The sequence below is a fragment of the Maridesulfovibrio pacificus (SeqCode) genome (assembly GCF_048612815.1).
GTDB classification, from domain to species: Bacteria; Desulfobacterota; Desulfovibrionia; order Desulfovibrionales; family Desulfovibrionaceae; genus Maridesulfovibrio; species Maridesulfovibrio pacificus.
Genome location: NZ_JBLZNE010000002.1, coordinates 344083 through 401753, shown reverse-complemented (window position 1 = coordinate 401753; position 57671 = coordinate 344083). Strand labels below are relative to the sequence as shown.

The following is a 57671-nucleotide window of genomic DNA, read 5'->3' as shown; positions in this document are numbered from 1 at the left end:
CCGTCAGACGATGGGCGGCCATGATATAGGAGTCTGAAATATGACCAATCATAAAAAAGCACTAATCCAAAAAGCAGCCATAGGCCGCCGCCAGATCCCCATTGATGATGAAGCCTATTACACGCTGCTCAGAACCCGCTACGGCGTGGAAAGTTCCAAAGACCTCAGCGTCAAGCAGCTTGGTGACCTTCTCGGCTTGTACTCCAGACAGTTTGGCTGGGAACCCAAGCCGAAGACGAAGAAAGGCAAGGCTCCCAAGGCCAAGGCCGCACAGGCACAGGTTCGCTTAATCTTCGTTCTCTGGAGACAGTTGGCCGAGCTGGGCGAGATCAGGGACGGATCGCGCGAGGCCACGGTGAGCTGGGTGCAGAAACAGACAGTATGCGACGAGCAGCCGGAAGGCTGCGCTGATCCTAACTGGCTGACTCCCAAACAGGCATCAGGGCTGGTTGAAAGGTTGAAGAAGTGGCAGGAACGGGTTGAAAGAAGACTAAAAACAGGAAGCTAAAATGACAACGCGCAACCTCAAGGACTTTGCAGATTTATACGGCAAGGGTTTCCGTGTGTACCATGGGATCATTGATCCTTCTGTTTATGTGCGCCTTGAGTGCAAGAACCCGGAAAAGGCTTTCTGGGTTTGCTACTGGCCGCTCCTGCACTGCTTCGGTTGCAGCAAGCGTTGTGTACCCAAAAAGACAGAAGGCTTTCAGGTAATGCTGAACCTTCCCGATAATCATGCAGAGAAATCCATCCACCAGTTCGACATCACTCCTGAAGAGCTGCTTGCGAATAAAGCGTTCCTGCGAGTTGATGAGGTGATGTACTGCCTGCGGGTCAGCCGCAGCACGGCATACAGACTGGCTGAAGAAGGCAAGCTGATCCGCCACAATGACCCGCCATGGCGCGTGACAACTACCAGCGTACAGGCTGAAATGAACAACGTGGACGAATAGTCCCAAAACCATAACTACCTCCTTTCTACCTCCCCCGGTTTCGTGCCGGGGGAGGTTTTTATTTAGTTTCCCAGCATTCCTACCTTTCTTGGTCCTCTCTAACTACACTTGCTAGATTTAAGCCTGAAAATGCGCTGTCTCGTCTTTTCTTGCTCATATGGGATCGTTGCACGTTTTTACGATTAAAACCCGACAAATCCCTTTTGCAAAAGCCGAGAGAGCCACACGAACAACAATATGGAGGCTGAAAGAATGAAGAAGGTTGAATTGAGGCGTGTCGAACAATCCGAAACTGAAACTATAGGGGTCCTTGTCGTTGACGGCAAAGCGGTCTGCTGGTGCCTGGAAGAACCATGGCGGGACAACGAACCTGATATTTCCTGCATCCCTGCGGGAGTCTATGTTTTTGCACTGGAATATTCCCCCAGCAAAGGGCGTGAATTGTGGACCATCAAGGAAGTTCCGAAGCGTGACTATGTCCGTGTTCACATAGGCAACACAGTTGATGACACCGAGGGTTGCCCGCTGACCGGAAAGGAACCCGGTGAAATGAACGGAAAAAGGGCTGTGCTCCGAAGTGCCAAGGCTTTCGGTGAATTCATGACCGCCATGGGTGACGGAGAAGCTGTCGCACAGATCACCGTCATCGATGTTGATGGCAGCAAGGGCAAAAAGGCCGAGGACGAACCCAAGCCCAAGATGCCCACCAAGGCCGAGGCCAAGAAAGCAAAAGAAGCAGCCCAGGAACAGGAAGGAGGCGAATAGCATGTCTCTCTGGATCAACTGGATAATCGTAATTCTGGCAACAGTACTGGTCGTATGGCCCTGCGTTGATCCCCGATTTGCGGGAAAAGATAAGTCTCTCATCCCTCTGGGGCTGGGCTGTGCTTTTTACATTTTGGCCCTCTATCTCTGGATTGCCAGCGATATGTGGTTGTGGATCAACTGGGTGCTTCTGGGCGTAGCACTGGGGCTTGCCGCTTGGGCACGTTTCTCTCCCCGATTCAAAGGGACTCACAAGTATGGCGGAGTTGTACCGCTGATCATCGCAATTCTTGTCTTCGTGTTGGATGCCGGTTCTTGGATTGCCTACGGAATTTGGGGTGTGTCGTGATCGGTTCAATTCTGGATCTCGGCAGCACCATCATTGACAAGATCTGGCCTGATGCCGGTGAGCGTGAAAAGGCCAAGCTTAAGCTGATGGAATTACAACAGTCCGGTCAGCTTGCCGAACTGGAAGGTCGCTTGAAAATCATGCTGGCTGAGATGTCCGGCAACTGGTTGCAGCGTTCTTGGCGGCCCATCCTGATGCTGGTCATTGTTGCCATCGTTGCCAATAACTACCTGCTTTACCCGTATCTGGCCCTGTTCTGGGACAACGCTCCGAAGCTTGAGCTGCCCACGCAGCTCTGGAGTCTGATGGAGCTGGGGTTGGGCGGTTACGTGGTCGGACGCAGTGCGGAGAAAGTGGCTAAGACCTGGAGGGAGAAAAATGGCTGATCCAATCAGAGAAGCACAAAAAAGCCTGAATGATGCATCAGCGCGGTGTCAGAAAATACAGGCGATTCTTGAAAACCGTAGTTTCAAGAATCGTTTTCTGAACCGTGTAAAGCGGAGTGGATGGCTGTTTGTCTGCTTTTTGTCCGGGGTAATTGCCAGAGTCATCTGGGAGGCGTTTTAGATGAATTTTGACTTTTTCAACCTGTCCGGCGTGGTGGCTTTGACCCAAATCCTTCTCACTTGGTTTTGCTGGAGCATGCGGAAATCGTTTGCCAGCAAAGACAGTGTGCAGAAACTGGAGCAACGAGTTGCCATAAACGAAGTTGCTTTGGGCAACCTGCCGGACGAAAAAACCGTGAATGATTTGGCTCTTGCTATTGCAGATCTTCGAGGAGACATCAAAGGGCTAAACGCTGAAATGAAAGGAGTGACGGATTCTGTGGAACGTGTGGCGCGAGTTCTCACCCGTCATGAAGATCATCTGCTGAATGGAGGAAAATAGTGGAATATTCGGAAACTCTACTAGCACACCTGCGCATTACCATCCTGCAATATTTGCAGGAAGAAGCGAACTACGCGCTCAATGAAGACATCCTGCTGGATTTGACCGTTGAATATGCCTTTGACCGTGACAGCTCAAGGCTGCGCAAGGAACTGCGCTGGCTTGAAGATCAGGGCTTGGTGGAACTCAAGGACGTAAACGGTCTTTACATTGCCACCCTGACCAAGCGCGGTTCGGACGTTGCCAACGGCAAGAAGCATGACGGCGTTAAGAAGCCGGAGCCGAGGCTGTAGTGGCTGACAATAAAGTTGGCCGTGGTCGGCTCTCATCCATCCACACTCTGCCTGAAGAGGTTCGGGTCTTTGTTGTGGACGCGCTGCGGGACAATCGTTTGTCCCAGAAAGACATTCTGAAGGAAGCCAACGCGCTGCTTGAAGAGCTGGAAATGGAAGAGAGGATCAGCAGGTCAGCTCTTAACCGTTTTGCCATGGCCACGGAACGAGCTGCGCGTGAAGTGCGTGTTGCCCGTGAAGTTGCGGAACAGATTGTGGGCGATCTCGGTGATGTTCGCCACTCAGATCTGGGCCGCGCAACTGTTGAGATGGTTCGCACTCTGACTTTTAAAACAGCGAACAAAATGCTGGCCGGTGAAGAGCTGGATGCGGAATCCCTTAAGGATTTGTCGCTGTCTGTTCAGCGTGTCCAGAAGGCCGCCATGGACTGCGCCAAGTTTGAGCTGCTGGCCCGTGATGCCAAGAAGGCAGACGAGGACGATGAACCTAGAGACATTGTTGTCTCCTGGGCTGATGAGGAAGAAGACGATGAGTAAGATGCCTCAGAAAGTCGTCATCCCTTATTCCCCGCGCATTCTTCAGCGTCAGGTTTACAGGGATCAACGCCCTTACCGCTTTTCTGTCGAGATCTGCCATAGGCGTTTCGGCAAGACGGTCATGTCCGTCAACAAGTTGATCCGGCGCAGTATTCAGTCCGAACTGCCGGACTGTTTCAGCTCATACATTGCACCGCTCTACCGTCAGGCTAAAGCGGTGGCATGGCCGTACCTGAAATATTACCTGTGGAACTATCCGGGGATCAGCTTCAATGAAGCAGAGCTGAAAGCATGTTTTCCCAGAGATTCCAAGGGACGACAAAAGGTCATTCAGCTTCTTGGAGCCAACAACCCAGACAGCCTGCGCGGTTTGTATTTTGACGGCGTGATCTTTGACGAGATCGAACAGATGCCATGGAACACATGGACTGAAATCGTCCGTCCTGCATTAGCTGACCGTAAGGGCTGGGCTGATTTCATCGGTACACCCAAGGGCAAGAACGTCCTTTGGAAATTGTACCAGCGGGCGAAGAACGATCCGAACTGGTTTGCTGCTCTTTATCGTGCCTCCGAGACTGGGATTCTTGATCCTGAAGAACTGGAAGCCATGAAGGCGGACATGTCTCCTGAAGAATACGAACAGGAGATGGAATGCAGCTTCATGGCGGCAATCAAGGGCGCGTTCTTCGGCAGGCTGATGGCAGATGCCGAGCGGGACAAACGTATCGCCAATGTCTCTTACGATTCCAGCTTACCTGTGCATACTTCATGGGATCTTGGCATGAGCGATTCCACATCCATCTGGTTCGTACAGGCGTACCCCGGCGGCAAGTACGCTGTGATCGACTACTACGAGGCCAGCGGCGAAGGCTTGGACCACTACGCCAACGTGCTCAGTGAGAAACCGTACAGCTACGGACGGCACATTGCGCCTCACGATATCCGGGTGCGCGAACTGGGTACGGGAAAAAGCCGGCTTGAGGTTGCCCGGTCTTTAGGAATCCGGTTTGACGTGGCTCCTAACATTCCGGTGCAGGACGGCATCAACGCTGTGCGAACCATGATTCCCAACTGCCACTTTGATCAGGGCCGTTGTGATCTGGGCATTGAAGCCCTGCTTCATTACCGCCGCCAGTTCAAGGAGAAGGCTGGAGACTTTGCAGCCAAGCCGCTGCACGACTGGTCATCTCATGCGGTGGATGCGTTCAGATACTTTGCCGTTGGTTTTCGCGAGGATCGCAGGCGCGGCCCCCGGCAGACTCACACTATCAACTCTCACAGCTCTATCGGCCTCGCAGGGGGTGGACACCGCCAGCAGGCAAGAGCTGAAAGCAACCTATGGAGCATGTAATGGGCGGAGTAGTTAAAGTAATCTCCAAAATCGCCAACCCGGTCTACGGGCTGACAGGAAAATATGACCCCGTATTAGCCGAGCTAAACGGCGATAACAAAGTTGAAACTCAGGCCGGACCTACCACAGCGGAGCTTCAGGCGCAGCGTGAAGCTGATGAAGCCGCAGCCGCAGCGGAAGAAAAGAAGCTGGCGGACGATGCAGCGGCCAAGGCCAACAACACCCTGCGTAAGCGGCAGAGTTCGTCCACTCTGGCAACCGGCGCACTGGGGCTGGAGTCTGTGGCCAGTGTCGCTTCCAAGGGCCTTAAAACCACTCTGGGGTAATTCATGGATCTAGCTGAAAACATACTCAGCCAGTACACGGACGCCAAAAAGGACCGTGATAAGTGGACCGGGCTTTGGGATGAGCTGCACAGCTATTACCAGCCCATGAAGCGCAGCACCATCCAGCAGGGCCAGATCGGTGATGAAAAGATTTTTGAGTCCACACCTGAATACGCGCTGAACCTGCTGGCTTCCGGCCTTGGCGGTTTGCTCACTGACGGTTCCGACTCTTGGTACAAGGCCCGTCACCGTGACCAGAGCAAGGCTGATGACACGCAGGTAAAGGAATTTTTGGAAAGGGTTGAAGAAAAGCTGAAGCACGTTTTCACCGGTGATGATACCGGCTTTGCCCAGCATGACCACGAGCTGCTTTTTGAAGTCTGCCTCGTCGGTACCGGGGCTATGTACGTGGAAGCTGACCCGGAAACCCTTGTGAGGTTTTCCACACTGCCGCTGCCTCAGTGCGTGGTCAGCGAGTCTTCCAAGGGCCGGGTGGATACCCTGTTCCGGGAATACGAGATGAGTGCGCGGGCCATTATGCAGGAATGGGAAGACGAGGCTTCGGACAAGGTCAAGGAACTGGCCCAAAAAAAGCCGGAAACAAAAGTGGCCATCCTGCATGCCGTATTCCCACGGGAAGGAATCAATAAGGGAATAGGCGTTGAAAACATGCCCTTTGCCTCGGTCTACATGGAAAAGGATTCCAAAACCGTGCTGGAGCAATCCGGCTATCAGGAATTTCCATTCATGGTTCCGCGCTGGTCAAAGGCGGCGGGTGAAGTTTTCGGACGCAGCCCCGGCATGACCGCGCTTTCGGACACACGGGTGCTTAACGCCATCAGCAAAACCGGACTCATGGGTGCGGAAAAGATGGCCGACCCGCCCATGCTGGTGCCTGATGATAGTTTTCTGGGGCCGATTCGTTCCGGGCCGGGTGGGCTTTCCTACTACCGCACCGGAACCGGCGATGATGTGAAGCAGCTTCCAATACGCGTGGATCTCGCCGCAACCGAGCGCATGCTGGAACGCAGAGAAAAAAGCATTCTGCGCATCTTCATGTACGAAATCATGTCATCGCCTGAAACATCAGGGACGGCTTATGAATGGTGGGTTCGTCAGGGTGAGAAGCTTCGGCTGGTTAAGCCGGTGCTGACCCGTTTAACTTCTGAATATTTGGTCATGCTGCTGAAGCGTGTGCTGGGAATCCTGCACCGATCCGGGGAGCTGGGGCCGTTTCCATCAGGAATGACCATTGATGACATTGTGCTGAGTGTTGAAAACGCAATCACCAGACTGCGCAGAGCACAGGAAAGCAGCGGATTGCCGCAGGTAATCAACTCATTGGCACCATTTGCCCAGACTCCGCAGGAGCGGGCTGAAATGATGGATAACTTTGATGTGGACAAGATTGTCCGCCACCAGTGCGACAGTAACGCGCTGCCGCCTTCCTACCTGCGTGATCCTGACGAAGTGGAAGCACGACGCAAGAAAAGAGAGGAAGACATGCAGGCCCAGCAGGCCGTGGCTGGAGCGGGTCAATTAATGAATTTTGCCCAACAGGCACAACAACTGGAGGACCCTAATGGCGGAAACGCAAAGTGATGCAAAAAAAGAATTAATGGAACAGCACCGGCGTTACCTGCGGGTGTTTGAAACTGATGACGGACAGAAAGTGCTGGATGATCTTAAGACCAGAGGCTTCCATTACAGAAGCTCTTTTTCGCCGGAGCCAGGACGCACAAATTTTAACGAGGGCCGCAGGTCATTGGTAAACCATATCCTGCATATGACGAACATTAACAATTTTACCCCTACCAAAACGGAGGAATCCCATGAGTAAATCCCTGCTGGAACAGGGCTTGGGAGACGCGGACGATTCCGAGGACACCAAGTCCCAGGACGGAGCTGATGATTCCGGTTCTGATACTTCCGAAGAGTTGGATCTGAACGGTGATGGCGAAGAAGATGGTAATGAAGACGGCAATGAATCCGGTGAAGACGGCGGAGATCCTGAAGCAGCACCTGAAGGTGATGCACCCAAGTTCATGATCCCCGGCGAAGATGCCACCCCGGAAGAAATGGCTGAGTTCTTCAAGGCCATGGGCGTGCCGGAAGACGGTGCTGAATACGAATACCCGGAAAGCATGGCTGAGATGCAGGACGAAATCAGCGATGAATTCAGGGGTGTAGCCAAGGAACTGAACCTGAACAAAGAACAGTTCAATGGCGTTTGCGACTGGGTAGCCAAGAAGGCCGAAGAATTGGGTGATCTTGCGGAAGACAGCGAAGTCGAAATTGACCGCAAGGAACAGGTGGAACTGTTCAAGAAACAGCACGGCAAGAATGCCGCTAAAATGGCAGATGCCGCCTTGAGCGCGGCTAAGGCTATCGGCGGTGATGAACTTCTTAAGGCCCTTGGTTCTGCCGGAAACAAGGTGGAAGTATTGAACGCTTTCGCCGAGATTGCTCCGCTGGTGACTGAAAGTAAGTTCAAAGGGCCGAAGAAAGGTAAGCCAGGGGTTTATACCCGTGAGGAACTGAGGACTATGCAACAGGACCCGCGCTTTGGCTCCAATGATCCCACTAAACGGGATGAAGCCTTCGTAAAAAAAGTGCGGGAAGGATACAAAAATTTAACCAGCCAGGAAGGATAATATGGGCAAGAACGATGTCAGTGCAGCCTTTACTTCTGAATTTGAAGACGGTGTACACATTGTCTATTCGGGTCAGGGCGGCTCAAAACTGCGTAATACAGTGCGTATCAAGACTAACGTAACCGGCAAGGACGTTACTTTTCAGAAAAAAGGGAAAGGCTCGGCGGGCAAAAAGACCCGCAACGGCGATGTTCCGCTGATGAACCCGGATCACACTCCGGCAACAGCCACTTTGGGGGACTGGTATGCTGCAGAACTGGTGGACAAACTGGATGAATTTAAAATTCAGCACGATGAACGCAAGACCTCTCAGGTCATTGCCGCTTCAGCTCTCGGTGGGGTTATTGACGGGCGTATCATCGGTCAGGCAGCCCTAACAACCAACGTCATCGGTGACGGTGCCACTGGTTTCAGTAAGCTCAAGCTTCAGCAGGGAAACAAAATTCTTAACGGAAACAGCGTTCCGCAGGACGGCAACAGATATGCCATTGTCGGACCGAACCAGTGGGAAGAACTGATGAACATTAATGAGTTCGCATCCAGCGATTACTCCAAAGAGCTTTTCCCCTGGCTTCAGTATGCAGAAGGTAAAAGTTGGAACGGCTATACTTGGGTGATGCTGCCGGATCTCCCTCTGGTTGACGGTGTGCGTAGCTGCTTCCTGTACCACAAGACCGCTATCGGATTGGCTGAAGCCTGTGATGTCCAGTGCGATATTGACTGGGTTCCTCTTAAGGCGGCCCATCTGGTGAACAGTTACATTTCCGCCGGTGCGGTTCTGATCGACGGTGAAGGCGTGGTTGAAATCAAATGCGATGACGATGCACCGCTCGCATAAAGGGAGGACTTAATATGGCTTACGAATGGAAAATGATGAGACGCATTGACGGCGTACCGGGCCAGCAGCAGTTTCATTACAAAACCACTGACACGGCGACTACCGTCAAGGCCAGCGGTTACTTCAACGATGCGGTCAATGACTTCAACCTTGATACCGGCGATGTCATCATCGCCACATCCGGCGCAGAAGGAGCTGCGGCAGTCGATTTGCTTGTGGCCAAGAACACAAACGGCACTGTGACCGTGGTGGCCAGCGCGTAACAGGCGGGCCTTAATCATATACAACTTACAAACGGGGAGGCCGCATGGCTTCCCCGTTTTTTTTTTAGGAGAATCGAATGTCCAGCTTACTTGATATTTGCAATTCGGCTTTGACCCTGCTGGCTGCCAGCCGCATCAATTCAATTAACGAAGAAAGCCAGGGGGCGCGTCTTTGCCTTCAACACTGGGACAATGTCCGTGACGAGGTGCTGCGTTCCCATGACTGGGTCTGTTGTCAGGATATGAGAACAATAGGCGCATTGGCTGAAAAGCCTGCATGGGGCTGGGATTATGCTTACCTGATTCCGGGGGATGTGCTCAGGATTTCACAGGTGGCCGACAGGTCCGGGAACATCATTGATAATTGGCAGCGCGTGGGGCCGAATATCCTCTGCAATGAACCGTCTCCCTTGTGTCTGCTCTACGTACGCCGGGACGAGAACACGTTAAATTATGATTCATTGCTCAGGGCTGCGTTGGCCGAGTGTCTGGCCAGCAAACTTGCTTATCCGCTTACCGGCTCAACAACCATGGCTGAATCGATGCTGGCCAAATATGAGCGGACCCTGACCCAGGCGCGGGGAGTCAACGCACGGGAAACTGGAAACAACCATAAGATAGTCCAGCACTCAAGCTGGCTGACAGCAAAATACGGAGGATAGTTTGTCCATATCAACCCCAGTCATCGCCAGCTTTACTTCCGGGGAGATCTCTCCCCGGTTGGCTGGACGTGTGGATGTAGCCAAGTATTACAGCGGCTGCAAAACCCTTGAGAACTTCCATGTTCACCCTCATGGCGGGATCACCCGGCGCAGCGGCTTCCGATTCGTGGTTGAAGCTGTCAGCAACTCTGAAAAATCACGTCTGATCCCCTTTGAATTCTCGGAAACCCAGACCTATGTCTTGGAATTTTCGCCGTTGAAAATGCGGGTTTTCACTGGTCAGGGTGTGGTCAAGACCAGTGAAGGTGAGATTTATGAACGGGCAACCCCGTTTACTGCTGAAGACATTGCGCAACTTAACTTCTGCCAGTCTTTGGATACTCTGATCCTGACCTGCCCCGGTCATCAGCCCCAGAAATTAACCCGCACCGCGCACGACAATTGGACGCTGTCCGGTTTCTCCGCTCCACAGGGAGCCGGACTACATCCCACCTGTTGCTGTTTTTACCAGGACCGTTTGTTTCTGGCCACTGCGGATGGGATGATCCACTTCTCTAAAATCAGTGACTATTGGAATTTCACCATGCCAGCAGCGGATGCGGAAGTGCTGGCTGATGCTCCGGGACAGAGAAAAATCAGCTCCGGCAAGGGCAACCGCATTGAATTCCTTTTACCCAAAGACGTGATCTACGTTGGCACTCAGGGCGGAACCTGGACTGTGTTCGGCAAGAACGGAACATTCAGCACTCCTGACGTTGGAACCAAGCAGGCATCAACAGTGGGAGCAGCTTCAGTTGTTCCTGTGCTGGCTGCCAATTCGGCCCTTTATATTCAAAGAGCTGGACGGAGGCTTATGGAGATGGCCTATAATTTTCAGGTCGACTCATACCCGTCCAACGATATGACCATCTTTGCGGAACACATTACCCGTAATGGAATCAAGGAGCTGGCTTATCTGGAGGCACCAGATTCCATTATTTACGGGCTGCGTAATGACGGGACCTTGCTGGCTTGCACTTACTACCGTGAGCAGAACGTGGTTGCCTGGAGCCGCATCATAACCAAGGGCAAGGTTGAATCCATTGCTTCCATTCACAATGACGCTGCCGGACGTGACGAGCTTTGGGCAGTTGTTTTGCGGAACATCAACGGAACTGAAAAGCGGTTTGTGGAATTCATTGAGGCCGAGTTTGACAGCGTCAATGACGACACTGCTGTGGAAGCTTTTTTCCTTGATGCCGGGGTTACTTTTGATCTGGAAGAAAAGACCAAATCACTTTCCGGCCTAGAGCATTTGGCTGGGGCCGAGGTTGAGATCCTTGTGGACGGCGCAGTGATTCCTAACGAAACAGTTGCCGAAGACGGCAAGCTGGAACTCACTTCCGCAGGACAGAAAATCCATGTGGGACTTGGCTATAGCTCCGTTGTTGAACCTATGCCTCTTGAATTCGGCAGCCACCGGGGAACGTCCCAGACTAAGCCTAAATTACTCTTCAAAATTGCGGCCCGATTTTACAACACTCTGGGCGGAAAAATGGGCATGAATCCAGGCGAGCTGGACGTTATCTATTCCCGCGCTCCCAATATGCCTATGGGGCAGGCCGTTCCTCTTTTTACCGGAGACAAAGAACTCGTTTCCCCCACCGGTTGGACCCGAGGCAGTGTAATTCATATTCGTCAGGATCAGCCGTTGCCCATGACCGTACTTATGGTTGTCCCGACACAAGTAATTAATACTTAGGAAAACTATGAAGACTTATAAACGTGAATTTAAGGCAACAGATGCCGTTGATATCCAGCTTCGGGCCATGGACCGCAAAGACCTTGAAGGGGTAAATCTATATGAGTTGGGACTAGGTCTTGAGAAGTCCGCTTATGCCATGACTGTTGTCCGGGAAGACGGTGTCATCATTGGCTGTGGCGGGATTATGTATCAGGGATACCGGTGCGCTGAGGCATGGGCACTGACCAGCGACCTTGTACCGGAATATCCCATGCAATGTTTGCATTTGACCCGTGTGATAATGCGCAAGGCCCTGAAGGAACTGAAACTGGTACGGCTGGAGGCGCGGGTGCTGACTGAAAACAAAGTCAGCGTCAAGATGCTGGAGACCATGGGCTTTCTTTGCGAAGGGTTCAGCCGCAAGACCCCGCCCAATTTTAAGGACCGCTATACATTCGCAAAGGTGGTGTAATATGGCAGCAATTATCGGAGTTGTAGGTGCAGCTGTATCTGCCGTGGGTCAAATTTCCGCACAACAATCCAAAAATTCCGGCTTGGAATACAACGCGCAGCTTCAGGAGCAAAATGCAATCCTCACTCAGGATGCTGCCCTGCGCAATATTGACGCTGAAGAGCGGGAACATAAGAAAGAATTGGAATTGCTGGACGAAAAACAGAAACGGGAACGGTCGCAGTATATAGCGGAGAACGCCGCTTCAGGTTTTGAAATGGTCGGCACTCCGCTTTCCATTCTGGCTTCAACTGATTGGATGGATGAACGGGACAAGAATTCCCTGATCATCAGCCATAACCAGCGCAAGAAAAACATCATCTACGAAGCCGACAACAAAATGGCCGGTTATTATAATTCCGCCGCAGCCTCCAGAATGCAGAAAAGCAATGCCGGATTCCTCGGCGCTGGTGGCTCGCTGCTGTCCATGGGGAGCCAGATGTATGGATAGAACTCTTATCGGATATAACCTTGGCCGGGTTCAACCGGGTAATGCCGGTTACGGTGTTAACCCCAATGCGTTGGCTGCAGATGGTGAAGCTCTGGCACGGCTGGGCAATACTATCTTCAATATCGGTGAAGATCGCAAAGCAGATCAGGCCCGAACCCAGTTGCGGGATTATTTCACAGGCATGGAAGCTGAAGAAATGGAGTTCCAGAATTCCTGGCAGGAACGCACCGACTCCAGCCGCTTCAAAGTTGGCGATGAATCTAAGGCTTATTACCAGCGGAAACGTAAAGACATAGAAAAGCAATTTGGCTGGAACTCTGACGCTAAAGAAGTTGCTCTGAGCAAGCTGGCCAACATGGAAGCGCGTGGCAATGGTCTGGCCATGAACTTTGTTTCCAAGAGAAGAAACGAAGAAAAGGCCCTTTCATTCCAGAACTCCGGGGCTGCGCTGCTCAACTTTGCGGCCGCTAATCATGAAGATCCTACTCTGGTTTTCGACAAGCTGGGCCAGTTTAATGAAGATATTCAGGCTTCCTATCCTGAAGAAAAAGCGATCCAGCTCATGCGTACTACTCAGGATCAGACTTTGATTTCCATGCTCTCGGCTCAATCCTCGAAGGACCCACGCAAAGCCAGGCAGACTTTGGAATCTCTAGTAGATGAGGAAGGTAATTCCCTGCTTTCCGCTGCTCAACAGCTGAAGATTGCGGATAAGATTGAATCTGATATCCGCATGGTTGAGAGGCAGGAACGGGCCGAGCTGCTTGTCCAGGAAAGAGAGGCAGCCAAGGCTCTGGAAGAACGGGCCATACTCCTTCAGGAGAAACTGGCTGATGCGAATGCTTATGCTGTAGCAACCGGCTCAGAACCGGAGGGCTATGCCGATCTTCTGGCAACCTACGTGAACCTTGGCGGTAAGTATGCCCGACAGGGCCAGAAGCTCGTTGCAGAGATGGAGAGTCGCAGGGAAATGGCATTCTTCCTTAAGGAAGGACAGGTGGACGAATCCGGTAATCTGGTGCCTATCAGCCAGCAGTGGGCGCGGGTTGAAAGCCTGCGTCCTGATGAAATTGAAGGCGCATCTGAACAGCTTCAGAAGTACAACATTGCCCGTGATGCCCTGACCAAGCGGTTAAAGACATTTGAAAAAGACCCCGCCGGGAACGTTTGGGATCGCGCTGGACGGAACGTTGAAGCTGCGACAACCGGCTTGGACATTACCGAAGAAGAGCGGCTGCGTATGACTATTGAAAAGTCCTTGCAGATGCAAGAGCAACTTACAGGCCGCCCAGGCGTAGTTCTGCCGGAACAGGTCAAGCGTAACCTGAAGTCTGAATTCAGCAGCGCGGACACTGAAGGTAAGCTTGATTTCCTGCGTCAGCTTCAGGGGAGCTGGGGCAACTATTCCGGCAGAGTCATCAACGAAATGGAACTGCCCGAAGGTGTTGACCTTATTCAGGAGCTGTTACCCACAGCCATGGATGAGGACCTGCGCACACTGGTTGCAGCTTCTACAACTCGCACAGCTGATATTCCCGGCAGTCTAAAGGGTAAAGATCTCACAAATGCAGTCAGTTCATCTGATTTTCTGGGGTTGATGCAACGGGTTGGAACGCTGATTCCAGCCAATGAAGCCATGCAGCGCAGGGTTTCCGGTCTGGAAGATGTAACCAAGAACGGGGCTAAACTGACCGGATCATCAACCGGCGCAACCATTCTGGATAAGTACTACCAAACACTGAACGAAGATCAAATAGCCGTGTACTTTCCCAAGAATATGGTCAGTGATGCTGTGGAAGATCAGCTTCAGGATCGGCTGAACAACCTTGACCAGGAGCTGGCTTTCAAATCTGCCACTCTCGGCAAGGCAGGAGCTGCGGAATACATTGAGCACATAGAGAATAACGGGGTCTGGATTACCATGGATGGCCGTTTTGTTCTGCTTGATCCGGCCAGTCAGAAGTTGGTTACAGATGCTGAAGGAAATGCTTTAAGCATTGAGTTCTCACAGGTTAAGCCCTCATCCCTGCTGGAGGATATTGACTTATGGTAGAAATTCCTCTTTCCACTCCGCAGGATGAACGCAACCGGGTAATGGAAAACCGCCCGGAGCTGGGCCGTTATCTCGGTGCTTCCATGACTGAAGCATTTGAAGACACCACCCTTGCTGTGGCCATGGACGAAACCCGCATAGCCAACGCCGAACGTGACGCATACGGGGCCAGCTCCAGTTCCTTCTGGGGTCCAAACCCTTATGATCCGGTAACCCAGCACAGTGAATGGATGCAGCACCGCAGTACCCAGAAGCAGCTCCCGTATATGTCGGAAGCAGACTGGCAGAAATCCGAGCATTACCGGGAAGGCATCAAATGGGAAGAAACTATGACTCCGGTCCGGGCCGGAATCTATGCCGAGGAATACGACAAGCGCAAGGAGCGTACTTCCATCATGGAACGAGGGGGCGGCGGTGCGCGGTCCGTCCTCGGCTTCGGTGCCGGGATTGTTGGTTCATTGCCTGACCCGGTGAACTTTATTCCCTTTGGCGGAGCTGTGCGCGGAGGCTCTACCATGGCCCGTGTGGGTGCGGCAGTGTTTGAAGGCGCGGCCAGTACCGCGCTGGCCGATGCCGTGGTCATGCCCAACCGGGCCAAGATGGGCAAGGACGTAGGGCTGGCCGACTATATGTCTGATGTGTTCTTCGGTGCTGCCGTTGGTGGGCTGTTCGGCTTCGGCGGTGCCAAGCTGCACGACATGCGAGTGGCCAAGCTGCGCCGTCAGTCCGATGCGCTGACCCGGCAGAAGGTTGCCGAGGCTGCTGATAAAGCCATTGATGACCTAATTAATGACCGCCCTGTGGATGTCTCAAACATCCTGAAGGAAGTGGAAGAGCTGGGCCGCGGCTATGACCGTGTACTCGCAGATCCCGTTGGTGATCCGGGTGAGGTGCTGGCCACTTTAGAGCCTGAAGACTTGGAAAAAATTCTGGTTGAGCGTGGGCCGTCAATGTTCAACGAGGACGGCAACCTTGTGGTTAAGCACAAGAAATTTGCCCGTGAATATAAGTCCCGTGGCTGGGGCCTGGTCAAAATCATCTGGAGGCATGGGGAGGAAAGCGGGAAGCAAGCCGACCTGAAGGTTAGAAAGGAAGACATACTTAGTCTTCCGCATGTGGTGCGCGAGTATGACCCGGCAGTGCAGCACAAAAACAATATAACTTGGACTGTTGCCCGTGAAGACGGGGCGCATGTCGTTTATGTAGCCAAGAAACGGAAAGGCAATCCTGATCAGACTTTAGTTTCTACCTTCGTAGACAAGACAGGTTCCTATTCCCTTTCAAAAAGAAAAACTTCCCGCGTCTCCCAGTCGATGGCTACCGAAGGCAGTCTTTCACCTGCTGGGGATACACCTGCCAAGACTTCGCATTCATCTAAGCAGGGGCGAGAAGTTTCTGAAGGTCAGAGTCTCCCGAAGGGGGATGACCTTAACGGGGATACAAATGCCGGGATACCTGATCGTCCGACACAGCCTGACCTTAATAAAGAAATAACTACCGACACACATAAAGTCAATCTGAAAACAGAAACCATTGAACCCATCAAGCCGCTGGAAGTCCCGGACTACAAAGCTGATGCCTTTGAAACCATGGGTATTGATGCCAAGAGCGGCAAGTCCCAGGAAGAAATTGAACTGGATAGACTTATAGCTGAAGGCAGGGTCAGTGAAGAAGATCTGCTTGAACTGGACTCTGCCAAGGATCTCGAAGCCAAAGTGGCCGACATGGAAGAAGCCGGACTTGGCGTAGTTGAATGTGTATTGGGGGTGCCGGATGCCGAGTAAAGCGGATTGTGTACAGGCTGTAATTGATGGCGGGCTGGAACGGACAGATGCCGTGGCCGTGGTTGAAAAGATGCTCAAGAAAAAAAGGGAGCTGAAAGCGGAAGGTGGGCTGAATAGGGCCACTGACGAGCTGGTTGACCTGCTTGCCAAGGAGTCTGAGGAAGCAGCCATTGCGGCAGCGCTTAACCGTAAGCAGGTTGCTCTGACCATCCTGAAGCGCAAGAACGTGGATAGTTTTATCTCTCAGGTTGAAAGCGAAGGCTTTCATTTCCTTGATGCCATGGAAGCCATGATGGTCGGCAGCTCCAAGAAATTCAGTGGTGCAAGGAATAGCGTAAGCCGCAAGATGCGCGGCATTCAACGCCGTTGGCAAGGTGGAATTCTTTCCGAGCTGGAAGCATTGGACGGACCGGTGCAGAAGCTTCTGCTGAAGGATAAGGACTTCCAGAACGATGTGGCCAAGGCCATGATGGAACCGGAGAACTTCAAGGGTAAGCTGGCCGGACAGGTGGCGGAAGTGCTGGGCAAGTATTGCGAGGATGCACGGCTGCGCATGAACCGCGCCGGGGCCAACATCGGCAAGCTTGAAGGCTGGATTCCGCAGTCACATGACCAATCCAAGCTGCTCTCCAAGACACTTGGGGGCCGTAGCGGCTGGGTTGATTTCGTCATGGAACACCTGGACGCAGAAAGATCCTTCCCTGATATGGAAGAAGACGATGTCCGCACAGCCCTTGAATCTGTATTCGATACCATCTCCAGCGGCAAAGACCTTAAGACCAACGCGAAAGCCAAGGGTGAACACGTTGGGCCTGCAAACTTGGCCCGCTCCATGACCAAACACCGTGTGCTGCACTTCAAAAGTGCTGACGATTTCCTGCAATACCATGAGATTTATGGGCGCGGGAATGTTCTGGATAACGTTCTGGGGCATCTCGACATATCTTCCCGTAAGCTGGCTTTGATGGATACATTCGGCCCTAATCCGGAAGTAATGCTGGAATCACTCATTGAGGCTGAAAAGCTGCGGGTGCGCAATGATGTTGATGCCGCGCGGGGCTACCTTACTTTCGAGAAGCTGCGCAACATGCGCCAGGAGATGACCGAGCCGCAGATCAAGGCGCACGCCGAGCAGCGTTTGAACAATGCTTGGAGCCAGGGACGGGTTGTTTCCGGCAAGCTGGCCCACTGGTACGCCGAACTGAACGGGGAAACCTTCGGAGCTGTGCGGCCCACGGCTGCGAAGATCGCATCTGTTACCCGTGCGGTGATGAGCATGGGCAAGCTGGGCGGGGCTACTCTTTCCGCTGTGGCTGACGTTTTCGTCAAGGCCATCAATGCCCGGCACCACGGCAACAGCCTGCTGAATTCATGGAAAACCGCTTTTGATATGCGCTTTGAGGGACTGAGTTCTGAAGAGCAGCGCAGGATCTACCGCTCACTGGGAACCATGATTGACGGCACACTCGGTGATCTGGCCGCAAGGTTTGAGGCTCAGGACTCGCACCTCGGCAGCACCAGCTCACATCTGAACCGCTTCTTTAAATGGTCAGGCCTGACCGCATGGACCGAGGCCAACAAGTCCGGTTACGTGCATATGCTTTCCACAGAGTTGGGCCACGTTAGCGGCCTGATTTGGGAAGATCTGCCCGAAGCCACCCGGCGCATACTGGATTGGCAGGGCATCAGCATGGAAAAGTGGGAAGTGCTGCGCTACGCCGCATCCAAGGAAGCAGACGGCAACACCCATCTTCTGCCAGAAAAGGTCTGGGATCTGGACGATGCGGACATTGATCTGCTTATTGAACATAGACTTGAGAACTTCCGTGGTGATGACGAGCAGCGCGAAGCGTTTCAGCAACGTCTGCGCACCGACATGCGCCGGGAGCTGGAAACAGACCTGATGGGCTACTACGCTGATGAAACCATGTACGCCATTATTGAACCTGATGAGAAGACACGCGCTGCCATGGTGCGCGGCACGCGACCCGGTTCAGGTTGGGGTGAGGCTGCGCGGTTCGTTACCCAGTTCAAGAGTTTTCCCATTGCCTACATTCAGCGTACCATGTCCGGTAAACGCTGGAAGCGTGCCGATGTAGACGGGCTGGACCTCATGGGGATCAGTCACTACGTGGCCACTTCATTTATAATGGGCTATCTGGCCATGACCGCCAAGGACCTTTCCAAGGGACGCACTCCCCGTGAGCTGGTGGATAAGGACGGCAAGATCAACATGGGAACCGCAAGCGCGGCCCTGCTTCAGTCCGGCGGGGCCGGAATCTACGGTGATTTCCTGCTGGGCAAGGTCAACCGCTTTGGCGGCGGGTTTCTCGGCACTATCGCAGGTCCCGCAGTATCCACGGCGAGCAGTATCGGCGTATCCATTAACCAGCTCTACACAGGCGAACCGACCAAAGGCCGGGACGGCCTGATCCGGGAAGCCCTGAACAACACCCCGTATCTTAACCTTTGGTACACAAGGGCGGCCTTTGACTACATGGTCGGCTACCATATCCGGGAAATGATCTCCCCCGGCACCATCAAGCGCACCCAGCGCAGACTCAAGAAGGAATATGGGCAGGAAATGTTGCTGCCTGTTGAGAATATCAAGCGGGGTGGGGGTTGGAGGTAGGCCGTGAGAGTAGGTTTTGAAAATGCTTTGCTGGATGCTCTTAATTCCGTCAAACATGGGCGCAAAACCCCTGAAGAATCTGTTTACCAGCTCTATGAGGCTTATCCGAATCTGGCCGATATACCGCACGAAACAAGACAGGCCAGACGGGATAGGAAGATGGCCATGGTTGTGAAGTTTAAAAAACAGGGACTTGAAAACGCTACAATCGCTAAGAGATTGGGAATTACTACAAGCTATGTGCGTAGGCTGTATAAACGGGCCATGGAACTGGAAGCGCGAGGTGACTATATATTATGAAGGGAATGGGAAAATCAGAAAACGCTGTATCAGCATTTAAAAAATAAAATTCGACCTAAACCTTGGGATGAAATCAAGGAGCCTTAAACGGCAAATTTGATCTTTGAAAATGAAATATGTGATAAAAGACCAGCGGCCCGAATAAATCGGACCGCTGGATATTTTCTTCTAGAAATGAAAAGGTGTTTCATATAGTGAAACTGGAAACTAAGGTAATTTATGTCGCTCGCGAGGGCGAATTATCGCGCGCGGCTACATTTTCCCCTCCCCGGCCGCCGGAGGCATCGTTATTTAATTATCATCTTACCTAATGCGGTAGCTGCTGACTTTTCAGGATCATACATACCTTCAACCTGCACCGGGGGCACTTTAAATTCCCCACGGGTCACGGCGCGCAGCAGAGTCACGTTCTCGACTTTGCCTTTGGCGGGTATGTTGGAAAAGACCAGCACCCTGTCATCGCGGATATCCACATGGTCAGGCTGCACATTGCCCTTGGCGACCCACGGCAGATCCTCGCGGGTGGCAAGCTTGGTGTTCTCCGGCTCAAGACCGGACGGCAACAGGCAGCTGATGACTGCATTGGATACGGGCTTGGCTGTGGAAGTAACCACGGTCCGCATAGCTACAAGCTGGCCTTGCTTGATATCACCCAAGTCGAGCGGTTCACCATCACGGGTCAGGAATTCACGTTTGATATCCAGACCGTTGGAATATGGTTTCCAGCTTTCAATGGTCGGAACAGCGCGGCTGTTGATAGCCCAGACGAAGGAACCTTCTTCGGGGGCTGCATCAAGCATGATGGAAAGCGGTTCATCGCCTTTGACTGTGACCTGCGCGGTGCCGTTGGTTTCAAAAGCAGTGAGTTCTTTGTCGCCACTCATGATTTTACCGGACGGATGCGGCACGGACTTGGTCTGACCGTAGAAAGTGCCTAAAGCGAGGAATCCGAGGCTGTTATCCTGAGTCACGTTGCGACCGTTGTCAGCCATGAGATTGTAAAGCTTGTTGGCAAGCTGCGGGATTGCATCATCCTTGCGGTCAGCTTCCATACGCACCAAAAGTTCAAGGGCGAGGTCGCGTACTTCGGAACTGAAGAACTGGTCCTTGTCCTTGCCTTTTACCGGAGCAGGCTTGGCAGAGATCAGTTCCCGGTAGGCAGCCATGTCGCCGGAAGCTGCAAAAGCACCCGCCAGCAAGGTCAGGGACAGCTTATCCATGTCTGCCGCTTTGTTTTCACGCAGATAGTTCATGGGACCGTGCATTACCTTGCCGGAACGGGCCAGCACATACTGGGCGTAGCAGGGCAGACGGTATGAATAGCCGTCACGAATGGTGTCGGCGTAGTTGTTGGCAACAAAACGCTTGGCCCTGTTAAGGAGCATGCTATCCACTTGATAGCCGGAAATGGCGGCCCGTTGCAGGAAGTGCAGCACGTAAACCGAAACCCAAGGCTCAGAACGGTGCGCGCCGGGCCACATTGCAAAACCGCCGTCGGAAGTCTGCATCATGGACAGCCTGCTCAAAGCGGACTGAACCATGTATTGCGGGGATTCCTTTTCAAAGGACTGCGGTGAAAGTTCGCGGGCAAGTTCCGGGAATTTTAGCAGCGGGAAAGCCTGCGACACAGTCTGCTCTGCACATCCGTAGGGATAGTGGAGCAGGTAGTCGAGCTTTCCGGCAAGGCGCAGCATGGGCTGGTTGCCGAGTATGAGTGTTCGTTCGGCTGTGCCGACACGCATACCTTCAAGCTTTGCCGGAAGGTCGGTTGATTTGTCTTTGATGAAACCGGACTCGGATGAACGCTGCACAGGCAGGGCCGCGCGTATGTTCAGATCGATGGAAGCTCCGGCTTTTTCTTCGTTACCCTCAGCGGAGAACTTGAAGCTTGCCGGACCGAGGTCCGCTCCGGTCTGGGTTTTGAAGAAAGCGGTCTTCTGCCTGCCTTGTGGTACGGTGAATCCTTCCAGTCCCATTTCATTCTTCATGGCACCGCTGGTTTTCACTGCAATATTGAAAGTGCCGTCTTTCGGGGTGTCGTTGCGTACGCTGACCGGGATGTCGAATATTTCATCCGGGGCCAGAAAACGGGGCAGGGTCGGGGTGACCATGAGTGGTGAACGCACGGTCATGATTTTCGAGGTGGAACCGAATTTCCTGCCGTCACTGACTACAGCCATGATGCGCAGGGCTCCGCTGAACTCTGGAATCTTGGCATTGAATTCAGCTTTACCATTCTTATCCGCAGTGATGATGCCGGACCAGAAGGTTACAGGCTTAACTCTGCGGATGGCGGAACTGCCTGCAAATTGCTTCATCATGGCCAGATCCATGCCACCGCCTGCAAGAGCCTTATTAATAGGGCCTGCATCGGGCATGAGCAGTCCGAAGGTGTCGGACCAACGTACGCCGAGAGCTCGTTTGGCATAGAAGTAGTCAAAAGGACTTGGAGTTTTCTGACCTGATAAGCGCAAGATGCCTTCATCCACAGCTGCGATGGTCAGTTTTGCTCCGGGCTTGGTCTGGACCTGCAAGGTCACTGTCCGTTCGGGACGGGTTGTCTTGGGGCAGGTAATCTCAATACCGAGCCTGTTGCTTTCCCGGTCCACAAATAAGGGCACCGCGCCTACTGCCCGCGCACTGGAACCCGCTTCAAGCTTGTTCACTGAGCGGATCAGGGTTGCGGTTACATATGCATTGGTGCTGATACCTTTCTGGACCGGAACCTTGGTGGTAGCGGTGTTGCCTTCCACATCAAGTTCTTTGCTCCAGCGGATGGAGTTGTCTTCGATGGCAACCAGCATACGTCCTGCAAAGGGAGTGCGGATCTGGTATTCAGCCATTTCTCCGGGTTTGTAGTCACCTTTGCGGGTGGGAATGATTTCAAGGCGTGCCGGATTCTCCAAGGCCCAAGGGGAATAGCCCCAGCCGCCGCAGAAGAAATCAGCCTGTGCTGAAACCCCTGATTCGGGATCGCTGAGAATTACCCGATAGCTGCCGAATTCCGGCGGGCTGACCTTGAATGAACCTAGCGCCTCTTTTGCGGAAATCTCGCGGGTTTCCAGCAATTGCGGATCACGCTCGGTAACGTACTTATATGAACCGGACGGAGTGGCACGGACAATGGTCTGCCAGCGGTCGCGGTAGAGCTTCATAATCAATTTTCCGGCCACGGTCTTTTCGCCGCTCGGTGTCAGGGTTACGTAATCAAGTTTTACGGATTCTCCCTGTTCATAGCCCTGTTTGTTCAGCTTTTTCAGGCCGGGATAGAACTTGGAAATAAGCACCGAATCGATTTTCGAAGCTGTGACTCCACGGCCTCCGGTTTCGCTTACCCTTGCAGTCATTCTTGCCTGAATGGCGGAGTCTGACTTGAGGCTTGCCGGGATGTCTGTGCTGAATGAGAATTTACCGGATTCATCCAGTTTTGCGTCAGTTTTTAGAATTTCACGGGGCTTGAAAGAACTTTTGTCGGTGTTGAAGCGGTAGTTCTCATAGCCTTCGGGAGTGAAGTCAGCTGGCTCAAGCATTACCCTTGCAGATACCGGAAGGTCTTCTGCCGGGGGGCCGAATAAGTATCGTCCTTCCACTTCAAAATTAAGCTTCTGCCCAACCGAAGCGGGCAGGGAAGTAAGGATTTCCGCGCTGATGCGGTCCGGCATGAAATCTTCTACTGAATAGCGGAAGTTACCGATACGTTCCTTACCCGCCAGCAGCTTGATGTTGAACTGTCCGGTGGGTGAGTAGTCCGGGATGGCTCGTTTGAATTCAACCATGCCTTGGCTGTCAGTATGTACAGTGCGGCGGAAAAGTTCACGTCCGCGCTGGTCGGAATATACTAGCACCACGGGCATTTTCTTGGGCGGCTTAAGAGTGCGGTCGCGGACCACGGCTACACCTTTCACAGTTTCGCCGGGACGATAGAGATTGCGTTCCCCGTAGGTATAGGCGGTCAGTCCTTTTGGAGAGAGCCGCTGTCCGGCAATATCCAGCCCGGAGCGGTCAGTGGCGAAGCGGTCCATGAGCATGAAGGTCATGTCGTTCTTGCGGGTGACCACAGCCATATAAGGACGGCCGAGGTTCTTACGCATGTCTTTGTTCTTAAGTACCAGTATGCCCCGGGAGTTGGTGGTCCCGGAATCTATGATCTGATTGCGGTTGCTGATTAACTGTACTTTAGCGTCAACAACGGGCTTGAGGTCTGAGAGTGAAGAAATCCAGAACAGGGTTTCGTCGTCTCCCTGTTTGGCGACCACACCGAGATCGGTGATCATGACCCAGCGTTGAACGCCCATTCCCTTACCCTGAACCATAGCTCCGATGCGGTAAAGACCTTTGCCTCCCTCGGCAATGAAGCTTTTCACAGACAGAGGAGTGGTTGTCTTCACGTTCTTTTTTCCGGAAGTCTTAACTTTTCCAGAGAAAATGCGATTACCCAATGCTGCGGAGATTCCGCCGCCATAGGTGTTGGGATCAAAGGCCATGTAGCCGTAATGGGTGAATAGAGAAAAGAGATTGTTGGGGAATACGCGGTCAACAGTAATGCTTACATCGCGGGTGTTTACAGTCTCAATGCCTAGAGTCTTGTACCCTGATTCGGAAAGAAACATACCAGCGGATGAGAAATCGGCGCTTGGTTCAATATCCGGGATAACGATGTTTTCAGTTACTGTTTTTTCAAGCAGGGCTCCGTCGGCTGCGGTCAGTCCTTTTTTAAGGGTGACGGAGTATTTTTTACCAGGTTTGAAGGAGCCGGAAAGGATCAGCTTTTTACCGGACGCGGCAGCAGAAACATTGATGGCGGGATTGATGCTCAGCATTTCAAGACCCTGTGCCGGAATGACAGGACTGGAAAAGCCCAGTTCCACTCTTGCACCGCTAAGCGAGCTTGACGCTTTGTACCCGGAATAGCCGAGTACCGGATCGAAAACCACTTCGATTTTCTTTTCATAATCCTTGCCCAGCACCATAGCACCGCGTCCATCGGGCAGGTCCTTGCTTATCTTCAACACATAGGTTTTCGGATCGACCTCTTTTTCAACAGGCGCGCTGACAAAACGTTGATAGTAATCATCGTAATTGGTGGTGATGCTTAATGGAATTTCCTTACCGTCCGGTCCGGTCAGGGAAATATTCTTAAGTGTGTTTTCGGGAGTTACGTAGTTACTGAAGTTAATATGCCCTTCTATTCGTACTTTGCGACCCTGACCTTCAACAGGTTCGGTTTGCAGTCCGATCTCTTTAACTCCGAAGCTTCCGGTCTGCACTGAGAAAGTTTTTTCCCCATCTAGAACCTGACCTTTGAGCAGGAAATTTTCCGGCTTAAGTTCGATGGTGAAACGGGTGTCGCCTTTAAAAGCCGGATCAGCGGTAAAGCGGAGTGCATAGGGGTTAATCCAGCGCCATTCACCTTTTACTTCCGGGGTGATGGTGGCCGGAATTTCTTTCAGGGCATAGGAGGGTTTTTCCGGTCCGATGGGCATATCAAAAGCGAGCAGCAATTGAGAATATCCCTGACTGTCGAGGCTTACGTCAGTTACTTTTACCCCATCTCCGGAATCAATTCTGGCGGATACAGATTCATGTTTTGCTTTGAGCAGCCCCGCTGCCTGAATGATGCAGATCATGAGCAGCAAGGCGATGATGATATTTTTTTTATCTTTGAACGGGGTCGGTCCTCTGTCCATGTTGAAATCCTCGTTTATGTAAAATTTATGAAATAGCGTTTGATAACCGGGCTGATGATGCCATTTTTTTTGTTCGCAGTCATCGTAGGAAAACTGGCGTATTTAATATTAATAACATGTTTTTTATGGATTTGTCCGTTTAGTCATAGATGTTTGCAAGATGGTGGCAACTATGTATAGTTATATGAAAAATTAAATATAAACCGTAAATACAATAATGGGAGTCAGTTTTGGAAAATCATAATATTGCGATTGTCGGTCTGGGGAGAATTGGTACTGCCTTTTTGAAGAAAGCTCTGTCCAGTGATTGCGAAATGACAGTTAAGGCAGTCTGTGAAATGTGTGATACTCCGGGCCGTAAAATGGCTGAAGAGGATAATGTCCCGGTGATGGAGTTGGCTGATATTGTCGGGATGGGTGTGGATATTGATATTATTTTCGACCTTACCGGAGATCAGAATGTTTCCCGCATGTTACGGGAAAAACTGCTCCAGGTTGGTAATACTTATACGGATGTGGCACCTGCAAGAGTAACCAGATTGGTCTGGACCCTTATTGCAGGTGATGAATATCTCCCTGATCTGGGTAAAAGTAAGAGCCAGATTTACGCAGATATTCTGCTTGAGGGAACTAAATAAGTTTAAGTCAATATGGGTAATGAGATGGTGAACCTTGTTCCTTCTCCAGGATTGGAGTCAGCAGTGATTGTTCCTCCATGATTGTGGGTGATGATGTAGTAGGAAACCGAAAGTCCCAGTCCTGTGCCGATTCCCGGTCCTTTCGTGGAGTAGAATGGCTCGAAAATTTTTTCCAGGTCTTCGTGTGGAATTCCGGGGCCGTTATCTTCTATTTCAATTCTCACAAAATTCTCATCTGAGGATGTCCTGATGGTGATGGTCGGTATTTTGTGGGTGTTTTTTTCTTCTATAAGAGCCTGAGCTGCATTTTTTATCAGGTTGAGGATAACCTGACTGATTTCCATCTCCGTGAAATTAAACATAGGCGATGAATTGAAATCGCGGATGATTTTAATCGTTTTAAAATCATATTTTTTCTTGAAATCATAGTCGTTTGCCGCCAACGAAAGAGCGGTTTCAATTACGGGTTCAATTCTACCGGAAGATTTTGAAGAATTACTTTTACGGCTGAATTCCAGCATGGATTTTACTATGGCGGCAGCACGGGTTCCTGCTTCCTGAATACTGCGGAGATACTCGTTGATTCCCCTTTTATCCATGTAGTTGCGCAGGTTATCAAGATCTATGTTGCACTTTTCGGCATCAGGAAGATTGCTTTTCAGGGTTGGGGATGTCCGGCGTATGATATTCTGGGTGACCTGCATGATGATTCCCAGCGGGTTGTTGATTTCATGGGCCATGCCTGCTGCCAGCCCGCCGATGGACATCATTTTTTCATTTTGAACCATAATTTTCTGCATTTTTCTGCGCTCGGTGATGTCGCGCATCACGATGAGTAGTCTTTTCTGACCGCCGATAGTGGCTACCCGAGCGAGGTTGTCGGTCCAGAACGGCTCTCCCGTTTTCTTCTTAACCATCCATTCAAAGTGGACGGATTCTCCGGAGAGGGCTTTGTTGAACAGCTCTGCTGCATACTTGTTATCATATGGAGGGCTGTTAAAACTGATCAATTCGGGGCTCATGCCGATAGATTCTGTTCTCTCCATGCCGAAGAAGTCCAGAAAAGTCTGATTGACATCGGTGAAGACCCGTTTCTGGATATCCATGACAGCAATAGCATCTTTTGTGGCATTAAATATTTCGCGGTATGTTATTTCTGATTTGAGCAGTTCGCTCTTGGCCGATTCTCTGCTGTCGATCATGTTATTGGCCAGAGCGGCCATATTATCAAATTCGGTGAAGTCGATTTTAGAACGGTCAATTTTTACCGTAGAGTTTGTCCCTTTGCGGAAAAAGTTATCAAATGAGCTAAAGTTGTCAGCTAAGACCCTTTTGAATTGTCCTGAAAAGAACATGGTAATCAATGAGAAAAGGCAGATAAGGCTTGTTACAGCAGCTATGTGTAGTAGTAGGCTGTCCCAGAGCTGGGCCTCTTTTTGCTGAAGTTTTTCTTCTAAGCGCTCAATATTAACATTCGCTCCGATAACCCAATCCCAGCCCGGTACAGATGCGCAATAGCTCATTTTTTTATATGTCTTAAAGCCGGAGGATATTGAAGGGCTTTTGTATGTTATATACCCACCTCCGGATTTTGCTTTCTCAATAAATTCCTGAACGATATAGATACCGTCTGAACTTTTAAGTTCGATAATGTTGCGCCCTTGGTTTTCTCCCAGCAGCGAGGTTCCTTCCAAAGTCCCGGCGAAATATTCATTGCCGTTTGCGTTTAATTTATTCAGCCGTCTTAATACAAGCTCTTGAGTGTGTTTAGTGATTGTGTCTTGATAGTTCCCGGTCCCGAGCACCCATTGGTATGGTGCAAAGAGTTTTATATAAGATGTTTTTCCGTATGGAACATCGGGGTTTCCGGGTTTGGGCCATAGGTAATCAATATAACCTTCTCCGCGTTTCTCGGCGAGGCTGATCATTTCCTTAAGGATGAATCTGCTGTCGGAAGTTTTAGAGTTTAGTACGTTTTGTCCTGCGGTTTCCGGAGCATCGGTGTGTAATTCCAATACTCCGTCCATGCTGATAATGAAAAGGTAGGAATCGTCAAATTCATAGATCATAGCCGCCAGAGTTGTTTTGATGATCTGCTTAAGCTCATCTTCGGCCATAACATCTTTGTACCTTTCGTATATATTCATTGCCAGACTGTGCGCTTCCAAAATGGAGTTCTTGACACTGGTAAGACTTGTGCTTCTGGCTGTATTACGACTGAAATTGATGTAGTCCTGAATTCTTAAAACATCTTCCTTCAAGGATTCCTGCACATTTCCCATTATTTCCGCTTCCGCTTCCTCAAGTTCTTCTTGATAGCTGGATACCATATAATATGCAGTGATGCCGCCGAAAACAAGAATCGACGAGAAGCACAGAGTCAGTATGGAGCGTGAGAGTATGGTGACTATACTTTTCATTGCTGTATCGTTTTTTATTAGGTTCAGGCTTGAGCTGTTTTTGCAGTACAGAAATAGAGCCTTAATTTTAAAACGATATCACTGCTCAGGGTGTGGGACAAGGGAGTATTGTAATTCAGTGTCTAAAAATAGACCATTTTATGGCGGGAAAGAAAAAAGGGTTACGATCATTTGATCGTAACCCTTTGAATTCTCTAAGTGGCGCGCCTGAGAGGATTCGAACCTCTGACCTACGGATTCGTAGTCCGGCACTCTATCCAGCTGAGCTACAGGCGCGCGTCGAGAAGAAGTGTTTATGTGTATTCCTCAGAATCGTCAAGCAAAAATTTAATTAAAATTAAAAAAAGTTGCTTTTGATGTTTTAGTTGAAAACAAGATTCAATTAGGTTGAGGAAGCAATAAACAATTTTTCAAAGATCTCGAAATTAAAAAATGGCCACGATTTAGATCGTAACCATTTGATTTTTCTTAGTGGCGCGCCTGAGAGGATTCGAACCTCTGACCTACGGATTCGTAGTCCGGCACTCTATCCAGCTGAGCTACAGGCGCGCGTTGAAGAGGGTTCTATGGAGAAACCCACTTAAGGTCAAGGGTTATTTTAAATAAAATTGTGTTTTTTGTGAACATAATATTGATTTAGATCTCTGTTTTGTTTGTATGCTACCGATATTAAAAGTTATTTTTGTTTTTCGATGACAGGAAAGTTTTTTGTGCTCACGATACTCATGTCAGGCAGAATCCACATGGCTGAGCAGTCCGGGAAATGTTTTTTAATAAATTCAGACCCTTTTTTCGGTCCCATGATGAATACGGTTGTTGCCAAGGCATCGGCAGTTTCTGCATCAGGAGCTACGGTAGTCGTGGCGATACTCTCAGTGGATGATTGCAGGAGCGCAGGGTCGAAAATGTGATGCTTACGCGCTTTATCGTCTTTAGATACCGGAGTGATGAACTGATAATAATCACCCGATCCGCAGACAGCACTGTTTTTCACCTTGATATGCCCTATGATTCCTTTTCCGCGTGGATTGCGGATACCTATGGTCCATACGCGTTCACCGAAGACCATGAAATCTCCCCCCGCTTCGACCATGGCAGTCTTTATGCCGGAAGATTTCAGGTGAGTAGCGGCAGCATCAATGATGGTCCCTTTGGCGAGGCCTCCAAGATCGAGAGCCATGCCTTTTTTTGGCAGGAACACTCTGTTGTCAGCCGGGTCAATCTCCAGCAGCCGGTAATTGATCAGATCTTTATGTCCTGCAAAGCGGCTTTTATCCAAGGCATAGTAAAACGGGGTGGTGGTAATGGCTCCGATAGTGATATCAAAGCTGCCGCCTGATTTGTCACTGATTTCAAGACCACGTTTGATAGTTGCGAACGCCTTGTCCGATACACGCACGGATTTCTTGCCGGACTCATGATTGACCCTGCCAATAGATCCCCGTTTGTTGCGGTGATCGAGGTCTTTTTGCAGGTGGTGCATTATGACTACGGTTTCTTTGGCTGTTTTTCGGGTCTCTGAATTGTCTCCGTCGGGGATGGTCAGGTTAACTACGGTTCCCATGGCTACGTCACTGTATCGGTAAATTTGAGGAGCGTTGTTTTGTTTCAGACTGTGCGGAATTAGCATGAGCAGAGTCAGTGTGCTGAGTATGACAACGGCAAGTCCGGATTTCTTAAATCCTTTTTGTGACATCCCTTCATATAATATGAAGAGGGAACTTATGGCTCCGATTATGGCTGTAAGTTTGAATGGCGTGCCTATTTGACCGCTGGCACTGACCATCAGTCCGCAGAAAAGAGGTCCGGCCATAAAGCCGATATTTGCTGCCATATTGGCGAAACCTAAGGCTCTGCCTTTTGCGCAGCCAAGTTCAGAGCAGACAGCCATTGATGCGGGCATGGAGATGGCAGCTCCTATGCCGGAAAGTATTCCGGTAAACATAAAGCCGGGAATCGTGGAACAGCTTCCGAGAATATAGAGGGCCAGCGCGCTGATGAGCATTCCGGCAGAGGTGATTAATCTACGATCAAATCCGGCCAGCAGCCTGCCAAAAATGGGCAGCAGCAAAACGGTAGTCAGGCTTGGAATGGAAAATAGTAGTGCCGTACTGCCGGGACTGAGCTGCAGCGATGATTTGAGCAGCACCGGATAAAAGGCAATGAGGCTGCCGATCCCCATTCCGCGTCCGAAAAGGGCGACCATGATGCTCAGGAAACGGCGAGGTCCGGCGGATGTTTCCTCCGTCAAATCTTGTCCCGCAGTATGAGTCGGCAGATACTTGGCGCAGAGAGTAAAAATTATGAAAGCCAGTCCCATGAAAGCGGACATGGTCCCCAGCACAGGCAGGTAATCCTTATCTATATATAATAGGCCGCCCAGCAACGGGCCGAGCAAAAATGAAGAATTCATAACTGCCGAGAGCACTGCAAAACGGGAGGAAAGCTTGTCTCCGTCCAAAGAAGCCCCGATGGCGGCCATACTTACCGTACGTACTGTTCCTGCGCAGAGTCCGAGGATGAATTGGATCGCGTAAAGTGTTTCTATGGACGGGTGGAGCAGATAAAGTAACGGAAGCAGGAAGGCCAGTCCGCAGGAGATAAGTAAGGGTTTGGAGCTGCCATGCGTGTCAGCGTAACTCCCGGAAAGGGGGGCAATTAAAAGTTTAGCAAGAAAGTATCCCGCAAAACCGCTGCCCAGCCACATGCCTCCCGCTTTTTCGTCAAGATTCATCAGAGGCAGGGTGAAAGTGAAAACACCGGTCCCCATGGAAGCGGCAAAGACCGCCCCCATCAACAGGGGAATGTTCAACCTGGTTATGGTTTGGCTAAGCTTCGGATTATGAATTGGCATGCTTCTTTGAAAAGATTGTCGATCTGGAAGGGGGTCAGGAATTCGGTGCGTACTGCTCCGACTATATTACCGTAAACCAGATATGATGTATGTGGAAGTGGCACTTCCCGGATTGAACCGTCCTCAATGCCTTTACTGATGTAATCTTCAATGCGGTCAATCAGCTGCTTGAACTTGTCTGCAATGTGGGTGCGGTCAAGGTGCGGGTATTCATCACTGAAAGGAGAGCTGCGCAGAAGGGTCGGGAAGGTTGTCCTGTTGGCTATGGTGAAATCAAAATACGCCTGTACGAAAATTCCTAATGCTTCCAGACCGTTTTTGCCCTCTTTTGCTTTGTCAGTGAGGATGTTCAGCATCTGGTCGATCAGTTCTCGTCCTGATTCAAGAAACAGATTGTCCTTGTTTCCGTAGTAGTGTGATACCAGTCCTGAAGCCACTCCAGCATGATCGGCAACCATTTTCAGGGTGGTTGCAGTGTAGCCGTGTTCACCGAATTGCTCTTGTGCGGCTAACAGGATTCTTTCTTTTTTGCTCATAAGGGCGGCTCCGTTATTAGTCTGTCGCGGTACGGGTTGTCAGCACGAAAACCGTATCTACAGGCGGTTACGAGAATGAATTCATCAATGCAATATGAACATGTCCGTAGGACCGTTCCAAGCGGTTAAAAAGGACCGCTTTTGAAGCCAGATTCTGACTTTCATATTTTTCATTAGTACTCAATAGAAAAATTAACAAGGATGAATATTGTTAGCTTTATTACTTTCAAAATAAAATTTGAGGTTATTTTTGTGGATTTGAGGTAGGTGTTTGTGTGGTTTTTTTTTAGTCTTTCCTGAAATAGTTATTTATTAACAATTGCTTAGTGTGGTGTGATCTTTTTAAGATTCGTAATATTGGTGTGATAGTGCAAAAATTCACGAAGTTGTCAACAAAATTTTCGAAATTGATTGACCAGCCAATTAAGGGGTGTTAGAAAGGTTACAACTAAATGGCGAAACAGTCTACACAGAGTGAAGTAGCCGTCTATTTGACAATGTAAGTTACAGGTTTTGTGATCTGGTTTAATTAAAATCTCACCGAAGGGATGCAGGGGTTCTGAGTTTGCACTTCAAACTCTTCGGGTGCCGGGGGATGTATGCCAGTTGTCAGTCAAAACATATCTGTAAAGAGTGGGGTGGGACCTGTTCTTGCAGATTCAGGGAAGGTTTGTCTCCAGAACCGTTATCGGTTTTTGAGCCAGTCCTTTTTGCTGTTGTTACATTGCCTTTCTTTTCTCCCTTCATTTAAATCTTATGCCGACCCTGTCCTCAACTACTCCGGGGTATATCAAGGTTCGGCTCCCATAATGCCTTTCTCTGCTCACTGCTATACAAACAGCCCGTTTTCGCTTGCGAAAACGGTTAATTCAGCTTGCTCATTACACAGATTCCTTTATCCATTTTCGAAAATATTCCCAATTAAGGGGATTATGCCTTTTAAGCCGGGTATTTAACCCGGTGACCGGACATCGGTTCGGGTGGTTTTCTGGGAAGTGGAGTTGCCGGTTCGCGACCGGCAGCGGTTCAGTACCACAGTACTCATGCTGATGAGGTCATGTTGGTAATCCATTAATGCGGGAGAAATTCCGTCAAAGGAGGATGATTATGGCTGTAAATGTAGGTATGCACGTGGCGCGTCCAGGGAAAAGGGATGCGGTCCTCGACTGGCTGCAAATGCTTACTGGGGCCGGACTTGTGGCTTTTATGTGGTGTCACATGATTCTGGTGTCCTCGGTAGTCATTTCGCCCAAGATTATGAACGCCATTGCTCATTTCTTTGAAGCAACATATATGGCGCAGGTCGGTGGCCCTTTGATTTTCTTAACTTTTTTGCTACATTTCGCTCTGGCGGCGAGAAAGATACCTTTCCGTGCGGAAGGGCAGGCAACCATATTGCAGCATGCACAGATGCTGAAGCATCGTGACACCTGGCTTTGGGTTGTGCAGGCCGTGACCGCAATGGTCATCCTCGTAATGGGTGCCATCCACATGTGGGTTGTACTCAATGATCTTCCCATTACTGCCGCAAAGTCGGCGGCCCGCGTAGCTGAAGGCGGATGGATGCTCTTCTATCTGGTCCTTCTGCCCTGCGTTGAACTTCACGTCAGCGTTGGCTTTTACCGCATTGGTGTTAAATGGGGATTCATCAGGACTGAGAACAGGCAGCAGGCTAAGAAGCTTGAATCCATTCTCTTTGCGACCTTTATGGTCATCGGCATCATCACCCTGATCAGGTTCATCACTTTAAGTTAAACGGGGTTCTTAAATGCAAACATATTACTCTGATCTCCTTGTTATCGGCGCCGGATTGGCGGGCGAGCGCGTGGCTGTGGAGGCGGCCCAGGAAGGTTTTGATGTAATCTGTCTCTCAATTGTCCCGGCACGCCGATCTCATTCATCGGCAGCACAGGGCGGCATGCAGGCCGCTCTGGGTAACTGTGCCAAGGGCGAGGGAGACAACGTAGACGTTCACTTCGGCGACACTGTTCGCGGTTCCGACTGGGGCTGTGACCAGGAAGTGGCCCGTCTTTTCGCAGACGCAGCTCCCATTGAGATGCGCAGACTTGCACACTGGGGTGTGCCCTGGAACCGAGTTGTTCCCGGTAAATCCTTCTATTTCAAAGGTGGCGAGAAATTTGAAAAAGAAGAAAAAGAAGAAAAGCGCGGCCTGATCACGGCCCGTTCCTTTGGCGGTACCGCTAAATGGCGTACCTGCTACACTTCCGATGGAACCGGACATGCGGTCATGTGCACCATGGACAACCGCTGTGCCGAACTCGGGATTGATGTTTTTGACCGCAAGGAAGCTATTTCCCTCATTCATGACGGCGATAAGTGTACCGGTGCGGTTGTCCGCTGCCTGCGTACGGGCGAACTGGAAGTGTTCCTTTCCAAGGCCACTGCCATCTGCACAGGCGGTTTCGGACGTATCTATAAGGCAACAACCAACGCAGTTATCTGTGATGGCGGCGGGCACATTATTGCTCACGATACCGGTGTAGTACCTATCGGTAACCCGGAAGCAATTCAGTTCCACCCCACCGGAATCGTACCCACCGATATTCTGGTAACCGAAGGTTGCCGCGGTGACGGCGGTACGCTCCTTGACGTCAACGAAGAAAGGTTCATGAACATCTATGAACCGGAAAAAGCCGAACTGGCTTCCCGTGACGTTGTTTCCCGCTGGATGACTCACCATATGCGTCAGGGCAAGGGTGTTAAATCCGCTTACGGCGAACACCTCTGGCTGGATATCCGTCATCTCGGAGACAAACATATCTCCACTAAACTGCGTGAAGTGGATGAAATCTGCCATCACTTCCTTAATGTTGACCCCCGCAAACAGCTCATCCCGGTCCGTCCGACCCAGCATTACACCATGGCTGGCGTGCGTACCGATAAAGATGGAGCCGTTTACGGACTCAAGGGTTTGTTCTCCGCCGGTGAGGCAGCCTGCTGGGATATGCACGGCTTCAACCGTCTCGGCGGAAACTCACTTGCTGAAACCGTTGTTGCAGGCGGTATCATCGGTTCCAAGATCGTTGAATTCCTCAAGGGTTACGAGACCGATTTCAAAACTTCCCTGGTTGCTGAAGCCGTTCGCAAACAGCAGGATCGTATTGAGAAGCTGCGCAGCGGTGCCAACGGTAAGGAAAATGTCTACAAAGTGCGTGAAGAAATGCAGGATGCCCTCATGGAAGGCTGCTTTGTATTCAGAAACGATGCCGGACTCAAAAAATGTATTGATACCTTGCAGGGTACTCTTGAAAAAGCCCGCAATGTCGGCCTTGTCTCCGACGGTCTGGGTGCAAACCATGAATTGGCTGCGGCCCTTAAGATCGAAGGTCAGGTCAAACTGGGCCTGTGTATCGCCAAGGCTGCTCTTGAACGTACTGAAAGCCGTGGTTCCCACAACCGTGAGGATTACACCGCTCGTGATGACAAGAACTGGCTGAACAGGACTCTGGCTTACTGGCGTGAAGGCGCTGATATGCCTGAACTGCAGTACGAAGATGCGACTCCCTGTTACGAGATTCCTCCGGGAGACCGTGGTTATGGCGGCGGTTCCATCATCGAAGCCGACAAGGCCGAGATTGAAGCCAAGATGATCAAGAAATAACCCCTGACAAGGATATAAAAATGAGCAGACAACTCGAATTTGATATATTCCGCTACAATCCTCAGGATAAGGGGTCGGTTCCGCACATGCAGACCTTTGTGCTGGATGAAACCGAGAACATGACCCTGTTTATCGCGCTGAACCGTCTGCGCGAGGAGCAGGACCCCGGCCTGATTTTTGACTTCTGTTGCCGTGCCGGTATTTGCGGTGCCTGTGCAATGGTGGTCAACGGTAAACCCCGTCTGGCATGCCAGACCAAAACCGTTGACCTTCCTGAACGCATAACCCTGCTGCCCCTACCCGTATATAAACTGATCGGAGACCTTTCAGTTGATACCGGTGTCTGGTTCAGGGAAATGTATCAGACCACAGAATCATGGATTCACACCAATAAAACCTTTGATCCCAATGCTCTTGAAGAGCGTATGGAGAATGAGGTGGCCGAGCAGATCTACGAACTGGAACGCTGCATTGAATGCGGCTGCTGTGTTGCCGCTTGCGGTACCGCACGCCTTCGTGACGATTTCCTCGGTGCAGCATCCCTGAACCGCGTAGCGCGCTTCGTAGTCGATCCTCGTGATAAGCGTACTGACCGCGATTACTTTGAAATTATCGGTAATGATGAAGGTATCTTCGGTTGCATGGGCCTGCTCGGTTGCGAAGATGTCTGTCCCAAGAATCTTCCGCTGCAGAACCAGCTCGGTTTCCTGCGCCGCAAGATGGGTATCACCGCAATCAAGGAAATATTCAGGAAGTAAGCTATGCGTACCATTAAAGCTGAACAGGTTATCGATGCCGTGGCGAAAATGTGCGTAAGCGCAAACCGCTACCTGCCTGAAGACGTGAAAAAGCGTTTTAACGAATGCGCTGCAGCCGAGGATTCCCCTGCTGCCAAGGAAGTGTTCAGGCAGATTAAGGAAAACTGGGAGTTGGCTGCTGAATCCGGGCTGCCGCTTTGTCAGGATACCGGACTGGCTGTCTTCATCGTTGAAATGGGTGAAGATGTGCGGGTTGAAGGCATGAACATCCGTGACGCCATCAACGAAGGTACCCGTAAAGGTTACGAGGAAGGATTCCTGCGCAAGTCTTCTTGCGATCCTCTGACCCGTGCCAATACCAAGGACAATACCCCTGCCATCATCCATTTTGACATTGTTCCCGGTGACAAGATCAAAATCACTTTCATGGCTAAGGGCGGCGGTTCCGAGAATATGAGCCGGGTGACCATGCTCGCTCCGGCACAGGGCTGGGAAGGCATCAAGAAATTCGTCATCGAGCGTGTTGCCGAAGCCGGACCCAACCCCTGCCCCCCGACAATGGTCGGTATCGGCGTAGGTGGAACCTTTGAATATTCCGCACTGCTGGCTAAAAAATCCCTGATGCGCAAAGTGGGCGAGCCCCATCCCGATCCTGAGATTGCCAAGCTGGAAGCTGAGCTCATGGAAGAGATCAACAAGCTCGGTATCGGTCCCATGGGGCTGGGCGGCAAGACAACCGTCTTTGACGTGAAGATTGAAATGCGCCCCTGCCACATTGCGTCCCTGCCGCTGGCGGTGAACATCCAGTGCCATTCTTCAAGGCACGAGGAGGTGGAACTCTAATGGCTGAATACAAACTCACCACCCCGCTTACTGATGAAGATATGGTCCAGCTCAAGGCCGGAGATGTGGTCAAATTGACCGGAACCATCTACACCGCCCGCGATGCTGCCCACAAAAGGCTTTGCGACCTGCTTGATAAAGGAGAGGATCTGCCTTTCGATTTGAAAGGATCGGTGGTTTATTACGTAGGTCCAAGTCCGGCCCCTCCGGGCAGGCCTATCGGTTCTGCCGGCCCGACCACAAGTTACCGCATGGATACCTATGCACCCCGTCTGCACAGTCTCGGCCAGAAGGCCAGCATCGGCAAAGGGAAGCGTAATGATGAGGTCAAGCAGGCCCTGAAGGACTATAAAGCTGTTTATTTCGGAGCTACCGGAGGTGCTGGTGCTCTGCTTTCCATGTGCATCAAGGAAGCGAAAGTTATCGCTTTTGATGAACTTGGCCCCGAAGCCATCCGGGAATTGACTGTTGAGGATTTCCCTCTGCTGGTCATCAATGATTCCCACGGTGGCGAATTGTACGCCGTCCCCGATCGTAAGGCGGCTGGTCTTGAGTAAACGTCGGAATTTGCAACCGACTAATTAAGGAGAATACTAATGGCTCTTTTCACTAAACAGGAAGCTCTCGATTATCATTCCAAAGGTAGAAGAGGTAAAGTGGAAGTCGTTCCCGTAAAACCTTGCAATACCCAGAAAGACCTTTCCATGGCTTACAGCCCCGGTGTTGCCGAAGCCTGTAAGGAAATTGCTGAAGATAAAGAGAAATCCTATCTCTACACCGGTCGTGGAAACCTTGTTGCGGTTGTTTCCAACGGTACTGCAGTTCTCGGTCTTGGTAATATCGGTCCCGAAGCCGGTAAACCGGTTATGGAAGGTAAGGGCGTTCTCTTCAAGGTTTTTGCAGACGTTGACGTTTACGACATCAACCTCGACGTTACTGATCCTGATGAGCTTTGCAACATCGTAAAAGCTCTTGAGCCTACCTTCGGCGGTATCAACCTCGAAGATATCAAGGCTCCTGAATGCTTCTACATTGAAGAAAAGCTTAAAAAAGAAATGAATATTCCGGTTTTCCACGATGACCAGCACGGTACTGCGATTATTTCCGGTGCAGGACTGATCAACGCAGCTGAAATCACCGGTAAGAAAATCGAAGATATGCGTCTGGTTGTTTCCGGCGCAGGTGCTGCGGCTGTGGCCTGCACCAACTTTTATATGTCTTTGGGTATCAAACGTGAAAACGTTGCTATGTTCGACTCTCGCGGCCACATCAACAAGAGTCGTGAAGGACTCAATGAGCAGAAGCTTCAGTTTGCAACTGACAAGGAATACAAAGACCTTGCAGACGCAATGAAGGGTGCCGACCTTTTCCTCGGTCTTTCCGTCAAGGGAATGGTCACCAAAGACATGGTCAAATCCATGGCTGACTCTCCGATCATCTTCGCATGCGCGAACCCCGATCCGGAAATCTCCTACACCGATGCTAAGGAAGCCCGTCCTGACGCAATCATGGGTACCGGACGTTCCGACTTCCCCAACCAGGTTAACAATGTTCTCGGTTTCCCCTTCATCTTCCGCGGTGCACTTGATGTAAACGCCAGTGCCATCAATGAAGAAATGAAGATTGCTGCAGCAACTGCTCTTGCTGCACTGGCAAAAGAACCGGCTCCGGATTATGTCTGCGAAGCTTACGGTGTGGATAAGCTTGAATTCGGCATCGACTACATTATTCCCAAACCGCTCGACCTGCGTCTGATCGAATGGGAATCCGCTGCTGTTGCACAGGCTGCAATGGATACCGGTGTAGCACGCAAGAAGATTGATATCGAAGAATACAAGAAAGAACTGCGCGCACGTCTGGCTGCTTCCAGAAAACGCGTTGGTGAGTTTCTCGAGACTTATGATCTCGATATCTAATTCTGCTTGAAGAATTGAATTGAAAACAATCCCTCCCGGCCTTTCGGGGCCGGGAGGATACAAATTGGTGATGAGGTCCTGTATGTAAAGTATCGGCAGTCCTGACGGATCAGGCAGGTGTTTTCCAGATGCGCTGACAACCCGATTTTGGTGTCTATCATTTTCGGGGCAGAAGGAAGCATTGTTCCGTGGGGGAGGCCACAAGCTCAAGTGAGGGACTATGAGCGATCAACAAGACAGTGGTAACGGACGTAGGATCGGTTTTTTCTTAGGGCCGATAGTTTTTCTACTCATGCTTTTTCTTCCGGTTCCTGATGGAATGAATCCGGCAGCGTGGAAAGTTGCGGCAGTAACGGCCCTGATGGCTATCTGGTGGATTACCGAAGCTATTCCTATACCGGCAACATCTTTAATTCCTATTGCCTTATTCCCGCTGCTGGGTATTGTTAAATCCGCAGCGGCCTGTGCTCCTTATGCTAACCATCTTATTTATTTGTTCATGGGTGGCTTCTTTCTGGCTGTAACCATGGAAAGGTGGAACCTGCACAGGCGCATTGCCCTGCATACCATTAAAACAGTGGGAACCAGTCCCGGGCGCATGATCCTCGGATTCATGATTGCTACCGGGTTCCTTTCCATGTGGGTTTCCAACACCGCAACAACCATGATGATGGTTCCTATCGGTCTGGCTGTTATTCAGCAGGCCACAGGTTTTGATTCCAAAGATCTTAGAGCCTGTGCCAATGCAGGTCCTGAATCCAACTTCGGTAAATGTCTCATGCTCGGTATTGCCTATGCTGCTTCCATGGGTGGTGTCGGTACCATTATCGGTACTCCTCCTAATACCGTAATGGTCGGTATGGTGGATAAAATGTATGGTGTCCACATTGGATTCGGCCAGTGGATGCTTTACGGTGTTCCTCTTGCAACAATTATGATCGGCCTTTCATGGTGGCTGTTGACCAAAGTCCTTTTTCCTTCCAAAGGATTGGAACTTGCTGGCGGTGAAGCCATTATTGATAGGGAAATCGAAGCACTTGGACCCATGTCCAAGGAAGAGAAGTACATCGTTATTGTTGGTTGTTTCGTTGCAGCATTCTGGTTGTCCCGGGGATTCATGAAACCTCTGGTTAAGGACTTCTGGCCTAACTTCGGTTATGTGCACGATGCTACCATCGGTATTCTCGGTTCATTGATCCTGTTTGCTATTCCTACCAATTTCAAGAAAGGCGAATTCCTTCTTGATTGGAAAACCGCAGTTAAAATTCCTTGGGACGTAATTCTGCTCTTTGGTGGTGGTTTGGCAATTGCCAACGGCTTCTCAAAGACCGGTCTGGCAACCTATATTGCATCAAGATTGACCATGCTCGATGGTATGACTCTCCTGATGTTCGTTGCTATCGTGGTCCTGATAACTATCTTCTTAACTGAAATCACATCCAATACCGCCACCGCGACTTTGCTCGTACCCATTATGGGTAGTGCGGCAATCGCCATGGGCGTTCATCCTTTTGCCACCATCGTTGGTGCCTGTGTTGCAGCTTCCTTTGCATTCATGCTTCCGGTTGCGACTCCGCCAAACGCCGTTGTGTTCGGTTCCGGTTGTGTGAGCATCAAACAGATGGCATCAGCTGGTTTCTGGCTCAACATGATCGGTGCGGTCCTGATCACTCTTTCTGTGGTCTATCTGCTTCCGGTTCTTTGGGGCATCAATTTAAGTGTCCTCCCAGACTGGGCTGTTATGCCTAAGTAACACCCCCTACGTTTCCGGGCGGATTTTTCCGCCCGGAAACTGATTTCTAAAGTTATTTAAAATAGTTCTTTGATATTTCTCTGCAGCCGTATGGTTGCGGATTCCATATCTGCGTCCGAAATTCGGACCGGGAGACACCGGATGTTCCGCAAGCATCCTCCGGCAGGGTCACAACCTGTTTGCCTTTTAGCGCTACAAAGGGTTGCAGCTTATATTCAAGGCAGCACGGCGGACCTCATCAGCACCTCCAGTGGCCGCTGCCGGGTGTCTCCGAACCAGACGTTTGATAAAGCGCTATCTGCTTTGTTGCTGCGAAAAAGGCTGAAACTCACGTATGTTTGGATACGCATCGTTCCAGCCTTTTTCTTGCGCCTCGCATCTAGCACTTTCTTAAACGTCTGGCAGATGGAGCTTTTTCCGTGACCTGATTGACGTGATTAAAAATGAAAGATTTGGTATTAGTTAATTCCCACGCAGTAACAGAATTCAGGAGAAAGAATGTCTAAGAGCTTATACATTGCGGCGACAGAGGCCCGGAGCGGAAAATCTGCAATTGTTCTCGGGGTTATGCAGCTGCTTTTGACCCACCTGCGTAAGGTGGCGATTTTCAGACCCATCATTCACGACAACTTCCATGAACGCGATCACGATATTGATCTTATTCTGCGTCATTTTAAACTTCCGCAGGAATACAAAACCACCTACGCCTATACCCAGAGTGAGGCCACACGTCTGCTTAATGATGGTAAGCATTCGTTGCTTATGGAAAACATTCTCGATCGCTTCAAGAAGCTGGAAGAGGATTATGATTTCGTACTCTGCGAGGGAACAGATTATCTCGGGGGCGAGGCGGCAGTTGAATTTGAGATAAATCTTGATGTAGCCAGTAATCTGGGCTGTCCGGTTCTGGCAGTACTCAATGCTATGGACAGTTACGAAGATGAAATCTGCGATCTTGCCAACCGCACCGTTGCCATGTTTGAGGAAAAAGGGCTGGATGTTATTTCGGTCATGGTCAACCGTGCAGCAAAGGAATTTTCGCCGGATCTTGGTGAAAGGCTGAGGCGCTGCCTCAAGAGTGAGAGTCATCCATTGGTCTACGTTCTGCCCGACGATAAGAGGCTTGGCAATCCGACTATGTCTGACGTTGTTAAATGGCTGGACTGCCGTGTGCTTTATGGACGTGAACGCCTTGATACGCCCATCGATAATTACGTGGTTGCGGCCATGCAGATTGAGAATTTTCTTAAATACGTGAATGACGGAAGTCTTATCATTACTCCCGGCGACCGTTCTGATATTATTCTAGCCAGTTTATCCTCACGTCTTTCCGATGCTTATCCCAATGTTTCCGGAATTCTGCTTACCGGCGGAATCAAACCGGCTATGACCGTCCATCATTTAATAGAAGGATGGAAGGGCGTTCCCTTGCCAATTCTCGTTGCGCCGGGCCATACCCATAAGACCGCCCAGATCCTGCGCGGCCTGCACGGTAAGATCGATCCTGAAAATCAGGTTAAGGTACTTTCGGCCATGGGGCTTTTCGAGACCTGCGTGGATTCCCACGAATTGCAGCAGAAGTTGGTTTCCAGCCGTTCCACAAGGATCACGCCTTATATGTTCGAGCACACCCTGCTGCACAAGGCTCGTGAAAATAAGCAGCGCATAGTTCTGCCCGAAGGCAAGGAAGAGCGCATCCTGCGGGCTGCGGATATACTGCGCCGCAGGGATGTTGTTAATCTTACCCTGCTTGGAAACGAGGAGGAGATTAAGAAGACTGCTTCGGATATAGGCATCAGCCTGAACGGCATTGAAATTGTTGATCCGGTAAATTCAGAGCATTTTGACCGTTTTGTGGATGAGTATTTCGAGCTGCGCAAGCACAAGTGCATTGTAAAGGATGATGCTCGTGACCGCATGAGCGATCCCACTTACTTCGGGACCATGATGGTGTATACAGGAGTGGCTGACGGGATGGTTTCCGGTTCCATCACGACTACAGCCCAGACTATCCGTCCGGCCTTTGAGTTCATTAAGACTAAACCCGGTTTTTCCATTGTTTCCAGTGTATTCCTCATGTGCCAGAATGATCGGGTCATGGCGTATGGTGACTGTGCGGTGAATCCCAATCCAAATGCACAGGAACTTGCTGAGATTGCAATCAGCTCGGCCCATACAGCTAAGATTTTCGGCATTGAACCAAAGGTTGCCATGCTTTCTTATTCCACCGGGGAGTCCGGTAAGGGACAGTCTGTGGATAAAGTTAAAGAGGCTACTGAGCTGGTCCGCAAAATAGCGCCAGAAATAGCCGTGGAAGGGCCATTGCAGTTTGATGCCGCCGTGGATCCGGATGTTGCTGCCGAGCTTATGCCGGATAGCGATGTTGCCGGACAGGCCACTGTTTTGATTTTCCCGGATTTGAATACCGGGAACAATACCTACAAGGCCGTGCAGCGGTCGCAGCCGGAATCTGTTGCCATCGGTCCGATTTTGCAGGGCTTGAAAAAACCGGTCAACGACCTGAGTCGCGGATGTACTGTGCGTGATGTAGTCAATACTGTGGCTATTACCGCTATTCAGGCCATTGCGGAAAAGGGGATATAAAAAGAAAAGTCTAACTTAAACCGAGCGGAAAACCGTTCTACATCGTTCACTTGATGAGGAGATGGAAAAATGAAAATCAAATCATGTAGTTTAATGCAGTGTTGGTTTTTATGCCTTTCTCTGGTTGCTGTAATGGTGTTGTCTATATCTGTGCAGTCTGCATGGTCCTGCTCTCGTATTTTGTATGAAACGGGAACAGGAACATACATCACAGGCAGAAGTATGGATTGGAGTGACCCTACAGCAAAGACTCGTCTGTGGGTTTTTCCACGAGGTATGGTTCGTGACGGAGGGACAGGCAAGAAAGCTATAAAATGGATTTCAAAGTATGGCTCAGTAGTTACTTCTTTTTATGATATAGCAACGGCCGATGGTATGAACGAAGTCGGACTTGCCGGGAATGTGCTTTACCTTGCCGAAACTGACTACGGTAATGCATCCAAAACCGGAAAAGCTACCATCAAAGTCGGTGCATGGTTGCAGTATTATTTGGATAACTTCGCTACGGTAAAAGAAGCTGTCCATGCTATGGTGCCTCCTCCGTTTTCTGTCGTGGCGCCTACTTTACCAAATGGGCGGGAAGCCACTGTGCATATCTCTTTGTCCGATGTTACAGGGGATTCTGCCATTTTTGAGTATTTAAGTGGAAAGCTCATAATCCATCACGGCTCGGGCTATAAGGTTATGACCAATTCTCCCACTTACGATCAGCAGCTTGCATTGAATGCCTACTGGGATCAGATAGGCGGAAACTATTTTTTACCGGGCACAATCAGTGCTGCCGACCGCTTCGTAAGGTTAAGTTACAATCTTAAATCCTCGCCAAAATTTAAAGAGCCTAAGCTCGCGGTAGCTTCTGTCTTCTCACAAATGCGTGCGATCAGCGTCCCTCTCGGTATGAGCGACCCTGATCATCCGAATATTGCCATGACTCTTTGGCGGACTGTTTCGGATCAAGGCTCGAAAGTATACTACTTTGACTCAGCCATCATGCCTGCTGTGTGTTGGGTGGATTTCAGTAAAGTGGATTTCAAGAAAGGTTCGGGAGTAAGACAGATTGATATCGGTCCGGAGACAGAACTCGCAAATGAGGTTTCCTCGAAATTCATAACTGCGGAACCTTTTAAATGGTAGCATTGTAATAAATTACCGTGAAAATCATTTTATGTGATTGAATGCACTTCCAAAGAGTTTTCTGACCCTGGAGTCTGAATATGAACCTTGCAAGTGCCGGTGTTTCAGGCATTTTGAACGGCTGACCAACTTTTTGCATTTATCAGCCCGGAAGCAGTGAAATACGGGTAGGCAACGCGTATGGTCATGTGTTACACTTTTCGACGCACGCCTTCCCAACCATAAAGACACGGAGAATAATGTAATGGCAAAAAAAATGAAAACCATGGATGGTAACCAAGCCGCTTCCTACGTAGCCTATGCTATGTGTGAAACAGCAGCCATCTATCCTATTACCCCTTCATCCCCCATGGCCGAACTGGCTGACGAGTGGGCTGTTCAGGGTCTGAAGAATATTTTCGATACCACCATGGAAGTCCGCGAGTTGCAGTCAGAAGCCGGTGCTGCCGGTGCTCTGCACGGTGCTCTGGCTGCAGGTAACCTTTCCTGTACCTTCACCGCATCTCAGGGTCTGCTGCTGATGATCCCCAACATGTACAAGATTGCGGGTGAACTTCTTCCGACTGTTTTCCATGTATCCGCTCGCGCAATTGCCGGACAGGCTTTGTCCATCTTCGGTGACCATCAGGACGTAATGGCCTGTCGTCAGACCGGATTTGCAATGCTCGCTTCCAACTCTGTTCAGGAAGCTCTCGACCTCGCGCTGGTTTCCCACCTCGCTACCGTTGAATCCAGCATTCCTTTTGTTCACTTTTTCGACGGTTTCAGAACTTCCCACGAAGTTCAGAAAATTGAGCTGATCGATTACGAAGAAATGGCCGCGGCCCTTAACTGGGATAAAGTTCGTGATTTCCGCGACCGTTCTCTTAATCCTGAGCACCCGCATACCCGTGGTACCGCCCAGAACCCGGACATCTACTTCCAGGCCACTGAAGCAATCAACCCCTACCGTGACGCAGTTCCCGGTTATGTTGAAGATGCTATGGCTAAAGTTAAGGATATCACCGGTCGTGAATACAAACTTTTCGACTATGTAGGTCATCCCGAAGCGGAAGACGTTGTTGTTGCTATGGGTTCCGGCTGTGAAGCAATTGAGGAAACCATTGAAAAGCTGGTTGCTGAAGGCCAGAAAGTCGGTCTGGTAAAAGTACGTCTCTACCGTCCTTTCTCCATCGAACATCTCGGTCGCGCTATTCCCGCAACCTGCCAGCAGATCACCGTTCTGGACCGCACCAAAGAAGGTGGCGCCATCGGTGAACCTCTGTACCTCGATGTTTGCACCGCACTGAAGGAAATGAACATCGACCTGCCCGTTTACGCAGGACGCTACGGTCTCGGCTCCAAGGAATTCACTCCTGCCATGATCAAGGCAGTCTACGACAACATGAAGTCTCTGGCCCCCAGACACCACTTCACTGTTGGCATTACCGACGACGTAACCCGTCTTTCCCTCGAAGTTGGCGAAAGCATCGATACTACTCCCGAAGGCACTGTTCAGTGTAAGTTCTGGGGGCTCGGTTCCGATGGTACTGTCGGTGCAAACAAGCAGGCCATTAAAATTATCGGTGATAAAACCGACATGTACGCACAGGGATACTTCGCTTACGACTCCAAAAAGTCCGGCGGTATCACCGTATCCCATCTGCGTTTCGGTAAAAGCCCCATTAAATCAACATACCTTGTTGAGATTGCGGACTTCATCGCCTGTCACAACCCCAGCTACGTAAAGCTTTACGATCTGCTGGACGGCATCCGTGAAGGCGGAACCTTCCTGCTGAACACCAGCATGGGACTTGAAGAGCTGGAAGCTGAACTGCCCGCAAAATTGCGCCGCAAGATTGCGCAGAACAATCTCAAGTTCTACGTCATCGACGGTGTTAAGATCGCTGGTGAAGTTGGACTCGGCGGGCGTATCAACATGGTAATGCAGACCGCATTCTTCAAGCTGGCAAACGTTATTCCTTTTGAAGATGCAGTCAAATACCTCAAAGAATCCATTCAGACCGCTTACGGCAAGAAGGGCGAAAAGATCGTCAACATGAACAACGCAGCAGTTGATCAGGCCGAAGCAAATCTGATTGAAATTAAATATCCCGAAAGCTGGGCAACCGCAGAAGATGAAGAAGCTCCTGAAGTTCTCGAGCCTGAATTCATCACTGACGTTGTTAAGCCCATACTTGCCCAGAAAGGTGACGATCTTCCGGTCAGCGCATTTTCTCCTGACGGACGTTTCCCCATGGGTACCTCCCGCTTTGAAAAACGCGGTGTTGCCATCATGGTTCCCGAGTGGATCAAAGATAACTGCATTCAGTGCAACCAGTGCTCCTTCGTCTGCCCTCACAGTGCTCTTCGCCCCGTTCTTGTAGACGAAGAAGAAATGAAGATTGCACCTGAGTCCTTTGAAACCATGGACGCCAAAGGCAAGGGCATGGAAGGTTTCAAGTATCGTATGCAGGTTAACACCCTTGATTGTCAGGGTTGCGGTAACTGCGCTGATATCTGCCCGGCCAAGGAAAAGGCTCTGGTCATGAAGCCGCTGGCAACTCAGACCGAGAAGGAAGTTCCCAACTACGACTTCTCCGAAATCGTATCCTTCAAGGATCAGATCCTGCCTCGCTCCAGCGTTAAAGGCAGCCAGTTCCAGCAGTCCCTCATGGAATTCTCCGGCGCATGTGCCGGTTGCGGTGAAACTCCTTACGTTAAGGTCCTCACCCAGCTCTTCGGCGAACGCATGATCATTGCTAACGCCACCGGTTGTACTTCCATCTGGGGCGCTTCCGCACCTTCCACTGCTTACTGCGAGAACCTCGAAGGTCACGGTCCTGCATGGGGTAACTCCCTGTTCGAAGATGCCGCTGAATACGGCTTCGGTATGGAAATGGCTATCTCCAACCGTCGCGACCGTCTGAAAATGCAGATGGAACAGGCTCTTGAGCTGGACATCACTGACGAACTCAAAGAAGCCCTCAAAGGCTGGATTGAAAACAAGGATGATGCTGCCAAGTCCCTCGAATACGGAGACAAGCTGCGTGAACTCCTTGCTGTAGAAGCTGACAACTACGACCTGCTGCTTGAAATCGAAGAGCAGGAAGATATCTTCACCAAGAAGTCCGTATGGTGCTTCGGTGGTGACGGATGGGCCTACGACATCGGCTTCGGCGGTGTTGACCATGTTCTCGCTTCCGGCAAGGACATCAACATCCTCGTTATGGATACCGAAGTGTATTCCAACACTGGCGGTCAGGCTTCCAAAGCAACTCCGCTCGGATCTATTGCCAAGTTCGCAGCAGGTGGTAAGCATACCGCCAAGAAAGACCTTGGTCGCATGATGATGAGCTACGGCTACGTTTACGTTGCTTCCATCTCCATGGGTGCTAACAAGAATCAGGTCATGAAGGCTTTCCTTGAAGCTGAATCCTACCCCGGACCTTCTTTGATCATCGCTTACGCTCCCTGCATCAACCAGGGTATCCGTAAGGGTATGGGTAAAACCCAGCTCGAAGGTAAGCTTGCAGTTGAGTCCGGCTACTGGCCGCTTTACCGCTTTGATCCCCGCCGTGAAGAAAACGGCGAGAATCCGCTGGTTGTTGAATACAAAGAACCTGACGGAACCCTGCAGGAATTCCTTTCCGGTGAAAACCGCTACGCAATGCTTGAGCGTATGATGCCTGAAGCATCTAAGGAAATGCGTGCCGGCCTTGAAAAGGACTGCAAGCAGAGATACAAAATGCTTAAGCAGCTTTCCGAACTGGATTATTCTCACGAGTAATCAAGTCGCTGTAAAAGCTTTAGTACAAAACGAGGCCCCCGTATCCGATGGATGCGGGGGCCTTTTTTATTTTAAAGTCATATAATACAAGATGATCTTCTTTACGAGTTATGTTTAAAGTAGGTGTGATGTTGTTGTTCAGGTTTGTTATATTCTATTTTATGTTATAAATAGTATTTGCATCGTCCCTTCAGGGAACGAAAATCTATGCTATTGGACAGACAATAATGAGAAAGTACCTATTTATAATTGTAGTTGTAGTCATGAGTTGCAGCCAGGTTTTTGCCGCAGAACTTACTTCTTTGCCGGCTGCGGTTATGAAATCAAATTTATCACTATATGAAGCGTTCATATCGGAAAAGGGGGGAGATCCGCTCAGGATAACCAATTTCGTTTCGCCCAATTCCAACCGGGTCGTTGTCGACATGGTCCTTATTCAGCAGGCACTGGCTCTTGGAGGCCTTAAGAACCCGTTGGAATTTTACGCAATGCCCAATCCTGCTCGAGCAGAAGCGGAGGTCAAGGTTGGCAGGGCTGTTATTTTAGGGTTTGAGACATGGTCAATCAATTTCGATGATAGTATGTATATGAGCGATGAGATTATAGGGCCTGGTGAGTTTGTTAAAGTTGTAGTGGGGCGAGCTGATAATGAGAGATTAATGCACGTTCGTACTCTCAACGGGTTACGAAAATTCTCAGCTATAACCGGGCATCGCTGGCCCATCGATCAGAAGACCCTTATGAATATGGGAATCTCAAAGATTATGCCAGTGGCCCGATATAATCTTCAGATTGCAATGTTGCAAAAGCAGCGTGCTGATTTCGGTTTAATGGAATACCCCAACGCAAAAAATGACCTTCCTGAAGATTTGGCTGTTGTGCCGGGAATAGTTGTAGGGCTGGATGGCTCACGGCATTTTATGGTTTCTAAATCGCATCGTGATGGATATTGGGTGTTTAAGGCTCTAAATAAGGGGCTTGCCCAACTTAAAGAACAGGGAGTCTTCCGCAAGGCATATATTGAATGCGGATTTATTTCACCAAAGCTGGATTCATGGAAAAAGCTTAATCCTGAGCAATGATGGAAGCCAGAAATAATTACACTGAATAAAAAAAAGACCTGCTTCTAAAAAGAGGCAGGTCTTTGAGTATAATATATGTGGAATGCTAGCCTTTACCTTTCGTCTTGGTCTTTCCGGGCTGAGCATTCTTTTCAATGTAGTCGATGAGTTTTCCGGCCACATCGATATCTGTGGTTTTTTCTATTCCTTCAAGTCCGGGAGAAGAGTTTACTTCCATGACTACCGGACCGTGGTTTGAACGTAGGATATCCACCCCGCAGAATCCCAGTCCCATGATCTTGGCACTGCGAACTGCGGTGGAACGCTCTTCAGGTGTAATTTTTACCTGAGATGCGGAGCCTCCCTGATGAAGGTTGGAACGGAAATCTCCTTCACGTCCCTGTCTTTTCATGGAAGCGATAACCTTGCCTCCGACTACGAGGCAGCGGATGTCCGAACCGGATGCTTCGGAGATAAATTCCTGTACAAGTATGTTCGCCTCAAGACCTTTGAATGCCTCAATGATACTGGCTGCGGTGTTTCTGGTTTCCGCAAGCACAACTCCCTTGCCCTGTGTTCCTTCCAGCAGTTTGATAACCAGCGGAGCGCCGCCCACAATATCAATCAGGTCTTCTGTGTACTGGGTTGAGTGCGCAAATGCAGTTACAGGAAGTCCGATACCTTTACGGGCCAGAAGCTGCAAACTGCGGAGTTTATCGCGTGAGCGGGTGATGGCTACTGATTCGTTGACACAATAAACACCCATCATTTCGAACTGGCGGACTACCGCACAGCCGTAAAATGTAATGGATGCGCCGATGCGCGGAATGATTGCATCAAATCCCTCAAGTTTTTCACCCTTATACAGAATACTGGGATTGTGAGATGTGATGTTCATATAGCAGCGCAGGGGGTTGATTACCCGCACTTCATGTCCACGAGCAATACAGGCTTCTACAAGTGAATTAGTAGAGTATAGTTCCCGTTTACGAGAAAGGATGCCGATTTTCATTCGTGCCTCCCAAAATTTTTATTTGTAAAATTCAGCAGCGTGCTTTCTGCCCAGCAGGTAAGATCCGGCTGGATCAACAATTAACCGTTCTTCCATGGCTGATCTACCCAAAAGCATCCTAAATCTCATGGAATCACGGTTGGTCAGGGTAAGTTCAATATCCCAACTCATGTTACCCATAACGATGTTTGAACTGATCACAGGCCGTTCTTCGCTTATGCCTCCTGAATTGGTGACTGTGCGAAAGCCAATAACCGGGGCTTCACAGAAGATCTCAATGTCGGTACGTTTCTGGATTGGATGGATGCCAAACCGAATCCACTTTTGACCGTCACGTTCAAAAATATCCTGCTGGAAAGAATGAAGGCAGGAAGTTTTCGCCCCGGTATCAGTTTTAAATTTGATAGCCGGAATATTTAATTGCGGGAAAGCTCCCCATTCCCTCCAGCCGATGACCGTCTTTCCCTGTATGGTTTCAGGACAGTTCATGAGCTGCTCCTTGAGTATGAATTATCTAGAAAAATGAAGCATGACGCAGGATATTCAAGATTAACCGAGTATATCTGCTCTCGAAGTGAAATCATGCTTATATTTATAGCGAGGTAGGGCATATAGTCCTCAGCTACGAAATGCAAGTAAAAAAAGCAAGCTGTGTAATTTATGGCATTTGAATTCCCAATCAGGCCCGGCTTGCAAAAAGACGCGTTTCAGGCAACAAGGGAACCACTTTTGTTAAGGAGTCTACTATTGACAGGAATAAATGCAACCTCACCGCTTGACGATAAAGTGGCTCACAGTGCCGGCCTTATGTCCGGCATGCTGGAAATGTATCCGCCGGAACGGATTGCCGTGGCTTGGACCGGGGGTAAGGATTCCACTGTAGTGCTGGCCCTTTGGCGAGAGGTTCTTAAGAATATAGGTAAGGAAGCATCGTTGGTGCTGGTGCCGCAGGCTTTGTCCATTGATACCGGGATAAAGTTTCCTGAAGTGATAGCTTTTCGGGACCGCATTGCTTTGCAATGGGGAGTTGATGTTAAGGTTATCCGGCCTGATGTGGACTTTTCCATTTATCCCGTTGCTGAGAATCCGGTGAAGTGTTGCGCTGATCTTAAGATCAAGCCTTTGCAGAAAGCTATAGAAGAATTTGAAATCGACCTGCTTATTACGGGAATTCGTCGTGATGAACATCCCAGCAGGGCAGGGCGCAGGTTTATGGAAGTGCGCGACGATCCGGACCATACTTTACTTAATCCGATCCTCGAATGGACTGAGATGGATGTCTGGTCTTTTATCACTATGCACCAGATTCCGCATTGTGAACTTTATGATCAAGGCTACCGTTCACTTGGATGCAAACCCTGCACCACTAAAGGTGGCAATACTGAACGTGATGGTCGCAGTGCAGAAAAAGAACGCAATTTGGAACAGCTTACTTCCATGGGATATTTTTAAAAGACAGTTATGATGCGCTTTGCGCTTTTGATATTTGATTTCGCCTCCGGCGGCCAAAGGAGCTAAGCCCCTTTGGAATCCCTAATAGGGGCTTGGGGTTTTAAAAGTTAAAGAGAGATAGATTTATGAGAGTTAATTTTTGTTTGTCCAGTTATGATGTTCATGAATCCTGGCGTGGTTTTTTTACTCTTCCGAGGATGATGGAATTGGATCGCATCAGTTCTTCCATTGGTAAGGATTTTACACCTAATGCTGATAAAGTCCTGCGTTTCTGCGAGACAGATCTTTCTAATATGAAAGTCGTGATTCTTGGTCAGGACCCTTATCCCCAGATGGGTGTTGCTACAGGCAGGGCCTTTGAGGTTGGAGATATCAAGACATGGACGGAGCTCAAACGCAATGCTTCATTGGTCAATATCCTTAAGCTCTTGCATAAGAACTATCTTCAGGCTGAGGATGTTGAAGGTATCGCTAAGATCAGAACCGATATTGAATCCGGTAAATTCCCGGTTCTGCCTCCGAAAAAACTTTTCAACCATCTTGAAGAAGAGGGCGTTCTTTTCATGAACACCGCTTTGACCTGCCAGCTTGAGAATCCCGGCAGTCATACTGAAATCTGGCGAGATTTCTCCTCTGCTCTTTTGCAGTATATTCAGCAAAAAAATGCATCAGCAAAATGGTTGCTCTGGGGTAAGGATGCTCAGGAATTTGCCTCCTTCGTACCTGAGGCACAGAAGAAGACCAGCTACCACCCGCGTCTGTTCAATAAGACTCCCGGCTCCTTCCTCGGTGAAAACCATTTCGTCGATTGCCCCGAAATTAACTGGGTTAAATAAGTTTTAACCAATCTAATTTATTGTTTGGCACAACTTTGCTATGCCCAGACGCCCGAAAAAGCGAGCCTTGGCTCTTATAACAATATGTATTATGCTTCCGCGCACGTTATTTTTATATTAGCTGCCAAACTGAATAAATCAGGTGAAAAATGATCAATAGAAAAAAGACCCGTGAGCTGTTCATCGGGGATGTCGGTATTGGTGGAGACAACCCGATCAGGGTTCAGTCCATGTGCAACACCGACACCCGTGACGCCCTTTCCACCCGGGCACAGATTGACGCACTGGCTGAAGCCGGATGCGAAATCGTGCGTGTTGCCGTGCCGGACGAAGAAGCTGCTAAAGCCCTACCGCAGATCCGCAAGGGATCCCCGGTCCCGCTGGTGGCAGACATTCATTTCGACTACCGTCTGGCTCTTGCCGCTATTGATGCCGGAATTGATGCCCTGCGCATAAACCCCGGTAACATCGGAGGCGAGGATAAGGTCGATTCCGTGGTCTCTGCTGCCAAGGAACGTAATGTCCCCATCCGTATCGGCGTTAACGGCGGTTCGCTGGACAAAGCATTGCTTGCCAAGTATGGCGGTCCGACCCCTCAGGCAATGGTTGAAAGTGCGCTGGAACACGTGGCTCTGCTGGAAAAGAGAAATTTCTACAATACCAAGATTTCCCTGAAGTCTTCATCTGTACTGAACACTATCGCCGCTTACAAATTGCTGGCTGAAAAGGTGGATTACCCGCAACACGTGGGTATTACCGAGGCCGGAACACTGGTGCGCGGCGCAGTCAAATCTTCCGTAGGGCTGGGTATTCTGTTCTGGGAAGGTCTTGGCGATACCATGCGCGTTTCCCTGACCCATGATCCGGTGGCGGAAGTTGGCGTTGCTTGGGAAATTCTGCGCTCACTTGGATTGCGTGAACGCGGCCCTGAGATTGTTTCCTGCCCCACCTGCGGACGGACCGAGATAGAACTTATTGATCTGGCTCAAAAGGTGGAAGAGAACCTGCGCGGTGTTGAAGATGTATTCACTGTTGCGGTTATGGGCTGCGTGGTTAACGGTCCCGGAGAGGCCCGCGAAGCTGACATCGGCATTGCCGGAGGCCGTGGACTGGGTATCATCTTCCGCAAGGGCGAAGTAATCCGCAAAGTTAAGGGCGATGAAAATCTGCTGCCTGAATTTATGAAAGAAATCGAATTATTTCTGAAAGAAAAGAGAGGACAATAAATGCGTTTAAGCCGTTACTATATTCCCACATTAAAAGAAGACCCTTCTGAAGCGGAAGTGGTTTCCCATAAACTGCTCATGCGTGCGGGTATGATCCGCAAGCTGACCAGCGGTATTTACAACTACCTGCCGCTGGGTCTTAAGTCCGTGAACAAGGTTGCCGCCATCGTGCGCGAGGAAATGAACCGTGCGGGTGCTTTGGAAGTGCTTATGCCTATGGTTCAGCCCGGGGACCTCTGGCAGGAAACCGGACGCTGGGATTACTACGGCAAGGAACTGCTTCGCGTTAAAGACCGTCACGGCCGTGATTACTGCCTCGGACCCACCCACGAAGAAGTCATTACCGACCTCGTGCGCGGCGAAGTAAAATCCTACAAGCAGCTTCCTCTCAATCTGTATCAGATTCAGACTAAATTCCGTGATGAAATCCGTCCCCGCTTCGGCCTGATGCGCGGTCGTGAATTCATCATGAAGGATGCATATTCCTTTGATAAAGATGAAGCCGGTGCAGAAGAATCCTATCGCGGAATGTTCGAGGCTTACAAGAAAGCTTTCTCCCGTATCGGACTGAATTTCCGTCCCGTTCAGGCTGATTCCGGTGCTATCGGCGGTGATTTTTCTCACGAGTTCCATGTGCTGGCCGATACCGGTGAAGATACCATTGCGGTCTGCAAGGACGAAAAATGCGGTTATGCTGCAAACCTTGAAAAAGCAAAGGTTGCTGCTCCCACCGGCGAAAGCATGCTTAATGCTGAATGTCCTGCAATTGAAGAAGTCGCCACTCCCGGTAAACACACCGTGGAAGAAGTTTGCGAATTCCTCGGCGTAGATCAGGATAAGCTGGTTAAGACCCTGCTTTTCACTGTTGACGGCGAGCCTGTTGCAGCCCTTGTCCGTGGTGATCGTGAACTCAATGACGTTAAACTGCGCAACCTCGTTGGCGGTAACGAAATTGAAATGGCAACCGAGGAGCAGGTCAAGGAATGGACCGGAGCACCTGTTGGTTTTGCCGGTCCCGTCGGTCTTAAGATCGAGCGAATTTTTGCTGATCATGAATTGCTGGCCGCAACCGACTGGATTGCCGGTGCCAACAAGGGTGACACCCACATCAAGCATCTTTCCCTTGGTCGTGACTGCAAGATTGAGCAGTTCGCTGACCTGCGTGTGATCACCGAAGCTGATCCCTGCCCCGAGTGCGGCGCGGCTATCGAGTTCACCAAGGGTATTGAAGTCGGTCATGTTTTCAAACTCGGCTCCAAGTACTCCAAGTCCATGGAAGCCACTTTCCTCGATGAAAACGGCAAGACCCAGCCGATGGTCATGGGTTGTTACGGTATCGGTGTTTCCCGTATTGTTGCTTCCGCAATTGAGCAGAACAATGATGAAAACGGTGCTATCTTCCCCCCGACCATCGCGCCTTTCGAACTCTGCGTGATCTCCCTCGGCGGTAAGGACGAAGCTGTTAATGAAAAAGCTGAAGAGCTTTACAATGAACTCATGGAAATGGGCATTGACGCAGCTTATGATGACCGCAAGGAACGTCCGGGAGTTAAATTCGCCGATGCAGACCTGATCGGTTATCCCATGCAGCTGGTTATCGGCGGCAAGGGTCTCAAGAACGGTATTGTTGAAGCCAAGAACCGTAAAACCGGTGAAAAAATTGAACTGCCCCTCGAAGGTTTCACTGAAGCTTTCAAAACATGGCGTGCCGAAATCTGGCAGTCATGGGGACTTGAAGCATAAATTGAAAGTAAAGCTGGCTGCTGCATATGTAGCAGCCAGCTTTGAATAATATATGAAGATATTTTCTGTAACTGACATTACCCGCGCTGTTAAGGATGTTCTGGAAACGGAATTTCCGTTTATCTGGGTGCGGGGACAGGTTACGAACTTGGCCCGGCCTGCGTCCGGGCACATTTATTTTACGCTCACTGATGGGGATGCGGGCTTATCCGTGGTCTGGTTCAAAGGTAACCAGCGTACGGGGGGAGCCGATGGTGAAGATTCCATTAATCCGTTGACCGGGGAAATTGAATCCGGTGGTCCGCTGGAACTTGAAGACGGCATGGAAATACTCTGTGCCGGACACATGAATGTCTATCCCCCGCGTGGAGTGTATCAGCTTGTTGCCGAATTAGTGCAGGAGCAGGGCGTTGGTGATCTGAAGCTTGCCTTCGAAGCCATGAAACGCAAGCTGGCTGAAAAAGGATATTTCGATGAAGACCGCAAGATGGAAATCCCCCGTTCACCCAAACGGGTGGCAGTGGTTACCGCTCCCTCGGGGGCTGCGGTCCGGGATTTCCTGAAGATTGCCGAAACTCGCGGCACCGGAGCGGAGATCAGGATTTATCCTACACTGGTGCAGGGCGACCTTGCTCCGGGACAGATAGCACAGGCCCTTGATGCTGTTTATGATGACGGCTGGGCTGAAGTTGTGGTGCTCATCCGTGGCGGTGGTTCGCTGGAAGATCTGTGGGCCTTTAATACCGAACAGGTTGCGGATGCGCTTTTTAGAGCCACTGTTCCGGTGGTTTGCGGGGTGGGGCATGAAGTTGATGTTTCCATTGCCGACTACGTTGCGGATAAGCGGGTGGCGACCCCCAGCCATGCGGCGCAGGAACTCTGGCCCCGGCGTGAGATTTTGATGCAGACAGTGGACGAACTGGACGGTTCACTTGTTCGTAGTTTTGATATTTTTCTGAATGTGCGTGAATCCCGGCTGGAAACCCTTCAAAAGGGGCTTAGCTGGTTATCTCCCGCACAACGTATTGAACGGCTGCTGACTTCCTTTGCTGAGGAATCTGAACGGCTGGACCGTGCTGCCGGGAAATTTGTGAGCGCAAAATCAGATGCGGTTGCAGCTTTGTCTCACCGTTTGTCTTTTGCCTTTGGCGAAGAACGGATTGAACGCATGGAGAATGATTTCTCCGGTTTGCAGAGCAGATTGTCCCGTGCTGCAGATATATTTTTGAAAGATAAGCTGGCTGAATATGAAAATGCAGCCACTTCATTGCGCATGCTGGACCCGGAAAGTCCGCTGGAACGTGGATATTCCCTCGTGACTGTGGAAAAGAGCGGAACATTCCTGCGCAGTCCGGATGAGGTTGCAGACGGAGATGCTATCCGTGTACGTGTAAAATCCGGTGAAGTCAGGGCAAGAGTTACATCTGAATAATTTGTGGAGATTACTGAAAATGAATGGATACAAACAATTTCGCATCGCTCTTTTGACCCTGTTTATGCTTCTGCTCTGCGCCTCCACTGCGCTGGCTTCAGTCTTTCTGGCTTACCCCAAAAGGGTCGGCCTTGGTGAGCCGTTTTTGGTTCGAGTGACATCCGATACACCGCTGGAGTCTGTTTCCATTAAATGGAAAGGCAAAAGCGTAAAGCCCGAAATCCGCAATTGGAAAGGGCGTTCCGTTGCGCTGGCAATGTTCGGCACAGATGTCCTTTCTGATAAAATAGGTCGGGACAAGCTGGTTATTAAAACTGTATCCGAAGGCAAAGAGCGTACTTTCGGGCGAACCGTTAAGGTTAATAAGAAAAAGTATCGCATCCAGCGGTTGACCCTGCCCGAAAAAATGGTCACCCCGCCCAAAGAAGTCTTCGATAAAATTGCACAGGACCGTAAGGAAGTTGCTGCCGCCAAGGCAGCGATGAGCCCTGAACGCAAGTGGTATGTACCTTTTACGCGTCCGACCAAGGGTTCGCAGTCCAGTCCCTACGGTGCTCAGCGGATATTGAACGGTAAGCCTAAGAATCCGCATCGAGGTCTTGATTTTCGTGGAGCCAAAGGTAATGCCATCAAGGCTATGGCGGACGGCAAGGTAGTACTGGTAGGTAATCACTACTATGCTGGAAATTCAGTTTATATTGATCACGGCAGCGGGGTGGTCACTATGTATTTCCATCTTTCACGGATAGATGTTAAGGAAGGCGAATCAGTGGAACGCGGTCAGCTTATCGGCGGCATCGGTTCCACCGGAAGGGTCACCGGACCGCACCTGCATATGAGTGTATCTGTGCAGGGTAAACTTGTTGACCCTGCTTATGTTCTCTATAAAACAACCGACCAGTTGCTCGGTATTAAATAAATTTTATTTATGAAAAATAAAACATTTGAAGACCGTCTTGACCGCTTGAAGGCGATAGTGTCAGCCCTTGAAAAGGGCGATCTACCACTTGAGGAAGGTGTGGCCCTGTTTAAAGAAGGGCAGA

Annotated in this window: 50 protein-coding genes and 2 tRNA genes (1 of these 52 running past the window's edge); 44 read left to right on the top strand and 8 right to left on the bottom strand. The window is 50.3% G+C overall.

Annotation, left to right across the window (positions count from 1 at the left end; translation table 11 throughout):
- Positions 1 to 40: 40 nt before the first annotated feature.
- The 24 genes from ACNI23_RS19235 to ACNI23_RS19120 all read left to right on the top strand — a co-directional run bounded on the left by ACNI23_RS19235 (position 41) and on the right by ACNI23_RS19120 (position 19332).
- Positions 41 to 508: a phage protein GemA/Gp16 family protein gene (locus ACNI23_RS19235; RefSeq protein WP_420249195.1), complete on the top strand. Its 468-nt coding sequence runs from the start codon at positions 41 to 43 to the stop codon at positions 506 to 508.
- A gap of 1 nt (position 509) precedes the next feature.
- On the top strand, positions 510 to 953 hold the full coding sequence (locus ACNI23_RS19230) for a helix-turn-helix transcriptional regulator (RefSeq protein ID WP_319778312.1): 444 nt from the start codon (positions 510 to 512) through the stop codon (positions 951 to 953).
- A gap of 252 nt (positions 954 to 1205) precedes the next feature.
- Positions 1206 to 1718 carry a DUF5675 family protein gene (locus ACNI23_RS19225; protein ID WP_420249194.1) on the top strand — a complete coding sequence of 171 codons (513 nt, stop codon included), beginning with the start codon at positions 1206 to 1208 and terminating at the stop codon, positions 1716 to 1718.
- Between the two features lies 1 nt (position 1719).
- Entirely contained in the window at positions 1720 to 2067 is a 348-nt protein-coding gene (locus ACNI23_RS19220) for a hypothetical protein (protein WP_420249193.1), read from the top strand.
- Positions 2064 to 2453, top strand: a complete 390-nt coding sequence (locus ACNI23_RS19215) for a holin family protein (RefSeq protein WP_420249191.1) — start codon at positions 2064 to 2066, stop codon at positions 2451 to 2453. The genes ACNI23_RS19220 and ACNI23_RS19215 overlap by 4 nt, the downstream gene beginning before the upstream one ends.
- Positions 2446 to 2634 carry a hypothetical protein gene (locus ACNI23_RS19210; protein WP_420249190.1) on the top strand — a complete coding sequence of 63 codons (189 nt, stop codon included), beginning with the start codon at positions 2446 to 2448 and terminating at the stop codon, positions 2632 to 2634. The genes ACNI23_RS19215 and ACNI23_RS19210 overlap by 8 nt, the downstream gene beginning before the upstream one ends.
- Positions 2635 to 2955: a DUF2730 family protein gene (locus ACNI23_RS19205; protein WP_420249189.1), complete on the top strand. Its 321-nt coding sequence runs from the start codon at positions 2635 to 2637 to the stop codon at positions 2953 to 2955.
- On the top strand, positions 2955 to 3248 hold the full coding sequence (locus ACNI23_RS19200) for a VpaChn25_0724 family phage protein (protein ID WP_420249187.1): 294 nt from the start codon (positions 2955 to 2957) through the stop codon (positions 3246 to 3248). Before ACNI23_RS19205 ends, ACNI23_RS19200 begins: the two co-directional genes overlap by 1 nt.
- Positions 3248 to 3784 carry a phage protein Gp27 family protein gene (locus ACNI23_RS19195; protein ID WP_420249185.1) on the top strand — a complete coding sequence of 179 codons (537 nt, stop codon included), beginning with the start codon at positions 3248 to 3250 and terminating at the stop codon, positions 3782 to 3784. The genes ACNI23_RS19200 and ACNI23_RS19195 overlap by 1 nt, the downstream gene beginning before the upstream one ends.
- The gene (locus ACNI23_RS19190; protein WP_420249183.1) at positions 3777 to 5135 is read left to right on the top strand and encodes a terminase large subunit domain-containing protein; all 1359 of its coding nucleotides are present in this window, start codon (positions 3777 to 3779) and stop codon (positions 5133 to 5135) included. Before ACNI23_RS19195 ends, ACNI23_RS19190 begins: the two co-directional genes overlap by 8 nt.
- Entirely contained in the window at positions 5135 to 5461 is a 327-nt protein-coding gene (locus ACNI23_RS19185; protein ID WP_420249182.1) for a hypothetical protein, read from the top strand. The genes ACNI23_RS19190 and ACNI23_RS19185 overlap by 1 nt, the downstream gene beginning before the upstream one ends.
- A gap of 3 nt (positions 5462 to 5464) precedes the next feature.
- Complete coding sequence (locus ACNI23_RS19180; RefSeq protein ID WP_319778302.1) at positions 5465 to 7063, top strand: portal protein; 1599 nt, start codon at positions 5465 to 5467, stop codon at positions 7061 to 7063.
- A complete protein-coding gene (locus ACNI23_RS19175) occupies positions 7044 to 7301 on the top strand; it encodes a Bbp19 family protein (protein ID WP_319778301.1) in 258 nt (85 codons plus the stop codon). Before ACNI23_RS19180 ends, ACNI23_RS19175 begins: the two co-directional genes overlap by 20 nt.
- Entirely contained in the window at positions 7294 to 8115 is an 822-nt protein-coding gene (locus tag ACNI23_RS19170) for a hypothetical protein (protein ID WP_420249180.1), read from the top strand. The genes ACNI23_RS19175 and ACNI23_RS19170 overlap by 8 nt, the downstream gene beginning before the upstream one ends.
- A 1-nt stretch (position 8116) precedes the next feature.
- Positions 8117 to 8953 carry a phage capsid protein gene (locus tag ACNI23_RS19165; protein ID WP_420249178.1) on the top strand — a complete coding sequence of 279 codons (837 nt, stop codon included), beginning with the start codon at positions 8117 to 8119 and terminating at the stop codon, positions 8951 to 8953.
- A gap of 14 nt (positions 8954 to 8967) precedes the next feature.
- A complete protein-coding gene (locus tag ACNI23_RS19160) occupies positions 8968 to 9216 on the top strand; it encodes a hypothetical protein (protein ID WP_420249177.1) in 249 nt (82 codons plus the stop codon).
- A gap of 77 nt (positions 9217 to 9293) precedes the next feature.
- The gene (locus ACNI23_RS19155) at positions 9294 to 9878 is read left to right on the top strand and encodes a phage connector family protein (protein WP_420249175.1); all 585 of its coding nucleotides are present in this window, start codon (positions 9294 to 9296) and stop codon (positions 9876 to 9878) included.
- 1 nt (position 9879) lies between these two features.
- The gene (locus ACNI23_RS19150) at positions 9880 to 11619 is read left to right on the top strand and encodes a phage tail protein (RefSeq protein ID WP_420249174.1); all 1740 of its coding nucleotides are present in this window, start codon (positions 9880 to 9882) and stop codon (positions 11617 to 11619) included.
- A 7-nt stretch (positions 11620 to 11626) separates the two neighbouring features.
- On the top strand, positions 11627 to 12073 hold the full coding sequence (locus ACNI23_RS19145; RefSeq protein WP_320174944.1) for a GNAT family N-acetyltransferase: 447 nt from the start codon (positions 11627 to 11629) through the stop codon (positions 12071 to 12073).
- 1 nt (position 12074) lies between these two features.
- Complete coding sequence (locus tag ACNI23_RS19140; protein WP_319778294.1) at positions 12075 to 12563, top strand: hypothetical protein; 489 nt, start codon at positions 12075 to 12077, stop codon at positions 12561 to 12563.
- Positions 12556 to 14616, top strand: coding sequence for a hypothetical protein (locus ACNI23_RS19135; protein ID WP_420249172.1), 2061 nt, complete (start codon positions 12556 to 12558; stop codon positions 14614 to 14616). The genes ACNI23_RS19140 and ACNI23_RS19135 overlap by 8 nt, the downstream gene beginning before the upstream one ends.
- A complete protein-coding gene (locus ACNI23_RS19130) occupies positions 14610 to 16400 on the top strand; it encodes a hypothetical protein (RefSeq protein WP_420249170.1) in 1791 nt (596 codons plus the stop codon). Before ACNI23_RS19135 ends, ACNI23_RS19130 begins: the two co-directional genes overlap by 7 nt.
- Positions 16390 to 19032: a hypothetical protein gene (locus tag ACNI23_RS19125; protein ID WP_420249169.1), complete on the top strand. Its 2643-nt coding sequence runs from the start codon at positions 16390 to 16392 to the stop codon at positions 19030 to 19032. Before ACNI23_RS19130 ends, ACNI23_RS19125 begins: the two co-directional genes overlap by 11 nt.
- Positions 19033 to 19035: 3 nt before the next feature.
- Entirely contained in the window at positions 19036 to 19332 is a 297-nt protein-coding gene (locus ACNI23_RS19120) for a helix-turn-helix domain-containing protein (RefSeq protein ID WP_320174948.1), read from the top strand.
- A 287-nt stretch (positions 19333 to 19619) separates the two neighbouring features.
- Here ACNI23_RS19120 and ACNI23_RS19115 read toward each other — a convergent pair whose 3' ends face one another.
- Positions 19620 to 25019 carry an alpha-2-macroglobulin family protein gene (locus tag ACNI23_RS19115; RefSeq protein ID WP_420250858.1) on the bottom strand — a complete coding sequence of 1800 codons (5400 nt, stop codon included), beginning with the start codon at positions 25017 to 25019 and terminating at the stop codon, positions 19620 to 19622.
- Between the two features lie 230 nt (positions 25020 to 25249).
- On the opposite strand from ACNI23_RS19115, the gene ACNI23_RS19110 reads away from it, so the two are divergent.
- Positions 25250 to 25657: a Gfo/Idh/MocA family oxidoreductase gene (locus ACNI23_RS19110; RefSeq protein WP_420250857.1), complete on the top strand. Its 408-nt coding sequence runs from the start codon at positions 25250 to 25252 to the stop codon at positions 25655 to 25657.
- A 2-nt stretch (positions 25658 to 25659) separates the two neighbouring features.
- On the opposite strand, the gene ACNI23_RS19105 is transcribed toward ACNI23_RS19110, so the two are convergent.
- The 5 genes from ACNI23_RS19105 to ACNI23_RS19085 all read right to left on the bottom strand — a co-directional run bounded on the left by ACNI23_RS19105 (position 25660) and on the right by ACNI23_RS19085 (position 31467).
- On the bottom strand, positions 25660 to 28077 hold the full coding sequence (locus ACNI23_RS19105) for a cache domain-containing protein (RefSeq protein WP_420250856.1): 2418 nt from the start codon (positions 28075 to 28077) through the stop codon (positions 25660 to 25662).
- Positions 28078 to 28276: 199 nt separating this feature from the next.
- Positions 28277 to 28353: transfer RNA gene (locus ACNI23_RS19100), tRNA-Arg, on the bottom strand.
- Between the two features lie 196 nt (positions 28354 to 28549).
- A tRNA-Arg gene (locus ACNI23_RS19095) sits at positions 28550 to 28626 on the bottom strand.
- 127 nt (positions 28627 to 28753) lie between these two features.
- Positions 28754 to 30931, bottom strand: coding sequence for an MFS transporter (locus ACNI23_RS19090; RefSeq protein ID WP_420250855.1), 2178 nt, complete (start codon positions 30929 to 30931; stop codon positions 28754 to 28756).
- Positions 30895 to 31467 carry a TetR/AcrR family transcriptional regulator gene (locus ACNI23_RS19085; protein ID WP_420250854.1) on the bottom strand — a complete coding sequence of 191 codons (573 nt, stop codon included), beginning with the start codon at positions 31465 to 31467 and terminating at the stop codon, positions 30895 to 30897. The genes ACNI23_RS19090 and ACNI23_RS19085 overlap by 37 nt, the downstream gene beginning before the upstream one ends.
- 1107 nt (positions 31468 to 32574) lie before the next feature.
- Between ACNI23_RS19085 and ACNI23_RS19080 the strand changes: the two genes are divergently transcribed.
- From ACNI23_RS19080 to ACNI23_RS19025, 12 genes are all read left to right on the top strand, one after another.
- Complete coding sequence (locus tag ACNI23_RS19080) at positions 32575 to 33222, top strand: succinate dehydrogenase/fumarate reductase transmembrane subunit (RefSeq protein WP_015850605.1); 648 nt, start codon at positions 32575 to 32577, stop codon at positions 33220 to 33222.
- A gap of 13 nt (positions 33223 to 33235) precedes the next feature.
- Complete coding sequence (locus tag ACNI23_RS19075; RefSeq protein WP_420250853.1) at positions 33236 to 35089, top strand: fumarate reductase flavoprotein subunit; 1854 nt, start codon at positions 33236 to 33238, stop codon at positions 35087 to 35089.
- Positions 35090 to 35109: 20 nt separating this feature from the next.
- The gene (locus ACNI23_RS19070; RefSeq protein ID WP_420250852.1) at positions 35110 to 35847 is read left to right on the top strand and encodes a fumarate reductase iron-sulfur subunit; all 738 of its coding nucleotides are present in this window, start codon (positions 35110 to 35112) and stop codon (positions 35845 to 35847) included.
- A 3-nt stretch (positions 35848 to 35850) separates the two neighbouring features.
- Positions 35851 to 36690 carry a fumarate hydratase gene (locus tag ACNI23_RS19065; protein ID WP_420250851.1) on the top strand — a complete coding sequence of 280 codons (840 nt, stop codon included), beginning with the start codon at positions 35851 to 35853 and terminating at the stop codon, positions 36688 to 36690.
- Positions 36690 to 37247, top strand: coding sequence for a Fe-S-containing hydro-lyase (locus tag ACNI23_RS19060; protein ID WP_420250850.1), 558 nt, complete (start codon positions 36690 to 36692; stop codon positions 37245 to 37247). Before ACNI23_RS19065 ends, ACNI23_RS19060 begins: the two co-directional genes overlap by 1 nt.
- A gap of 39 nt (positions 37248 to 37286) precedes the next feature.
- Complete coding sequence (locus tag ACNI23_RS19055) at positions 37287 to 38606, top strand: malic enzyme-like NAD(P)-binding protein (RefSeq protein WP_420250849.1); 1320 nt, start codon at positions 37287 to 37289, stop codon at positions 38604 to 38606.
- Positions 38607 to 38826: 220 nt separating this feature from the next.
- The gene (locus ACNI23_RS19050; protein ID WP_420250848.1) at positions 38827 to 40359 is read left to right on the top strand and encodes an SLC13 family permease; all 1533 of its coding nucleotides are present in this window, start codon (positions 38827 to 38829) and stop codon (positions 40357 to 40359) included.
- Positions 40360 to 40500: 141 nt separating this feature from the next.
- Complete coding sequence (locus tag ACNI23_RS19045) at positions 40501 to 40782, top strand: hypothetical protein (protein WP_420250847.1); 282 nt, start codon at positions 40501 to 40503, stop codon at positions 40780 to 40782.
- A gap of 75 nt (positions 40783 to 40857) precedes the next feature.
- Positions 40858 to 42963, top strand: a complete 2106-nt coding sequence (gene pta / locus ACNI23_RS19040) for a phosphate acetyltransferase (protein WP_420250846.1) — start codon at positions 40858 to 40860, stop codon at positions 42961 to 42963.
- A gap of 69 nt (positions 42964 to 43032) precedes the next feature.
- Entirely contained in the window at positions 43033 to 44097 is a 1065-nt protein-coding gene (locus ACNI23_RS19035; RefSeq protein WP_420250845.1) for a linear amide C-N hydrolase, read from the top strand.
- A 244-nt stretch (positions 44098 to 44341) separates the two neighbouring features.
- Positions 44342 to 47866, top strand: a complete 3525-nt coding sequence (nifJ, locus tag ACNI23_RS19030; protein ID WP_420250844.1) for a pyruvate:ferredoxin (flavodoxin) oxidoreductase — start codon at positions 44342 to 44344, stop codon at positions 47864 to 47866.
- A gap of 317 nt (positions 47867 to 48183) precedes the next feature.
- Positions 48184 to 48948, top strand: coding sequence for a hypothetical protein (locus ACNI23_RS19025; RefSeq protein WP_420250843.1), 765 nt, complete (start codon positions 48184 to 48186; stop codon positions 48946 to 48948).
- A gap of 85 nt (positions 48949 to 49033) precedes the next feature.
- Here ACNI23_RS19025 and rimK read toward each other — a convergent pair whose 3' ends face one another.
- Positions 49034 to 49939 carry a 30S ribosomal protein S6--L-glutamate ligase gene (gene rimK, locus ACNI23_RS19020; protein WP_420250842.1) on the bottom strand — a complete coding sequence of 302 codons (906 nt, stop codon included), beginning with the start codon at positions 49937 to 49939 and terminating at the stop codon, positions 49034 to 49036.
- An 18-nt stretch (positions 49940 to 49957) separates the two neighbouring features.
- Positions 49958 to 50428 carry an ATP-dependent zinc protease family protein gene (locus tag ACNI23_RS19015; RefSeq protein WP_420250841.1) on the bottom strand — a complete coding sequence of 157 codons (471 nt, stop codon included), beginning with the start codon at positions 50426 to 50428 and terminating at the stop codon, positions 49958 to 49960.
- A gap of 258 nt (positions 50429 to 50686) precedes the next feature.
- On the opposite strand from ACNI23_RS19015, the gene ACNI23_RS19010 reads away from it, so the two are divergent.
- The 7 genes from ACNI23_RS19010 to ACNI23_RS18980 form a co-directional block, all read left to right on the top strand.
- Positions 50687 to 51391, top strand: a complete 705-nt coding sequence (locus tag ACNI23_RS19010) for a phosphoadenosine phosphosulfate reductase family protein (protein ID WP_420250840.1) — start codon at positions 50687 to 50689, stop codon at positions 51389 to 51391.
- Positions 51392 to 51516: 125 nt separating this feature from the next.
- Positions 51517 to 52227, top strand: coding sequence for a uracil-DNA glycosylase (locus tag ACNI23_RS19005; protein WP_420250839.1), 711 nt, complete (start codon positions 51517 to 51519; stop codon positions 52225 to 52227).
- A gap of 149 nt (positions 52228 to 52376) precedes the next feature.
- Positions 52377 to 53453, top strand: a complete 1077-nt coding sequence (gene ispG / locus ACNI23_RS19000; RefSeq protein ID WP_420250838.1) for a flavodoxin-dependent (E)-4-hydroxy-3-methylbut-2-enyl-diphosphate synthase — start codon at positions 52377 to 52379, stop codon at positions 53451 to 53453.
- A complete protein-coding gene (locus tag ACNI23_RS18995; RefSeq protein WP_420250837.1) occupies positions 53454 to 55196 on the top strand; it encodes a proline--tRNA ligase in 1743 nt (580 codons plus the stop codon).
- A 52-nt stretch (positions 55197 to 55248) separates the two neighbouring features.
- Positions 55249 to 56628: an exodeoxyribonuclease VII large subunit gene (gene xseA / locus ACNI23_RS18990; RefSeq protein WP_420250836.1), complete on the top strand. Its 1380-nt coding sequence runs from the start codon at positions 55249 to 55251 to the stop codon at positions 56626 to 56628.
- Between the two features lie 19 nt (positions 56629 to 56647).
- Positions 56648 to 57547, top strand: a complete 900-nt coding sequence (locus ACNI23_RS18985; protein ID WP_420250835.1) for a M23 family metallopeptidase — start codon at positions 56648 to 56650, stop codon at positions 57545 to 57547.
- Positions 57548 to 57556: 9 nt separating this feature from the next.
- Positions 57557 to 57671 carry the 5' end (the start) of an exodeoxyribonuclease VII small subunit gene (locus tag ACNI23_RS18980; protein WP_420250834.1) on the top strand. 122 nt of this gene lie beyond the right edge of the window, so only the first 115 of its 237 coding nucleotides appear in the window; it begins with the start codon at positions 57557 to 57559; its stop codon lies beyond the right edge, outside the window.

Coding starts and splice junctions, on each gene's coding strand:
- rimK (WP_420250842.1), bottom strand. CDS start 49,939: ATGAAAATCGGCATCCTTTCTCGTAAACGGGAACTATACTCTACTAAT.
- ACNI23_RS19225 (WP_420249194.1), top strand. CDS start 1,206: ATGAAGAAGGTTGAATTGAGGCGTGTCGAACAATCCGAAACTGAAACT.
- ispG (WP_420250838.1), top strand. CDS start 52,377: ATGATCAATAGAAAAAAGACCCGTGAGCTGTTCATCGGGGATGTCGGT.
- ACNI23_RS19230 (WP_319778312.1), top strand. CDS start 510: ATGACAACGCGCAACCTCAAGGACTTTGCAGATTTATACGGCAAGGGT.
- ACNI23_RS19045 (WP_420250847.1), top strand. CDS start 40,501: ATGTTCCGCAAGCATCCTCCGGCAGGGTCACAACCTGTTTGCCTTTTA.
- ACNI23_RS19175 (WP_319778301.1), top strand. CDS start 7,044: ATGGCGGAAACGCAAAGTGATGCAAAAAAAGAATTAATGGAACAGCAC.
- ACNI23_RS19105 (WP_420250856.1), bottom strand. CDS start 28,077: ATGAAAAGTATAGTCACCATACTCTCACGCTCCATACTGACTCTGTGC.
- ACNI23_RS19190 (WP_420249183.1), top strand. CDS start 3,777: ATGAGTAAGATGCCTCAGAAAGTCGTCATCCCTTATTCCCCGCGCATT.
- ACNI23_RS19145 (WP_320174944.1), top strand. CDS start 11,627: ATGAAGACTTATAAACGTGAATTTAAGGCAACAGATGCCGTTGATATC.
- ACNI23_RS19165 (WP_420249178.1), top strand. CDS start 8,117: ATGGGCAAGAACGATGTCAGTGCAGCCTTTACTTCTGAATTTGAAGAC.
- ACNI23_RS19205 (WP_420249189.1), top strand. CDS start 2,635: ATGAATTTTGACTTTTTCAACCTGTCCGGCGTGGTGGCTTTGACCCAA.
- ACNI23_RS19210 (WP_420249190.1), top strand. CDS start 2,446: ATGGCTGATCCAATCAGAGAAGCACAAAAAAGCCTGAATGATGCATCA.
- ACNI23_RS19180 (WP_319778302.1), top strand. CDS start 5,465: ATGGATCTAGCTGAAAACATACTCAGCCAGTACACGGACGCCAAAAAG.
- ACNI23_RS19085 (WP_420250854.1), bottom strand. CDS start 31,467: ATGAGCAAAAAAGAAAGAATCCTGTTAGCCGCACAAGAGCAATTCGGT.
- ACNI23_RS19090 (WP_420250855.1), bottom strand. CDS start 30,931: ATGCCAATTCATAATCCGAAGCTTAGCCAAACCATAACCAGGTTGAAC.
- ACNI23_RS19075 (WP_420250853.1), top strand. CDS start 33,236: ATGCAAACATATTACTCTGATCTCCTTGTTATCGGCGCCGGATTGGCG.
- pta (WP_420250846.1), top strand. CDS start 40,858: ATGTCTAAGAGCTTATACATTGCGGCGACAGAGGCCCGGAGCGGAAAA.
- xseA (WP_420250836.1), top strand. CDS start 55,249: ATGAAGATATTTTCTGTAACTGACATTACCCGCGCTGTTAAGGATGTT.
- ACNI23_RS18985 (WP_420250835.1), top strand. CDS start 56,648: ATGAATGGATACAAACAATTTCGCATCGCTCTTTTGACCCTGTTTATG.
- ACNI23_RS19135 (WP_420249172.1), top strand. CDS start 12,556: ATGGATAGAACTCTTATCGGATATAACCTTGGCCGGGTTCAACCGGGT.
- ACNI23_RS19155 (WP_420249175.1), top strand. CDS start 9,294: ATGTCCAGCTTACTTGATATTTGCAATTCGGCTTTGACCCTGCTGGCT.
- ACNI23_RS19065 (WP_420250851.1), top strand. CDS start 35,851: ATGCGTACCATTAAAGCTGAACAGGTTATCGATGCCGTGGCGAAAATG.
- ACNI23_RS19025 (WP_420250843.1), top strand. CDS start 48,184: ATGAAATCAAATTTATCACTATATGAAGCGTTCATATCGGAAAAGGGG.
- ACNI23_RS19050 (WP_420250848.1), top strand. CDS start 38,827: ATGAGCGATCAACAAGACAGTGGTAACGGACGTAGGATCGGTTTTTTC.
- ACNI23_RS18995 (WP_420250837.1), top strand. CDS start 53,454: ATGCGTTTAAGCCGTTACTATATTCCCACATTAAAAGAAGACCCTTCT.
- ACNI23_RS19070 (WP_420250852.1), top strand. CDS start 35,110: ATGAGCAGACAACTCGAATTTGATATATTCCGCTACAATCCTCAGGAT.
- ACNI23_RS19130 (WP_420249170.1), top strand. CDS start 14,610: ATGGTAGAAATTCCTCTTTCCACTCCGCAGGATGAACGCAACCGGGTA.
- ACNI23_RS19185 (WP_420249182.1), top strand. CDS start 5,135: ATGGGCGGAGTAGTTAAAGTAATCTCCAAAATCGCCAACCCGGTCTAC.
- ACNI23_RS19035 (WP_420250845.1), top strand. CDS start 43,033: ATGAAAATCAAATCATGTAGTTTAATGCAGTGTTGGTTTTTATGCCTT.
- ACNI23_RS19170 (WP_420249180.1), top strand. CDS start 7,294: ATGAGTAAATCCCTGCTGGAACAGGGCTTGGGAGACGCGGACGATTCC.
- ACNI23_RS19005 (WP_420250839.1), top strand. CDS start 51,517: ATGAGAGTTAATTTTTGTTTGTCCAGTTATGATGTTCATGAATCCTGG.
- ACNI23_RS19220 (WP_420249193.1), top strand. CDS start 1,720: ATGTCTCTCTGGATCAACTGGATAATCGTAATTCTGGCAACAGTACTG.
- ACNI23_RS19080 (WP_015850605.1), top strand. CDS start 32,575: ATGGCTGTAAATGTAGGTATGCACGTGGCGCGTCCAGGGAAAAGGGAT.
- ACNI23_RS19055 (WP_420250849.1), top strand. CDS start 37,287: ATGGCTCTTTTCACTAAACAGGAAGCTCTCGATTATCATTCCAAAGGT.
- ACNI23_RS19160 (WP_420249177.1), top strand. CDS start 8,968: ATGGCTTACGAATGGAAAATGATGAGACGCATTGACGGCGTACCGGGC.
- ACNI23_RS19115 (WP_420250858.1), bottom strand. CDS start 25,019: ATGGACAGAGGACCGACCCCGTTCAAAGATAAAAAAAATATCATCATC.
- ACNI23_RS19125 (WP_420249169.1), top strand. CDS start 16,390: ATGCCGAGTAAAGCGGATTGTGTACAGGCTGTAATTGATGGCGGGCTG.
- nifJ (WP_420250844.1), top strand. CDS start 44,342: ATGGCAAAAAAAATGAAAACCATGGATGGTAACCAAGCCGCTTCCTAC.
- ACNI23_RS19235 (WP_420249195.1), top strand. CDS start 41: ATGACCAATCATAAAAAAGCACTAATCCAAAAAGCAGCCATAGGCCGC.
- ACNI23_RS19060 (WP_420250850.1), top strand. CDS start 36,690: ATGGCTGAATACAAACTCACCACCCCGCTTACTGATGAAGATATGGTC.
- ACNI23_RS19015 (WP_420250841.1), bottom strand. CDS start 50,428: ATGAACTGTCCTGAAACCATACAGGGAAAGACGGTCATCGGCTGGAGG.
- ACNI23_RS19140 (WP_319778294.1), top strand. CDS start 12,075: ATGGCAGCAATTATCGGAGTTGTAGGTGCAGCTGTATCTGCCGTGGGT.